Source organism: Azospirillum sp. 11R-A, assembly GCF_049472615.1.
Lineage (GTDB): Bacteria > Pseudomonadota > Alphaproteobacteria > Azospirillales > Azospirillaceae > Azospirillum > Azospirillum palustre.
In genome coordinates this window covers 115,344-173,014 of sequence record NZ_JBCEBL010000014.1, presented here as the reverse complement: position 1 = coordinate 173,014, position 57,671 = coordinate 115,344, and the positions used below count along the sequence as shown (strand labels likewise).

At 68.2% G+C, this 57,671-nt stretch carries 41 protein-coding genes (2 of these 41 cut by a window edge); 20 read left to right on the top strand and 21 right to left on the bottom strand.

What is annotated here, in order from left to right; genetic code table 11:
• From nadE to VH569_RS19675, 10 genes are all read right to left on the bottom strand, one after another.
• Positions 1-989: the 5' portion of an NAD(+) synthase gene (gene nadE / locus VH569_RS19720; protein ID WP_098737746.1), read on the bottom strand. 16 nt of this gene lie to the left of the window's left edge; 989 of the gene's 1,005 nt are visible here — the first part of the coding sequence; its start codon is at positions 987-989; the stop codon falls past the left edge of the window.
• Positions 990-1,044: 55 nt separating this feature from the next.
• Positions 1,045-3,084, bottom strand: a complete 2,040-nt coding sequence (asnB, locus tag VH569_RS19715; protein ID WP_423317205.1) for an asparagine synthase (glutamine-hydrolyzing) — start codon at positions 3,082-3,084, stop codon at positions 1,045-1,047.
• An 86-nt stretch (positions 3,085-3,170) separates the two neighbouring features.
• Complete coding sequence (locus VH569_RS19710; protein ID WP_423317203.1) at positions 3,171-4,757, bottom strand: class I adenylate-forming enzyme family protein; 1,587 nt, start codon at positions 4,755-4,757, stop codon at positions 3,171-3,173.
• A 56-nt stretch (positions 4,758-4,813) separates the two neighbouring features.
• A complete protein-coding gene (locus tag VH569_RS19705; RefSeq protein WP_098737743.1) occupies positions 4,814-5,107 on the bottom strand; it encodes a phosphopantetheine-binding protein in 294 nt (97 codons plus the stop codon).
• 343 nt (positions 5,108-5,450) lie between these two features.
• Positions 5,451-6,383 (bottom strand): polysaccharide deacetylase family protein, encoded by a 933-nt coding sequence (locus VH569_RS19700; protein WP_423317201.1) that lies wholly within the window; start codon positions 6,381-6,383, stop codon positions 5,451-5,453.
• A 90-nt stretch (positions 6,384-6,473) separates the two neighbouring features.
• Positions 6,474-7,643, bottom strand: coding sequence for a glycosyltransferase family 4 protein (locus VH569_RS19695; protein WP_423317199.1), 1,170 nt, complete (start codon positions 7,641-7,643; stop codon positions 6,474-6,476).
• A gap of 376 nt (positions 7,644-8,019) precedes the next feature.
• Entirely contained in the window at positions 8,020-9,222 is a 1,203-nt protein-coding gene (locus VH569_RS19690) for a glycosyltransferase family 4 protein (RefSeq protein WP_423317197.1), read from the bottom strand.
• A 23-nt stretch (positions 9,223-9,245) separates the two neighbouring features.
• A complete protein-coding gene (locus tag VH569_RS19685; RefSeq protein WP_423317196.1) occupies positions 9,246-10,229 on the bottom strand; it encodes a glycosyltransferase family 2 protein in 984 nt (327 codons plus the stop codon).
• A gap of 67 nt (positions 10,230-10,296) precedes the next feature.
• Entirely contained in the window at positions 10,297-11,643 is a 1,347-nt protein-coding gene (locus VH569_RS19680; RefSeq protein WP_423317194.1) for an O-antigen ligase family protein, read from the bottom strand.
• A gap of 249 nt (positions 11,644-11,892) precedes the next feature.
• Positions 11,893-13,344: an exopolysaccharide biosynthesis polyprenyl glycosylphosphotransferase gene (locus VH569_RS19675; RefSeq protein ID WP_423317192.1), complete on the bottom strand. Its 1,452-nt coding sequence runs from the start codon at positions 13,342-13,344 to the stop codon at positions 11,893-11,895.
• A gap of 852 nt (positions 13,345-14,196) precedes the next feature.
• On the opposite strand from VH569_RS19675, the gene VH569_RS19670 reads away from it, so the two are divergent.
• Positions 14,197-15,675, top strand: coding sequence for a lipopolysaccharide biosynthesis protein (locus VH569_RS19670; protein WP_423317190.1), 1,479 nt, complete (start codon positions 14,197-14,199; stop codon positions 15,673-15,675).
• A 90-nt stretch (positions 15,676-15,765) separates the two neighbouring features.
• Entirely contained in the window at positions 15,766-16,425 is a 660-nt protein-coding gene (locus VH569_RS19665) for a serine acetyltransferase (RefSeq protein WP_423317188.1), read from the top strand.
• Between the two features lie 100 nt (positions 16,426-16,525).
• Here the strand turns inward: VH569_RS19665 and VH569_RS19660 are convergent, their stop codons facing one another.
• The 5 genes from VH569_RS19660 to VH569_RS19640 all read right to left on the bottom strand — a co-directional run bounded on the left by VH569_RS19660 (position 16,526) and on the right by VH569_RS19640 (position 25,018).
• A complete protein-coding gene (locus VH569_RS19660) occupies positions 16,526-19,054 on the bottom strand; it encodes a cellulase family glycosylhydrolase (RefSeq protein ID WP_423317186.1) in 2,529 nt (842 codons plus the stop codon).
• A 222-nt stretch (positions 19,055-19,276) separates the two neighbouring features.
• Positions 19,277-20,242, bottom strand: coding sequence for a class I SAM-dependent methyltransferase (locus VH569_RS19655; protein WP_423317185.1), 966 nt, complete (start codon positions 20,240-20,242; stop codon positions 19,277-19,279).
• 157 nt (positions 20,243-20,399) lie between these two features.
• Positions 20,400-21,695 carry an endo-1,4-beta-xylanase gene (locus tag VH569_RS19650; RefSeq protein ID WP_423317184.1) on the bottom strand — a complete coding sequence of 432 codons (1,296 nt, stop codon included), beginning with the start codon at positions 21,693-21,695 and terminating at the stop codon, positions 20,400-20,402.
• 152 nt (positions 21,696-21,847) lie between these two features.
• Positions 21,848-24,190: a GumC family protein gene (locus VH569_RS19645; protein ID WP_423317182.1), complete on the bottom strand. Its 2,343-nt coding sequence runs from the start codon at positions 24,188-24,190 to the stop codon at positions 21,848-21,850.
• Positions 24,191-24,193: 3 nt separating this feature from the next.
• Positions 24,194-25,018 (bottom strand): WecB/TagA/CpsF family glycosyltransferase, encoded by an 825-nt coding sequence (locus VH569_RS19640; RefSeq protein ID WP_423317180.1) that lies wholly within the window; start codon positions 25,016-25,018, stop codon positions 24,194-24,196.
• A 422-nt stretch (positions 25,019-25,440) separates the two neighbouring features.
• On the opposite strand from VH569_RS19640, the gene VH569_RS19635 reads away from it, so the two are divergent.
• The gene (locus tag VH569_RS19635; RefSeq protein WP_423317178.1) at positions 25,441-27,723 is read left to right on the top strand and encodes a helicase-related protein; all 2,283 of its coding nucleotides are present in this window, start codon (positions 25,441-25,443) and stop codon (positions 27,721-27,723) included.
• Between the two features lie 8 nt (positions 27,724-27,731).
• Here VH569_RS19635 and gpmA read toward each other — a convergent pair whose 3' ends face one another.
• On the bottom strand, positions 27,732-28,493 hold the full coding sequence (gene gpmA, locus VH569_RS19630; protein WP_423317176.1) for a 2,3-diphosphoglycerate-dependent phosphoglycerate mutase: 762 nt from the start codon (positions 28,491-28,493) through the stop codon (positions 27,732-27,734).
• Positions 28,494-28,774: 281 nt separating this feature from the next.
• Between gpmA and VH569_RS19625 the strand changes: the two genes are divergently transcribed.
• The 4 genes from VH569_RS19625 (at position 28,775) to VH569_RS19610 (ending at position 33,735) form a co-directional block, all read left to right on the top strand.
• Entirely contained in the window at positions 28,775-29,176 is a 402-nt protein-coding gene (locus tag VH569_RS19625) for a MarR family transcriptional regulator (protein WP_109050486.1), read from the top strand.
• A gap of 19 nt (positions 29,177-29,195) precedes the next feature.
• A complete protein-coding gene (locus tag VH569_RS19620; RefSeq protein ID WP_109445364.1) occupies positions 29,196-29,540 on the top strand; it encodes a hypothetical protein in 345 nt (114 codons plus the stop codon).
• A gap of 554 nt (positions 29,541-30,094) precedes the next feature.
• Complete coding sequence (locus VH569_RS19615; protein ID WP_423317174.1) at positions 30,095-32,377, top strand: hybrid sensor histidine kinase/response regulator; 2,283 nt, start codon at positions 30,095-30,097, stop codon at positions 32,375-32,377.
• Between the two features lie 62 nt (positions 32,378-32,439).
• Positions 32,440-33,735, top strand: a complete 1,296-nt coding sequence (locus VH569_RS19610) for a pentapeptide repeat-containing protein (RefSeq protein WP_423317173.1) — start codon at positions 32,440-32,442, stop codon at positions 33,733-33,735.
• Here VH569_RS19610 and VH569_RS19605 read toward each other — a convergent pair.
• Positions 33,732-33,950: a hypothetical protein gene (locus tag VH569_RS19605; protein WP_423317171.1), complete on the bottom strand. Its 219-nt coding sequence runs from the start codon at positions 33,948-33,950 to the stop codon at positions 33,732-33,734. The two genes, VH569_RS19610 and VH569_RS19605, sit on opposite strands and share 4 nt — an antisense overlap.
• Before the next feature lie 180 nt (positions 33,951-34,130).
• Here VH569_RS19605 and VH569_RS19600 point away from each other — a divergent pair, with 180 nt between their 5' ends.
• The 12 genes from VH569_RS19600 to VH569_RS19545 all read left to right on the top strand — a co-directional run bounded on the left by VH569_RS19600 (position 34,131) and on the right by VH569_RS19545 (position 50,800).
• Positions 34,131-35,732 (top strand): glycosyltransferase, encoded by a 1,602-nt coding sequence (locus tag VH569_RS19600; RefSeq protein ID WP_423317170.1) that lies wholly within the window; start codon positions 34,131-34,133, stop codon positions 35,730-35,732.
• 117 nt (positions 35,733-35,849) lie between these two features.
• A complete protein-coding gene (gene pseI / locus VH569_RS19595; RefSeq protein WP_423317168.1) occupies positions 35,850-36,905 on the top strand; it encodes a pseudaminic acid synthase in 1,056 nt (351 codons plus the stop codon).
• Positions 36,898-37,662, top strand: a complete 765-nt coding sequence (locus VH569_RS19590; RefSeq protein WP_423317166.1) for a cytidylyltransferase domain-containing protein — start codon at positions 36,898-36,900, stop codon at positions 37,660-37,662. Before pseI ends, VH569_RS19590 begins: the two co-directional genes overlap by 8 nt.
• 32 nt (positions 37,663-37,694) lie before the next feature.
• Positions 37,695-37,928: an acyl carrier protein gene (locus tag VH569_RS19585; protein WP_423317164.1), complete on the top strand. Its 234-nt coding sequence runs from the start codon at positions 37,695-37,697 to the stop codon at positions 37,926-37,928.
• A 120-nt stretch (positions 37,929-38,048) separates the two neighbouring features.
• Positions 38,049-38,816: an alpha/beta fold hydrolase gene (locus VH569_RS19580; protein WP_423317163.1), complete on the top strand. Its 768-nt coding sequence runs from the start codon at positions 38,049-38,051 to the stop codon at positions 38,814-38,816.
• Positions 38,813-39,061, top strand: a complete 249-nt coding sequence (locus VH569_RS19575) for an acyl carrier protein (RefSeq protein WP_085083545.1) — start codon at positions 38,813-38,815, stop codon at positions 39,059-39,061. The genes VH569_RS19580 and VH569_RS19575 overlap by 4 nt, the downstream gene beginning before the upstream one ends.
• Positions 39,058-40,227: an AMP-binding protein gene (locus VH569_RS19570; protein WP_423317161.1), complete on the top strand. Its 1,170-nt coding sequence runs from the start codon at positions 39,058-39,060 to the stop codon at positions 40,225-40,227. The genes VH569_RS19575 and VH569_RS19570 overlap by 4 nt, the downstream gene beginning before the upstream one ends.
• A complete protein-coding gene (locus VH569_RS19565; protein ID WP_423317160.1) occupies positions 40,224-41,000 on the top strand; it encodes an SDR family NAD(P)-dependent oxidoreductase in 777 nt (258 codons plus the stop codon). The genes VH569_RS19570 and VH569_RS19565 overlap by 4 nt, the downstream gene beginning before the upstream one ends.
• 39 nt (positions 41,001-41,039) lie before the next feature.
• On the top strand, positions 41,040-42,098 hold the full coding sequence (locus VH569_RS19560) for a 3-oxoacyl-ACP synthase III family protein (protein WP_423317158.1): 1,059 nt from the start codon (positions 41,040-41,042) through the stop codon (positions 42,096-42,098).
• A 200-nt stretch (positions 42,099-42,298) separates the two neighbouring features.
• The gene (locus VH569_RS19555) at positions 42,299-44,161 is read left to right on the top strand and encodes a flagellin (RefSeq protein WP_423317157.1); all 1,863 of its coding nucleotides are present in this window, start codon (positions 42,299-42,301) and stop codon (positions 44,159-44,161) included.
• A gap of 142 nt (positions 44,162-44,303) precedes the next feature.
• Positions 44,304-44,750, top strand: coding sequence for a flagellar biosynthesis repressor FlbT (locus VH569_RS19550; RefSeq protein ID WP_423317155.1), 447 nt, complete (start codon positions 44,304-44,306; stop codon positions 44,748-44,750).
• Positions 44,747-50,800: a tetratricopeptide repeat protein gene (locus tag VH569_RS19545; protein ID WP_423317153.1), complete on the top strand. Its 6,054-nt coding sequence runs from the start codon at positions 44,747-44,749 to the stop codon at positions 50,798-50,800. The genes VH569_RS19550 and VH569_RS19545 overlap by 4 nt, the downstream gene beginning before the upstream one ends.
• Positions 50,801-50,875: 75 nt before the next feature.
• Here VH569_RS19545 and VH569_RS19540 read toward each other — a convergent pair whose 3' ends face one another.
• The 3 genes from VH569_RS19540 to VH569_RS19530 all read right to left on the bottom strand — a co-directional run bounded on the left by VH569_RS19540 (position 50,876) and on the right by VH569_RS19530 (position 55,520).
• Positions 50,876-51,055: a YdcH family protein gene (locus VH569_RS19540; protein WP_376959929.1), complete on the bottom strand. Its 180-nt coding sequence runs from the start codon at positions 51,053-51,055 to the stop codon at positions 50,876-50,878.
• Positions 51,056-51,288: 233 nt separating this feature from the next.
• The gene (locus VH569_RS19535) at positions 51,289-51,972 is read right to left on the bottom strand and encodes a tetratricopeptide repeat protein (RefSeq protein ID WP_423317151.1); all 684 of its coding nucleotides are present in this window, start codon (positions 51,970-51,972) and stop codon (positions 51,289-51,291) included.
• The gene (locus VH569_RS19530; RefSeq protein ID WP_423317149.1) at positions 51,969-55,520 is read right to left on the bottom strand and encodes a tetratricopeptide repeat protein; all 3,552 of its coding nucleotides are present in this window, start codon (positions 55,518-55,520) and stop codon (positions 51,969-51,971) included. Before VH569_RS19530 ends, VH569_RS19535 begins: the two co-directional genes overlap by 4 nt.
• 146 nt (positions 55,521-55,666) lie before the next feature.
• Between VH569_RS19530 and VH569_RS19525 the strand changes: the two genes are divergently transcribed.
• Entirely contained in the window at positions 55,667-56,932 is a 1,266-nt protein-coding gene (locus tag VH569_RS19525; protein WP_423317147.1) for a tetratricopeptide repeat protein, read from the top strand.
• A 22-nt stretch (positions 56,933-56,954) separates the two neighbouring features.
• Here VH569_RS19525 and VH569_RS19520 read toward each other — a convergent pair whose 3' ends face one another.
• On the bottom strand, positions 56,955-57,671 hold the 3' portion of the coding sequence (locus VH569_RS19520) for a tetratricopeptide repeat protein (RefSeq protein ID WP_423317146.1). Its footprint extends 186 nt past the window's final position; the window shows 717 of its 903 coding nt (coding positions 187-903); the start codon falls outside the window, past its right edge; its stop codon occupies positions 56,955-56,957.

The window sequence follows — 57,671 nt, the reverse complement described above, 5'->3', positions numbered from 1 at the left end:
ACGGACACCGGCTGCACCAGATGGGCATCGCGCAGGATGCGGGCGGAGGTGCGGCGCTTGGCGGTGATGTCCTTGTAGACGCGGTGGACCTGCTGGACGGTCAGGTTCAGAGCTTCCGCGGCTTCCTCCTCGCTGGCGCCGCGACCGTAGGCGCAGAGCGCCAGATCCAGCTTGTCGTAGGGCAGGGCGTAGTAGAACTCCTCCTGCGACTGCGGCAGCGTGTAGGTATCGGTGCTGGGCGACTGCGCCTGGATTTCCGCCGGCAGGCCGAGATAGGCCGCCATCTGATAGACCTGCGACTTGTAGAGGTGGGCGATCGGCTTGAGATCGGCCAGACCGTCGCCGCCGCGCACGAAGAAGCCCAGCTCATATTCCAGGCGGTTCGGCGTCCCGAGCACGGCGTAGTTCAGGCGGTCGGCATGGGTGTATTCGACCGTCTTGCGCATGCGCTGCTTCAGGTTGGTGGCGGCGACGACGTCGAGATAGACGTCCACCGGCATGCGGCTGGTCTGGCGCTCGCCGTCCGGCGATTCGACGGTCAGGGTGAAGTAGTTGACGCGGTCGGCGTCCAGAAGGTTGCCGGCCAGACCGATCTTCTGCTTCCAGCCTGGGCCGAATTCCGGGAAGAGCCGGCGGATGGCGTTGTCGCGCCGCTCGTAGCAGCCGAGCGCCTCCAGCGGGCCGGTGATGTTCTCCATCACCGGGGTCACGCCGAGATGCTCGCAGAGCAGGGTGCCGAGGCGGGTGCTCTTCGGCGAGTTTTCCTTTTCCGGCATCAGGATGCACAGCACGCGCTCCGGCCCGAGGGCGCGAACGGCGAGCGTGGCGCAGACCGAGCTGTCGATGCCGCCGGACACGCCGAGCACGATGCCCTGGCGGCGCAGATCATGGGCGACGATGCGTTGGATGGCGTCTTCGATCTCGCGAGCCGCGGCCGCGCAATCCAGATCGAGGGCCTTGGAGTCGAACGAGGTGAGGGCGTTCAGCATGGTCACGGTTCCCAATGGGGGTTGATGCATCGTCGGTCAGAAGCGGCCGCGGCGATCAGGCCGCGGTGGGCTGGGGTGTGGCGGTCCGGGCGTTGCCGAGCCGGTCCTCCAGCACGTGAATTTCTGCACGGTCCAGGGCGGCCCGCTGGTCGCGGATGCTCTGGGGCAGTTCGTCCTGGACGTAGTGGGCCAGCATCTGCAGGGTCAGCGTGCCGACCAGCGCCATCTCCTCCCGCTCCCCGGCCATGCGGCCATTCTGGCGATGGGCCTTGTCGGCCAGGGCGGAGACGGCCGCGGCGTCGGTCAGGCCGTAGCGGGCGAGGGCGTCCGGCGACAGCAGGTCGCGGACATAGTCCGGGGCGCCGTCGCCGAACAGGGCCGTAGTCATCGGCGCGCGATAGGGCCTCTTCGGCCGCTGGAAGATCTCGGCGGGGAGATGGCGGGCGGCCAACCGGCGCAGGGCCAACTTGTCGCGAAGGCCCAGCATCTTCACCCGGTCCGGCAGGGCGGCGCAGAGGTCGTCCACTGCCGGGTCGAGGAAGGGGTAGCGGACCTCGATGCTGTTGGCCATGGCGACGCGGTCGCCCTGGGCCGACAGCAGGTAGGGGGTCATGAAAGTGGCGATCTCTGCCCATTGGCTGCGCGCCAGCGGCGACCAGCGCGACCAGCCGTCCGGCAGATGGGCCGCCACATGCGCCTCGAAGGCGGCATCGTCGGCGGTGGCCTGGACATCGGCGGACAGCAGGCGCTGCGACCAGGCGGTGTTCCGCCAGCGGGTGCGGTGGGCGTAGAAGGTCTCCTCCGTCTCCATCATGCCGCGCTTGAAGAAGGCCTGCCAGAGCGGGCTGTCCTTCTGGCCGTTGACGGCGGCGAAGGGATGGACGCGGCCCAGCAGCTTCGGCCGCGCCTTGCTGTCGGGCTGCCGCGCCCAGAAGCGGCGGACCTTGTCCTCCTTGAAGATGTCGTAGCCGGCCAGCCACTCGTCGGCACCCTCGCCGGACAGCACGACGCGGATGCCGCTCTCGCGCACCAGACGCGACAGCAGGAACAGCGGGGCGGGGGCGGTGCGGACCAGAGGCATCTCGCCATGGCGGATGACGTCGGGCAGGGCGGCCTGGATGTCCTGCGGGCTGCAGAGGATGTCGTGATGCTCGGTCCCGACATGGCCGGCGACCAGCCGCTGCTGCGGCGTTTCGTCGAAGCCGGCGTCGGTGAAGCGGACGCCGAAGCTGTGCATGTGGGTGGTGTCGAGCTTGCGGGCCAGCGCCGCGATCACCGAGCTGTCGAGCCCGCCGCTGATATAGACGCCGACCGGCACGTCGGCGCGCAGCCGCAGGCGGATGGCGTCGAGCAGTTTCTCCTCCAGTCGGTCGGCGGCCTCGTCCAGCGACAGCTTGGCCAGCGACGGATCGGTGGCGAAATCGGGCTGCCAGTAGCGGTCGACATGCAGCGCCAGCGTGGAGTCGACGCGGATCGCAGTGGCGGCCGGCACGCTCTCCACCCCAGCGAACACGCTGCCGTGCGGCGCGGTGCTCCAATGGGTGAAGACCTGGGCGAGGCGGGCCGGGTCGAAGGCCGGAGCCACCCGGCCGCCGCCGAACAGCGACTTGGCTTCGGAGGCGAAGACCAGATGGTCGCCGCGGCGGGCATAGAACAGCGGCAGGATGCCGAGCCGGTCGCGGACCAGCCACAGCTCGCGCCGGGTGGTGTCCCACAGGCAGATGGCGAACTGGCCGTTCAGCTTGGCCCAGGTGGCGGGGCCGTATTCCTCAAAGGCGTGGACGATCACCTCGGTGTCGGTCTGGGTGTAGAAGCGGTGGCCGCGCGCCTCCAGCTCCCGCCGCAATTCGACATGGTTGAAGATCTCGCCGTTGAAGCTGATCCAGAGGGTGCGGTCTTCGTTGTGGATCGGCTGGAAGCCGCCGGCCAGACCGACGATGCTGAGACGCGCATGGGCAAGCCCGATGCGGTCGTCACGGTAGAAACCGTAGCCGTCCGGGCCGCGATGGCCCAGCATGGCGATCATGCGCTTCAGCTCGTCCAGACCGGCCGGTTCGGCACGCGATCCTGCGAGAACTCCGGCGACACCACACATGAGCGTGCTTTCTGTCCTGGGGTGGGTAGTGTTCGTGGTGATGTTCTGTAGGGGGAACGTTCCGCTCCCGTCCTGCCCCGTCCCCGCTACGCGGGGGAGCGGACGGATGCCGCCGCCGGACGTGCCGGCGTGCCGATTTCCTCCACCAGTTCCGCCCGCCGGATTTTGCCGGAGTCGGTCTTCGGCAGGCTGTCGCGGAACTCGATGAATTTCGGCACGAGGTGGCTTTCCAGCCGGCCGCGGCAGTGCTGGCGGATCGCCGCTTCCGACAGGGTCGCACCGTCACGGGCGACGAGGAAGGCCTTGACCGCCAACCCGTCGGCATCGTCGGGAACGCCGATCACGCAGGCCTCCAGCACACCCTCCAGCTCGTACAGCGCGTTCTCGACCTCCTTGGGGCTGACCTTCTCGCCACGGCATTTGAAGACGTCGTCCTTGCGGCTGACGAAGTAGAGATGCCCCTCGGCGTCCTGGGTGAACAGGTCGCCGGTGAACAGCAGGGTCTCGCCCTGCGGGCCGCGGCGCAGACGCCGGGCTGTCTCCTCCGGCCGGTTCCAATAGCCGCGCATCACGTTGGCGCCGCGCACCACCAACTCGCCGACCTGGCCGGGAGGAAGGCGGTTGCCCTCCTCGTCGGCGACGAAGGCTTCGGAGTTGGGGATGGCGCGTCCGACCGAAGCCGGTTTCAGCTCCAGTTCGGCGGGATCGAGCGTGCTGATCCGGGTGCAGCACTCGGTCATGCCGTACATGGAATGGAAGATAGCCTGGGGAAAACGCTCGCGCAGCCGTTGGAGATGGGCGGCCGGCAGCGGGGCGGCGGCGTTGGTCAGGTAGCGCAAGCGACCGAGATCGGCGGTCTTCGCCGCTTCCAGCCCCAGCAGGGTGGAGAAGACGGTCGGCACGCCGGGCAGGCCGGTGACGCGGTGCTGCACCATGCGCTTCAGCGTTTCCATCGGGAAGGCGAAGGAACGCTCCAGCACCAGGGTGAAGCCGACGCGGGCGCCGGTCAGCACCTGGGACAGGCCATAGCCGAAGGTCAGCGGCAGGACGCACATCACCACGTCGTCGGGGGTGTTCTCCAGATAGGTGGAGATCGCCCAGCTGGTGTTGACGTAGTTGGCGTGGGTCAGCATCACGCCCTTCGGCCGGCCGGTGGTGCCGGACGTGTACATGATGGCCGCCAGATCCTGGTCGATCAGGCCCGGCTCCGCCGGCTGCCGGTGCTGTGCGGCCAGCGCGTCGGCATAGAGCAGGCCGGTGGCACCGTCGGGCAGGCCGGCGCCCACCCACAGTACCGTCGGCTGCATCTCCACCGTCTCCAGCGCCGGCAGGACCTGCCGGGCCAACGCTGCCGGCGCAATCAGGACCCGGATGCCGGCGTCGGCCAGCAGATAGGTCAGCTTGTCGGCCTTGGTGGAGGGGTTGACGGGCACGAACACGCCGCCGGCCTTCAGCGTGCCGAACAGGCCGGCGACATATTCGATGGAGTTCTCCAGCATCACCGCGACGCGGTCGCCGCGCGCGATCCCCGCCGACTGGAGCGCGCAGGCGACGGCGTCGCTTTCACGGTCCAGCTCGGCGAAGCTGCGGCTGGCATCCCCGGCGATCAGCGCGGTGCGGGAGGGATCCCGCTTGGCCGTCTCGCTGAGGAACTGGTGAACCAGATGGGCCATGGTGGTGTCCTTCTTCGCCCGTCTTTTGGCCGCTCGCATTCCCGCTCCCCTTGGGATCAGGCGGCGTTGCGCAGTTCCTGCTTGCGGCCGACGAAGGCGGCGATGCGGTCCACCGATTCCAGGTTGTCGGCGACCATGTCGTCGTCATCCACGGCAATGCCGAAGCGCTCTTCCAGGAAGGCGACGACGTGCATGATGCCGGTGCTGTCGATGATCCCCGATTCCAACAGGGATTCGCTGTTGTCGAAGCCGGAGTCCTTGCCGAGCAGGAAATTCTCCACGATGAAGGCGCGGATTTCCGGCAGGGCGGGAGCGGTCAGGGTCGTGTCGGTCAGGGTGGCGGTCCGCATGTCTCTGAAAACTCCTGCTGGGTTCGGTCGACTTGGGTTGTCGTAAAGAGGGTTGTCGCAACGGGGGTTCGGTCGGGAAGCCGGTCGGTCTGAACGGGGAGCCGGGTGTTCGGCCGGGACGCTGTTGGGGGTAGATCCGGCTACCCCCTGTCATGTGTCCCGCTGTTTTCCGGCTCCTTGTTCTCGCATCCGCCTGATATGCAATTTTATTGTGATGCTTGCGGTGGTTTGCGAGGGCTCAAAGGATAGGAGTGGATTGAAGTCTGTGGTTAGCCACTCTGTTGTCCCGTAATAGGGCTTGTCGCGGGATGCTTGACGTTCGGCTTGGCGTAGGTATTTACGGTCATACGCCTGCCGACTTGGGCTTTACCATCGAACCTGTCCATTCGGGGATTGCCCCATTGGCCGAATCGCCAGTGTTCGCGGCCTTGCGCTTGCGCAGCCAGGCCGGGATGCCGGTCAGCTGGACGCTGAGCCACTCCACGGTGGCGTCGTCGGACACCGGGAAGGCCTTCAGCCGCAAGGGATCGGTCGAGGCGTCGTTGAAGCCGGGGTCGATGGTGCGGGCGGTGCGGTAGCCGGCACGCCGGATCTCCTCCACCTCGCGGTCGCTGAAATCGCCGTTGGGGAAGGCGAAATGGCGGCAGGACCGGCCCAGCGCCTCCTCCAGCTCGGCACGGCACAGGGCGATCTCGTCGGAGCAGCGGTCGTCGTCGCATTGCAGAAGGATCGGATGGGTGCGGGTGTGGGCGCCGTAATCGGCGACATCGGTCATCCGCGCGATCTCGTCCCAGGTCATCGCCTGCCGGTCGTCGCCATCCTTGTCGGGATCGTTGCCGGCCTCGGCCAGCAGGCGGCGGCGTTCCGGGTCGGACACGCGCTTCAGACGCTCCACCCCGATGCCGTCGGCGGCAGCGGTCTTCCACCAGTAGGGGCGGGCGGTGCCGACGATCTGGCTGCACAGGTAGATGGTCGGGCGCAGGTCGAATTCGCGGAACAAAGGCGCCAGCGCCGTGTTGTTCCGGTGCCCGTCGTCGAAGGTGATGACCAGCGGATAATCCGGTAGCTTGTCCCAGCGGCCGGTCTCAATCGCGGTGGCGACGGCATCGAGCGTGGTGAAGCCGTAATGCTTGGCATACCAGCGCAGATGCTCGCGCAGCACCTCCGGGTCCGGATCGTGATAGACGACGATGGTGACCGCGTTCCGCGCCTTCAGGAACCGCTGCATCGCACCGAATCCCGACCAGCGCACCAGATTGGCAATGGCGTTTTTCATGGTGCCCCTTCCTTCATGTCGATGCTCCCGGTTCGGGCCTGTGCCTGGGCTGGGTCAGCCTGAACCGGGAGAGGCCTGCCGCTTTTCGGGTCAGCCGGTGGTGCTCTTCGAATGGCCTGCCGGTCCGGCGGCCGGAACCGGTCCGGCTGGGACGGCGGGCGACGTGCTCAGGCTGCCGCGCGCGTTGCGGCGGTAGATCTCCAGCAGCCGTTCGCGGAACACGGCGACGTCGAACTGGCGCTCCCACCGCGCGCGGGCCCCGGCGCTGAGGTTGCGGCGCAGAGTGCGGTCGTCGATCACCCGCGCCAGCGTATCGGCCAGCGCCGCCACGTCGCCCGGCGGAACGAGCAGTCCGGTCTCCCCGTCGGCGATGGCGTCGGGGACGCTGCCGACCGGGGTGGCGATGATGGTCAGTCCCTCCGCCATTGCCTCCAGGACGGACATCGGCAGGCCTTCGAACATCGACGGCTGGACCAGCACATGGGCGCCGGCCAGCTCGCGCCGGCAGCCGGCCTGATCCAGCCAGCCGGTGAAGCGCACGCGGTCGGCGATGCCCAGTTCCGTCGCGAGGCTGCGGTAGGTCTCCAGATCGCCGTCCCCGGCGATGGTGACCTGCCAGTTGCGGTCGCGGCAGGTGGGGGACGCCAGCGCGTTCAGCAGGACGTCGATGCCCTTCAGCTTGATCAGCCGGCCGAGGAACAGCAGGCGGACCGGACCAGCAAAGTCCTCTTCCGCATCGTCGCGCACCGGCGGCGATGCCGGACCCGGCACGGCGTTGTGCAGCAGGGTGGTGCGCTGGCGCGCCTCCGGCCCGAAGGCCTCGGCAACCCAGTCGCGCCAGAACTCGCCGAGCACGACGATCTCGCTGGTCATCGCCATCATGCGGCGGATCGCCCAGCGCATCACCGGACCGGCGTCCTTGAACTGCTTGGGGAAGCGCCCGCCATGCAGATGCAGGATCACCGGCACGCCGAAGGTTCGCGCCATGGCGATCAGGATGCCCTTGCGCAGGACACTGCCATATTCGGCCATATGGATGTGGACGAGATCGGCCTTGCCGGCGGCAAAACAGCCGGCAAGCCGCGCGGTCGCCCGCGCGAAATAGAGGGGCATCAGGTGGAATTTGCCGGGGCCGTAGCTGTCGATCACCTCGAACTTCACGTCCGGGCAATTTTGCCGGAAATCGGTCGTGAAGTTGTCGACCACACGGCCCATTCCGCCTTTCTCCTGGGTGCCGCCGGGGGAGACGATATAGATCATGTCCGCTCCTGATCCTTTCCCGGCCCGCCTTTTCCTGCGTTGCGCCCCGGCTTTTACCGTGTGACGTCCGTCTTTCGACGGCTGCGGCGGGCTTGTTATGTTTTCGGCCTCTGGTCCTTGCCGGCCCGACGATCAGGCCGTGACAGGTGCGTCGCGGTGCGGCCGATGGGCTGCCGCCCTTTGGAAAGCGCCGCAGCCGGAGGCCGGGCGGCGTTCACGTGCAAGTTTACGCGATGCAGCATCCGCACGCTGTGGAGCGACCGAACGGGTTGGCCTGCCGGTATGGTTACCCAACCTGTGCATGTGCATCTCCCTTTCGGCTATGCCCGCATTGATTGTTTTCTAACCCGATCATCGATATTTGCGTGACCATGGCCTACCGCCGTTTGGATGCGGTGGCGGCCGATCCGGCCAGCTTGTCCAGGTCCCCGGAAAGCTCGACGGCGCCGCGGTCCAGCTCCTGGTAGATCGCCAGAAGCGACTTGGCGTAGGCGTCGATGACGAACTGTTTCAGGAACAGGCGGCGGCCGTTCTCCGCGAGCCGGCGGTAGAGATCCGAGTCGTGGCCGACCTCAATCACGGCATCGGCCAGGGCGCCGGGGTCGTTCACCGGGATGATCCGGGCGGTTTCGCCGTCGGTCAGCACCTCCGGGATCGATCCCACCGGCGTGGTGATGACCGGCAACTGCGCCGACAGTGCCTCCAGGATCACCATCGGCAGCCCTTCGTGGGTCGAGGGCAGCAACAGCATGTCGTGCGACCGGATGTGCGCATGCGCCTCCTCCCGGCCGATCCAGCCCAGGAAGCGGCATTCCTCCGCCACCCCCAGTTCGGCCGCCATGGCGCGGTAGCCGTCGACATCGCCGCCGCCGCCGATGGTCACCCGGAAGGGCTGGCCGCGCTCCTTCAGCAGCGCACAGGCGCGCAGCAGCGTGCCGATGCCCTTGCGCTCGGACAGGTTGGCGAGCACCAGCAGGGATAGGACGGTGCCCGGCTCCGGCGGTTTCGGCGTACCGAGGTCGGCGCCGACATCCGGCACGGCGTTGTAGAGCACCCGGATCTTGCGGGGATCGGTGCGGACCGACTGGACCAGGAAGTCGCGCCAGTTGTCGCCCAGCACCACCACCCGGCCGCAGCGGTTGAACAGCCACCGGCTGATGCCGCGGGCGAACATGCCGCCCTCGAAGAACTCGACGAAGGAGGCGCCGTGCAGGTGGACGACGGTCGGGCAGGACATCAGCCCCGACACCAGCTGGACCGCCGCCTTGCGCAGGAAGCTCGCACGCTCCGACACGTTGATGTGCACGACGGAAGCCCGGCGGCGGGCAAGGATCCAGCCCAGCCGTGCCAGGGTTACGCCGAGATATAAGGGTGACAGCAGAACGCTACCGGTACCGCGGGTGTCGAGGATGATGGAGCGGGTCGTGCCCGACCTGTCGAACTGGTCGACCACATAGCCCGTCATGCGGCCGATGCCACCGCCGCCGTCGAGTGCGCCCGGCGTCGCGAACACGACGACGGTCCGGGTGGGCGCATCCGGTTGGCCGGTGGGGGTGCGGATGTCGTTGGTGCTGTCCATAGGCGTCGGGGTCCTTTTCGTGCTCAGGCAGCGTCGGACGCGGAGAACAAGGCCTGCCGCAGGCGGCGGCGCAGGCCGACCGGCATCAGCGAATGCATGGTGAAGGTGGCGAGAGCCATCGGTGTCGGCTGGCCGTCGCGCAGAGCCGAATTCAGGATCCGCCAGCGCGTGCCGGCGGTGCGGGCCGCCTGCTCGCCGCCGGTCGCCTGCAACAGCAGGCTGGCATAGGCGCGCGGCGACAGGTGGTCGCGCATCGACTCGGCCCACTCCAGCGCCTGGTTGATGTTGTGGCAGGTCGACAGGGTGACGCGGTTGTTTTCCTCGGTGTAATGGACGGCCATCACGTCGGGGATGTGGACCAGCGCCACCCCATCGATCCGGCCGCAGGTGATCAGCCATTCCCAGTCGTCGAAGCGGGATTTGGGGACCGGGTTGCGCAGCAGCAGCGCCTTGGGCGCCAGCAGCGTGGTGGTCGGGGCGAAGGTCTCGCCCTTGAACAGGCCGCGGCGGACGAACAGGTAGTCGCCGATGGCGTCGGCCGGGGTGGCGAGACGCCGGGGCCAGGCGAAGGTGCCGCGGGCGGTCACCACCTGGCAGCGGCAACTGACGATGGGGAAGCGGATGCCGGCCGGGCGGCCCGCCATCTGCAACTCCACCTTCTCCGGCATCCAATGGTCGTCGTCGTCCAGGAAGGCGATCCAGTCGCCCCGGGCGGCGCGCACGCCGATGTTGCGGGCCTCCGCGGCGCCGTGGTTCGTCTCAAGCTCCATCACGGTCAGCCGCGGATCGGCCAGTGTCGCCAGATGCGAGGCCGTGGCCGGATCCGGCCCGTCGATCACCACGATGACGTCAAGGTCGCGATGGGTCTGGTCGAGAGCGCTGCGCACCGCCCGCATCACCATGTCCGGGCGGTTGCGGGTGGGGATCACGACCGTAACCTGATCGTTGGTCGCCTGTTCGCTGTTTGCCGGGCGGTTGCTGCTTGCCGGCTCGTTCTTCGGGCTCATGGGTCTGCCTTCGGTCGAAGGGAAATGGGAAAGGTCGCAGGGGACGGAGGACTGGAGCGCCCTGCCGCTAGTGCCGGGAGAAGGGGCCGGGATAGGGGCCGGCGTAGGCGGTCCGTCCTGCGTAAGCGGGGGAAGGGACGCCGGCAGCGGTGTTCCGGCGCAGGCGGTGCTCTTCGGCCGCCCGGTCGTTCAGCAGGCGCTGCCAGCGGCTCTGCTGGATCAGCCGGACGACGGCGATGGTGGCGATCACCCAGTTCATCGAATGGCGTTCGGCGAACACGCTTTCGGACACCGACACCGCCAGCAGGGCGCAGCCGACGGCGAAGGCCCAGGCGGCTTCCGGCCGGCTGTTGCCGTAGCGGGCGGCGAAGAAGCCCTGGAACAGCATGCGGCCCAGCACCGCCACCACCAGCGCGACACCGACGAGGCCGAGGTCGAGCGTCAGTTCCAGCCAGCCGCTGTGGGCCGAGGTGATGCCCCAGTCGCGGGTGAAGCTGGAGCCCGGTCCGTTGAAGCCGGACCAGTAGGCGGCGTAGCCGTAGCCTTGCAGCGGCCGTTCGCCGACCGAGTGGACGATGTGTTCCCACAGCACGGTGCGGCCGGTCAGGGTCGGGTCGCGGCCCAGCGCGTAGAGCACGTCGTACCAGAAGGTCGCGCCGGCGGTGACCATGATCACCAGCAGGGCCAGCAGCAGCGCCATGGTGGGCGCGAAGTTGCGGATGCTGCCGCGCAGCATGGTGGTCGACAGCAGGGCCACCGACACCAGGACCGAGGTGACGAGGCCGGTGCCGGACCGGCTCATCACGATCAGCAGCATCGCCAGCAGGATCAGCGGTCGGGTGACCCAGCGGCCCATCTCCTTCTGCCAGTCCAGCCAGACCAGCGCCAGAACCAGCCAGACCATCATGCGGCCGGTCACGTTCTTCTGGAAGAACACGCCCTTCCAGGCGCCGACATGCTGCGCGCTGTCCAGACCGATGGCCGGCATCGCGAAGATCATGAAGAAGGAGACGAACATCAGGAACGACAGCCCGACCACCAGCAGCCGCATGATCTCCGGGAAGCGGAAGCGCAAAGCGAGCCAGATGCCGAACACCGTCGTGAACATGAAGGCGATCGACCGGCGCAGCGTGATGTCCGGGAACAGCGACCACAGCGCGGTCAGGAAGGCGAAGGCGACCATCGCCGTCAGCGCCGGGCTGGCGAAGGGGATCTGGAAGGCGATGGCCGGCCGCAATGCGATGGCGGCGAGCACCAGAACATAAAGACCACCATAAAGGACGGTGACGCCGGCCGATTCCAGATCGCCCGCCAGTGGGTCGCCGCCGGTCAGCATCAGCGGAAGCACCGAGCCTCCGAAGGCGATGATGCCGATGACGGCGATGCTTTTTTCCAGAAAATCCAGGATTTTCATCGGCTTTCCCTTAGGCTGCCGTACCGTGTTCGGCTGTGCAGCACTGAAGATGCGGATGACACCCCTCATCTCGTAGCCGGGCGGTGGCATTAGACCGAAGGAGGCCGGGCCCGAAAGAGGTAGCCGCTTTCGCGTCACCCCCTCCCTTTGCCGCCCGAAAAAGGGAATGCGCCCTGAGGATTCCAACAAAAAGACCCCCGCGCGGGTGGCGCGGGGGTCCGGCTGGCATCCGGTTCGGGGAGGGGCCGGTTACGACCCGTCGCCCTTCAGCACCATCACGGCGGTCTTGCAGAGGATGAAGAAGTCGAACAGCAGGCCGCAGTTGCGGACATAGAAGACGTCCATCGCGACACGCTCCTGGAAGGTGGTGCGGTGGCGCCCCGACACCTGCCAGTAACCGGTCAGGCCCGGACGGACGGTGCCGATCACCGCGGCGGAGTCACCCACCTCCGGCAGTTCCTTCGGCATGTAGGCGCGCGGGCCGATCAGGCTCATGTCGCCCATCAGGATGTTCCACAGCTGCGGCAGCTCGTCGAGCGAGGTCTTGCGCAGGAAGCGGCCGAGCGGGGTGATGCGCGGGTCGACCGTCAGCTTGTGGTAGGTCATGTACTCTTCGCGGGCGACCGGGTCGTTCGCCAGCAGATGCTGCAGCTGCTCTTCCGCATCGACATGCATGGAGCGGAACTTCAGCAGGTCGAAGGTCTGCTTGCCACCGGCCCAGCGCTTCTGGCGGAACATCACCGGGCCGGGGCTGTCCAGCCGGATGGCGACGGCGAGGCCCAGCATCAGCGGCGCCACCAGGACCAGCAGGATCGCCGACAGGACGATGTCCATGGCGCGGCGGATGCGCAGGTAGCCCGTCGGCGGACGGACGCTGACGCGCAGGGCCAGCGAGCCGTGCAGGTTGTGGTAGGTCGCATCGACGGCGCTGACATTGCCTTCGCCCAGCACGCAGTAGACCTGGCGGAAGGGCAGGGTGCGGACCAGACCGGTCAGGTCGCTGCCGTGACGGCCCATGTCGGCGACGATGGCGGCGCTGGCTTGGCCGGCGACGGCGGGCGACTTGGCCAGCAGTTCGACCGGACCCATCACCGGCAGGCCGGCGACGCGGGTCTGCCACAGGCTGTCGTCGTCATCGACGAAGCCGACCGGCCGCATGCCGAGCCAGGGCAGGCGTTGCAGCTTCTCGGCGATGGCGGCACCCTGCGGGCCGGCGCCGACGATCATCACCGGCGTGCGCCAGTCCAGCGCGCTGGACAGCAGACCCTGGATCAGCAGCAGGTCGGCGACGTAGGTGACCGCGAAGCCCAGCAGCGCGATCGACAGAGCTTCCACGAAGAAGGAGCGGAAGCCTTCCATCACGATGAACGGTACCGCCAGCACGGCGCAGCACAGAAAGGCCGCCTGAAAAGTCCGTCTCGTGCGTTCCATGTAGTCGAAGCGTCCGAGCGTATAGATGCCGAACACCGACTTCACCAGGGGCACCAGCATCAGGCCGGTCACCAGCGACCGCTGCCAGGCGGCGGCTTCCATCGGCTCGGTCAGCGCATCGGCGCCGAGGAAATGGTTGAGCGTCCACCCCACCAGGGCGAGGACCAATCCATCCGAGAGTGCAAGCAGCAGCCCGGGGGCGATCGTGGGGATCGTCGCCTTTTTCGTGGAGGTCAGATCGATGACCACTTCTGGGTCCAGTTTGCTCATCGCAGGTCCCGTGGTTGAAGGGAATGCCAGCCACCGCACGGCCATTCGTGCGGATGGTCGCTCGTCATCAGCGTCTCTTGGGATTCGGCCGGTCTTTACTTTGCTGCACCCCCGCATCGGCAGTGGCGCATTTATGTAAAGAACACTCTTTCATGATTTTGCTGGGCCGATCCGCTGTTCGTTGAGGACGAATTAGGATGAGGAAGCTCGGCCAGCAACAGAGCATACGGACGTTGATTTCGCGTCCGCGATACCACCGGTGTTTCGAAGGGTGCGGGGGTCCGAATATTAATGGGGATACTTTCGGATGCCGTCCCCAGCGGGGATAGCGTTTCGGGTTAACGGCAAGGTGGTGTCACACCCCCGGCGGCACCTGCGATCCCCGCAATTTTTGGGTATATGCCGTCAAAACCTCCCTCGACCGGACGGAAAGCGTCGGCGCGAACGGGGGTGATCGCCGAACTTGCGGGGTGGGTCCGCCACCTGGATCGACCGAAGGAAGCCGTCAAGCAATTCCGAGCGGGGGCGTGGCGCGAACGCACCCTTGCCTGTTGCGGGGCGCAAGAGGCAGCGTGCGAACTCGCCGGAAATCATACTCGGAACGTCCAGGATCTCTGGCCGAAGCCGTGCTGACTAGCACCGAAGAGTGTTCCGGTCTCTTCAAGGCCGAATTGACGCTGTCCCGACCTCCGCCAAGATTTGGCGCGTTCTTTTTCCTTATCTGCGCCCGTGCGGCCCGCCCTTCGGAAACGGTCCATGCGACATGGATCCATGCGACAGGGCGGACGCGATGCTCTCCCCAGCAGGCGAGACCGGAAGAAGAAGCGGATTACAGGGGGCGAAGGAAACCGGATGGCTGTCGAAGCTGGTACGATCATCAAACACGGCTGGATGTTCATGGTGGCGAACGTGGTCAACCGCGCTGCGGGACTGCTTCTGCTGCCGCTCTATGCGAAGGTCCTGTCACCGGCGGAGTTCGGCGTCTATGCCCTGATCAGCGTCGTCGGCGACATCGTTGCGGTCATGCTGATGATCGGCATGATCAACGCCTTCACCGTCGTCTATTTCGAACATCCCGACGACCGCAGCCGGTCCCGCGTGGTCAGCACCACGATGATCGGTCTGTGGGCCGCCTCGCTGGCGCTGCTGGCGGTGGCCCTGCCGGCCGGCTGGGGCGCCAGCGACCTGCTGTTCGGCGGCACCGACCAGGGGCCGATCATCGCCTTCGCCTTCGCCGGCATCGCGTTCAGCGCCGTGTTCGAACTGGCGCTCGCCTATTACCGGGTCCACAAGCGGTCGGGCACCTGCCTGCTGATCTCGGTCGGCAAGGCGGTGGGGCTGATCGGCCTCAACCTCAGCTTCCTCCTGGTAATGGATCTGGGCGTGACCGGCATCTTCCTGGCCAATGCCATCACCTTCGTCGGGCTGGGCATCGCGCTGACGGTAGCGATCCTGGCGGCGAACGGCGTCGGCTTCTCCTTCGGCATCCTGAAGCGGGTGACGGTGCTGGGCCTGCCCTTCATGCCGCAGACCATGCTGGACATGGGCAACCAGTTCGCCATGCGCTATCTGGTCAACCTGCTGATGGGCGTCGCGGCGGTGGGCGTGCTGTCCTTCGGGCTGCGGCTCGCCACCATGCTCTACATGTTCCTGACCGCCTCCTTCCTGCAGATCTGGTCGGTCAGCCGGATCGAGGCGCAGGACAGCACCGCCGGGCGCGACCAGTCGGAATTCGTCTTCTACCTGTTCGTCGTTCTGCTGTCGGCGGCGGCGCTCGGCATGGCGCTGACCGCGCCGGAGGTGCTGTGGCTGATCGCGTCTGCCGAGTACGAGACGGTTCTGCCCTGCATGCCGCTGCTGGTGCTGGCCTATGTGGTCCACGGCGTTCGCATGCACGCCGAGGTCGGGCTGGTGAAGACCAAGAAGGTCGGCGTCCTGCCGGCGATCTCGCTGGGCGGTCTGGCGATCGGCACGCTGATCATGGCGGTGACGCTGGGGCCGCTCGGCCTGATGGGCGGCGCCATCGGCGTGCTGGGCCGCGAACTGGTGATGCTGGTCGCCACGGAGGCGATGTGCCGCCGTCTCAGCCCGAGCGAGCCGCCGCTGAGCGCGCTGCGGGTGACGGGCATCCTGGCGCCGGCCGCCATCGCCTATCTGGCCGGCCTCGCCCTGTTCGGGTTCGAGGTGAACCCGACCTTCGCCGCCGCCAAGGTCGGGCTGACCATGCTGTTCGCCGTCGCCGCCCTGTTCGGGCCGAGCTTCGGCAAGGCCGACCGCGCCATGCTGTTCCGCATGACGGCCCGATTTCGTCGCCGGCCCCAGACGGCTTGAGAGGCGGCCTGAGAGTCGGCCCGAGAGCCGCTCTGACGGCCAGCCCGACAGCCGGCGTGACAATGCTTGATCGGAGAGGATGACACCGCGATGCAGGACGCTCCGCACTACACATTTCGGCAGACGGTTGCGGCGGACGCCACCCGTTACGGCGGGGGCTCCGGCCTCGGGGCGGTGCTGAAGCTGCTGGCGGGCAACCGGATGTTCCGGGTGACCTTCACCCTGCGCAGCTGTCAGGCGCTGGACCGGATGGGCGGGCCGTTGGGGAAGCTGTTGCGCAAGCCGCTGCTCGCCGCCTGCCGGCTGCTGCACCGTTGGACCCAGCATTCCGCCGCCATGGATCTTCCCTGGGAAACCCAGGTCGGGCCGGGGCTGCGCATCCTGCACGGCTGGGGACTGGTGGTGAACGCCAGCGCGCGGATCGGCGCCAACGTCACCCTGTTCCACGGCGTGACCCTGGGCCAGAAGGACGATCTGCTGCCCACCGGCCGTGTCACCCACTACCCGGAACTGGGTGACGGCGTCTGGGTCGGACCGCATGCGGTGGTGATCGGCGTCAGCATCGGCGACGAATGCATCGTCGCCGCCTCCTCCGTCGTCACCAAGCCGATGCCGCGCCGCAGCGTGGTCGCCGGCAACCCCGGCAAGGCGGTGGCCGAGGTCACCATCCCCGACATCCCGCATCCGGCGCCGGTCGGCGGCGTGTCGGCCATGATGCCCGGCACCGCCGCCTCGCCGATGCCGGGCTGATCCCGGCGGGTCCATCCCCGGAAACGGAAAAAGGGTCCGGCAGCAATGCTGTCGGACCCTTTTCCTTCAGGTACTTACTTGGTCAGACAAACCGGACAGGTCAGGCGGCGTGCGCCAGGCTGGTGTCGGTCGTGTGCAGGTCGTGATAGGTGTCGAAGGTGACGCCGAACACGTCATGGCTGGCAAGCTGCTGCGTCGTCGCCAGTTCGGCGGTGGTCGCGGTGGGCGTGTCGTTGGCGGCGCTCATCGTGTGGGCCAGCAGGTCGGCCGAGCTGAGCGACGCGGCGGCGGCCTTGGCCGCCGAGGCGTCGACGATCGTGCCGGTGCCGGTGGCGTCGGCGATGGTCGCGGCGGTGGCGTTGGAGATCTTCAGGCCGAAGGTCTCGTTGCCTTCCGTCACGCTGTCGCTCAGCACCTTGACCGTCACGGTCTTGGTGGTTTCGCCGGCGGCGAAGGTCAGCTTGCCGCTGGTGGCGGTGTAGTCGGAGCCGGCCTTGGCGGTGCCGTCCACCGTGGAGTAATCCACCGTGACCGGGGTGCCGGAGGCGGATGACAGCTTGACCGTGAAGGTGGCGTTGGCGGTGTTGGCGGTGGTGGTCGGGGTATCGAACACCGCACCTTCCATGGCGCCCTTCACGATGGCCGCCTTGGTCGGGTTGATGGTCTTGTAGTCGTCCATCAGGACGCCGCCGACGTCACCCGATTCCGGGGTCCAGGCCCAGAACGTCCAGCTCATCCCCTTGTCGCCGGCCGCGATGTCGCTCTTGCCGTCCAGGTTCCAGTCGCCGTTCAGGTACTTGGCCATGGTCTTGGCCCAGGTCTGCTCGGCAGAGCTGGTGAATTGGCCGCCCCATTCGCCCAGCATGATCGGCGCGGTGTCGTTCTTGTACAGGTACCCCCACATCTTGTCGTACTGGGCCGGCAGGTTGTTGGGGTAGTTCGGGTCGTTCAGCCAGCTGAACTGCCCGACGCTCTGGCCGTAGGCGTGCGGCGAGTAGACCAGCTTGTTGGGGGTGTCGAAGTGGATCGGGCGCGCCTGCGCACCGGCCAGCGTGCTGCTCCATTCGGTGCCTTCGACGAACAGCAGCCAGTCCTTGTTCACCGTCTGGATGGCGTTGCCGATGCGCTCGGCGGCCGAGGCCCAGTCGGTGGCGGCGCTGCCGCCCCAGGTGGCGCTGACGCTCGGCTCATTGTGCAGGTCGGCGCCGATGACGGTCTCGTTGCCGGCATAATGCTGGGCCAGCATCTTCCAGTTGTTGATCACCGTCGATTCCGGGTGCTTGTCGGTGTACCACAGCCCGTGTTCGTTGGTGCCGGCGCCGCCGTCGTTGCGGTGGTGGTCGAGGATCACCTTCATGCCGAGCTTGCCGGCGTAGTCGATGACCTTGTCATAGACCTGCAGGCGGGTCAGGCCGGCCAGATCCGGGTTCTTCGAATAGTCGATGCCGTTCGTCACGGCGGTGCTGTCGAACATCTCGTCCGACATGGTCATGCGGATGGTGTTGAAGCCGACCGACTTCATCTTCTCCAGGTGGCCCTGGTAGCTGTCGGCCCACAGGCCGGCGGGCACGTAGTTGTAGCCCTCGCCGCCGAACCAGTTCACGCCGGTCAGGCGGACGGTGTTGCCGGCCTCGTCGACGATCTGGTTGCCCTGGGTGTGCAGGAAGCCCTGGATGCCGCCGGCGGTCTTGGTGCCGGTCGGCTCGGTCACCGTCACGTCGCTGACCGACAGGCTCGGCTGGGTCGGGGTGGTGGGGGTGGTCGGGGTGGTGGTGCTGCCGGCGAACCAGGACTTGTCGGCCTTCACCTCCATGGTGCCATTCCACCACATGGCCTGCTGCCCGGCGACGACGTCCTTGCCGTCCAGGGCGCCCTTGTCGATCGACACGATGCTGTCGGTCGGGTTCACGGCGTGGCCGCCGATGGTGATCTTGTTGACGTACAGGTTGCGGTCGACACCGTTGACCACGGCGTCGTTGTCGTACTGGATTTGGACCTTGTGGGCGGCGTCTGCGCTGACATCAGCGTTGAAGGTGAAGTCCTTGGCGGCGGTGCCGGCCGTGCCTTCACCGATCATCTTGCCGTCGACCAGAACCTTGAAGTGGGCGTTCACGCCGCCGGCCGCATTGCCGTAGGCATTCACGACGATCGGCGTGCCGCCGGTGGTCGGGGTCGTCGGCGTGGTCGGCGTCGTGGGGGTGGTCGGAGTGGTCGGGGTCCCGGTGGAGCCGGCGAACATGTCCTTGGACATGTTGAAATCGAGCGAGCCGCTCCAGGACAGCATTTCGCGGCCGGACAGCGTGCCCTGACCTTCAGCGGCGTAGGAGACCGTCGAGCTGTTGGAAGCGATGGTCTTGCCGTTGACTTCGATCGACTTGACGATCAGGTCGCGGTACATGCCGGCCTTGTCGGTCGACAGCCAGTCGTTGTCATAAACGATCTGGACCTTGTGCGCGGCGTCGGGAGCCACCTTGGTGGTGAAGCTGTACCGGCCGGCGCTGGTGGAATTGACCGTCGCCTGGCCGACGGCGACGCCATCGACGAGGAACTTGAAATGCGGCCAGACTCCTCCGGCAGTCACACCCGAGGCATTGACGACGAAGGTCGTATCGACGGGGCTCGTTGCCATTGGAAGTATCCTCTTTTCCGTGAATTTCGCTGAAACCCAATCTGGCCGGAAAAGGTTAACGAGGTATTTCAAATTTTAGCGAAATGCGGCTCTAATGCCACTATCACTTGTGAAAAGAAAGAGACACGAAAAACCCCTTTGTCGATGCATTGCAGCAACAAAGGGGTTCGGCATGTCGGTAAGTCTTTGATTTAGCGCTTTTTCGTAGCGCTCAAACGGGTGTCACTTGGGCTTATGGGCCACCACGAACACCTCGGGACGGAACAGATAGAGCTGGCCAACTCTTCCGAACTTGCGATTAAGGGTTAACGGCAGCCGTCCCAAAAATGCCTCAACCAGCTTCGCATAGCCGAGATAGGCGCGGCTGGCGAAATGCAGGTTCATCCGGCGGCGCACCGCCATCGGCAGGATATAGACGGCTTCGACGCGGCCGAAGCCGGCCTGACGCAGCATGGCTTCCGTCTCGCCCCAGCCATATTCGCGCAGATGCATGCAGATCGGCTCGTTCAGGCCGAACACCTCCGACAGGTCGGCCGGGCCGGCGTATTTGTGCGGCATGCTGAGGATGTACTTGCCGCCCGGCTTCAGGATGGTGCGGACATTCTCCATGTGGGTGAGGACGTCTTCCGGATGCATGTGCTCCACGACATGGGTGGAGATCACGCTGTCATAGCGGTCGGCCGCCTCGAAACTGGAGAGGTGGATGCCGTCGCTGTTCTTCCAGGTGACGTTGGAATCCTGCTCGATCCATGTCGCGCCGCGCTCGCGCGTCACCTCGGTGGCGACGCAGCGGTAGCCGTGGCGGGCGAGGTAGCGCAGAAGCCGGGCCTTGCCCGATCCCACCTCGTAGACGTCCTGCGGCCCGCCCAGCAGGGTCAGGAAATGGCGGAAGTCGAGCTCGTCGTTGCGGGTGTGCGCATCGTCCTCCGCCTCGTTCAGCCACGGACAGCTGGTGTAGAGCGTCGTATAGGCCTGCTCGAACACGTCCCAGCGCTCGTCCGGCTTGCTGTCCAGCAGCTCGCGGGCAAGCCGCCGCTCCAGGTCCCAGTGGCGCTGCACCATCTCGGCCGTCAACGGGTAGGTCGGCGAGAGGTGGAACTTCCGCCGGTAGCGCTCGACGAGCGCATCGTCCGCCGAGCGATCGGCGGGCAGGCGATCCATCGGCAATGTGTCGGCTGTGTTCTGCACGATCGACCTCTCCATCAGATGGGTACAGGACGCATTCAGGGACTCTAAACGGGAGCGGCACCGGACGCGCGCGCGCGAACGAGAAAGTGCGCGGGCCTATCGCAGGGGGTGGACGGCACCAACGGCTTACCCCCGCGGTACGTCCTCCGGGGCGCCGTCAACCCGACCGCGCCTTGCCGGTGCGCGCCTTCTCCCGCAGCGTCTCCACCACCGCCGTGTAGAGCGGCAGGGGCCGGGACTCCTCGTCATAGGGGGAGGGGTGGGCACCCAGATCCGGATGCTCCCGCGCGATGAAATTCAGGTCGGAGCGCAGGTGCCACCAGCACAGTTCCTCCACCCGCGCATTGTCCAGCATGTCGGCCAGATAACGCCGGGCCAGCTGGGCCATCGCCCGGTCCTTCTCCGTCCGCGACCAGGAGCGGGGCAGGCGGGTCTCGTCCACGTCCATCTCCGTCAGATGGACGGACAGGCCCAGCTTGTCGACCGCGCGCAGGAATTTGCGCATGCCGGCGCTGTCATAGGGCTTGCCGCCGATCAGGTGGCTTTGCAGGCCGAGGCCGTGGATCGGCACGCCGCGTTTCACCGCTCCGGTCAGCCAGTCGAGCAGATAGGCGCGCTTGCGCTGCTGCCAGCCCTCGTCGATCTCGATGCCGAACTCGTTCAGCACCAGCTTCGCCTTGGGGAAGGCCTTGTGCACATGGTGGAAGAAGGGATCGAGCCATTCCGGCCCCTTCTCCGCCCCGCCGGCCGCCACCCACCACATGCCGCGGCGGAAGCCGTAGCGGTCCTGTTCCTTCGGGTGGCTCTCCACCGTCTCCCAGAAGAAGACCTCGTTGGCCACGTCGATGCGGTAGAAGACATCGCCGTAGCGCTGCCGCACCGCCTCCACCACGCCGGTGAAGCGCGGCCAGACGTTTTCGGCGCTCAAGCTGCCGTCCGGCGAGAAATAGGCGCTTTCCGAGATGTCCAGCTCCGCCTGCCGGCCGGCGGGAAGCTTCATGTAGGGCGGCATGCCCATATGCTGCCAGATGATCGTGTGCCAGTTCGGCGTGGCGCCAATGCTGCGCGCCAGTTCAACCGCGGCGTCGAAGCGGCGCCAGTCGTAATTGCCCTCGGTGTGCTGGAAGACGCCCCATTTGCCGCCATTCTCCGGGGTGACGACGTCGCATTCGCGTGCCATCAGCCGGTCGAGCATCGGGTCTTCCGGATCGATGAAATGGTCGCGGGCGGCACCGTGGCGGATGCCCAGCGCACGGCAGGCCTCGCGCAGCGTCACCGCCGGCTCCGCCGCCTGCGGCTGGGTGGCGGCGGCTTCCGCCGTCGTCGGACCGCTGGCGCCGCGGCAGCTCGCCAGAACCGCACCGGCGGCGGCGGTCCACAGCAGGTCGCGCCGGCTCGGACGCCAATGGGTCGGGTGCCATTTCGGGAAACCGGGCTTCGGACGTTCGGTCATGCGGAGGGGCTCTCTCTTCCTGTCGCGGGGGCCGGTCGAAGCGGCCAGCGGCCGGTTCCGGTCATGGAGAGGCCCCTCCCTCCGGGCGCCGCAGCGTCCGGAAGGAAAGGGCCTCTGGGTCGAAGGAGCTTCAGGTCATCCCGGCTTCCCGCTTAAGGAGCGGTCCGCAGGGTGGTGTCGCCGTAGTATTTCCGGGTCGCGACATAGCTGTTGTAGGGACCCTGGTAACCGCGCGACGCCGCCTTCTTCAGGTTCACGTCGGTCATCACGGCCACGAACTTGCTGTGGTCGATCGGACCCAGGTCGGCGACCGCCTGCAGGTCGCTGGCCGTGGTGTGGCCCCAGCGGCTGACGAACAGCACCTTGGAGGCGGCACCGCAGACGATGCGGGCATCCGACACGGCCAGTGCCGGGGCGGTGTCGAACACCACCAGGTCGAAGTGCGGCGACAGGCCGGCCATCAGGTGGATCAGGCCGTCGACGTTGAAGCGGTCCAGCGTCTCCGACATCAGGCGGCCGGCGGGGATCATCGCATAGGGCGCGTCCTCGCTGGTGTGGACGATCTCGTCCAGGGTGGCGGTGCCGGAGATCCAGTCCGACAGGCCCTTCTTGGCCGACAGGTTGAACAGGCCGTCGATGCGCGACCGGCGGAAGTCGGTGTCGACCACCACCACGCGGCGGCCGGCCTGGGCCGCGACCTGGGCGACGGCGAGGCTCATCGAGGTCTTGCCGTCCTGCGGGCGGGCCGAGGTGACGGCGATGGAGCCGACCGGACCCAGATCCGACAGGTGGTTGCGGAACAGGGCGCGCATCGATTCGGAGAACAGCGAGAACGGATGGTTCTGGAAGATCTGGTCGAGGCGGCCGCGGGTGCCGCGGGTGGAGTGGTGCGGGACGATGTGGACCGTGCCCACGCCCAGGATGCGGCGGACGGCGTCCGGGGTGCGGATGCGGCGCTGGAACAGCTCGATGCCGAAGACGATGAAGATGGCGACGGCGAGCGAGGCGACGAAGCCGGCCAGCAGCATCAGGATGCGGAACGGACCCGACGGCTCATGCGGAACCTGCGGCGCCGAGACCAGCTTGACGGCAGTCGGGAAGGCGCGGTTGTCCTGCTGGGCCTGCACCTCTTCCAGACGGCCGAGCAGGCTGTCGAGCAGCTGGCGCTTGGCCTGGGCCTCGGCCTCCAGCGTGCGCAGCGGCACGGCTTCCTCGGTCATCGTCTGATAGCCGGATTCCAGCTTGGCGATCATCCCTTTCAGGGCATTTTCCTGCTCGATGGCGACGTTGGCCGCCTCGCGGACGCCACCGATCTCGTGGCGGACCTCCTGCTGCAGCGAGGAGTTCGCTTCGTTCAGGCGGGCCTGGAGTTCCTGGATGCGCGGGTGCTTCGGACCGTACTGGCGCGACAGCTGGGCCAGTTCGGTGGAGATCGAGGCGACGGTGGCGCGCAGCTGGGCGACGACGGGCGAGGCGAGGCTGCCGCCGTTGCCGGCGCTGCGTTCCAGCGTCTGGGCCTGGGCGACGGCGCGGGCACGGGTGGCCGCGGCCTCGGCCAGACGCAGGCGGGCCTGCTCAAGCTCGGTGGTGGCCATCAGGCCGTTGGCGCCGTTCTTGACCAGACCGGCCTTGAAGCGGACGGCGTCGACCTTGGTGTCGGCGGCGGCGACTTCCTTGCGCAGGGTGGCGATGCGGTCTTCCAGCCAGGCGACGGCGCTGGTGGACAGGTCGCGGTCCATCTGCTGGCGGGTTTCCATGTAGCGGCGGACGACGGTGTCCACCACCTTCTGGGCGATCTCGGGGTCGCCGGCGGTGTAGCGGACCTGGATGACACGCGACCGGCCGACGACGCCGACCTCGAGGTTGCGGCGGACGCGGTCGAGCACGCCGTCGATGCTGTCGGCGGCACGGGTCTCGCGCAGGTGGGTGTCCTTGGTCATGTTGTCGCCATGGGCCAGGACAGCCTGGACGACGCCCGGCAGTTCCGGACCGAACACGGCATGGGCCTGCTCGCGCGTCCAGGCGGTGGCGCGCTCGACGAAGGGCTTCGTCTCGTCGGCCTGGACCGGCGGGTTGTATTCCTGGTTCGTCGCCAGCTTCAGGTCGGTGACCGCCTGGGACAGCACGGCGGTCGACTTCAGGATTTCGATCTCGCTGAGGATCGCGCCGTCTTCCGGCGTGATCGAGTTCAGCGCCTGGTCTTCCGCGCGGACGACGCGGACCTGCCGGTTGTCGACCAGCAGAAGGGCTTCGGAGGTGTACTTGTCCTTCATCAGCGAGACGGCGAAGGCCGACAGGGCGGTCAGCGCCAGCACGATGAGGATGATCAGCGTCTTGTGCGCCGCCAGCACCCGCAGGATGAAGCGGAAGTCGGGGCCCATCGCCGGAGCGGGGCCGTCGAACTCACGCGGCACATGGTGGCCGACCTGGGTGGGCCACGCCGGAGCCGGCGGGCCGCCGTGGCCTCCATTGTTGATCTGGGGAAGGTTTTCCACGTCTCAAAGCTCCTTCTGGATAGGCGACCGCCGGATCGGTGACGGAGAGATCCGGGTGGAAGCGGGCGCTGCGGCGCCCGTCCCGCGGGTTCGGAGGGATGCGGCACGGCGAAGGCGAAGGGTGCTCCAGGCGAAGCCGAAGGCACCGATGCAATAGCGGCGGAACAGGCGGCGGGGCTCCTGCGCCAGACGGAAGGCCCATTCCAGGCCGGAGCGCTGGACGGCCTCGGGAGCGCGCTTGAAGCGGCCCGCCAGGAAATCGACGATGGCGCCGCCGTTGACGATCAGCACCGGATGATCCAGCGCGCGCTTCAGCTCCGCGGCGACCTGTTCCTGCTTGGGCATGCCCATGGCGAGAAGGATCACGTCGGGGCGATCGGCCCGCGCCTGGGCGATGTAATGCTCCACCGGGTGGAAGCCGTGCTGAAGGCCGGCGTAGCGGTGCGGCGTCGCCGTCTCCAGCGCCACGCGGGCGCGGTCCAGCCACGGGGTGGCCGTGCCGTAGATCGCGACCTTGCGGGGGCTGAGGGTCTTCAGCAGCAGCGGGATGAAATCGGTGCCGTTCATGTTCAGGCCGGCCGGCATGCCCAGCACCGGCAGAACCGCCTGCAACCCGATCCCGTCGCGCAGCAGCACGTCCGACGCGCCGAAGGCGGCCAGTGCCGCGTCCGACGTCATGCAGACGTTCAGCCCGTGCGCGTTCAGGAAGGACAGCACCGTCGGACGGTCGGCCGCGCCCAGCCGTTCGATCAGGGCCCGGCGCTCGCCGTCGTTCGAAATGCACCGCATGCGCTCGATCAGTTCCAGGACCTCACGAGGATTCGGCATGCGCATCTCCCAAAAAAATTAATCGGAACAAAGCATTGAACGTTTCGCGACCGATCTGGCGGCCGGTCCGGCTTGACCCGGTGCCGGGCATGTCCGCCGGGCGGCGGCGGCTAACCCGTTGGGGTCGGACCACCAAACCTGCGTGGCTCTATGTGGCCGTGCCTCCCCCCTTTTCGCACGGGCGAGATCGGCGAAACGGCGACGGATTCGAATTAGCCCGGGCTTGCTCCCATCGGGGGATTCGGCTTGCCGAATCGACCGGTCAGACCCATAAAGTGAGACCCCGGCCATAAAGAGAGACCCTGGCGCTCTATGGCTGTTGTCTGAGGGCAGAGCCTGACGGCCTTACCGGACCGGCCGCCCGGCCGATATGACCGGCCGAAGCGCTTGCATCACCGGGGCAATTTCAAGAAAAGACGATCATGACCGACGACACTTCCGACAACGCCCGTTCCGGCCGTACCCCCGGCACCGCTGACGAGTTCGACCGCCGCGACGCCCTGCGCGCGGTGGCCGCCGTGGTGCGCGGCGACGGGATCGAGGTGGATGCCGACAGCACCCCGGCGCGCTGGACGGTCGCGGTCAACCATGTCGTCCAGATCCCCGGCACCGACCGCAAACTGAAGCTGCGCTTCAAGGTGGCGCTCGGCCCCCTTCCGGACATCGAGGCCGACCTGTGGGGCCTGCTGACCATCGAGGAGGGGTTCGGCCGGCCGCAGGCCAAGGCGCTGGGCAAGCGGGTCAAGGGCGCCTGCCTGTCCTCGCCCGCCATCGCCAAAGCGAAGGACCGTGTCGACGGCTGGGTCGCGTCGATGGCGCAGCGGGCGGCCGGCTTCGGCGACTCCTGGCGGCCCAAGGGCTTCGCCGACGAGCTGGGCCGCGTCATCGGTTTCGGCGGCCGGATCCCGCGTTTGCAGACGCTGCTCGACGCGATGGAGGAGGCCTTCTCCACCGCCGCCGCCCGTGCCGGCCTGAAGGTCCGGCGGGAGCGGCTGGAAGACGCGTCCGGCATGGGCGTCTATCTCGACAGCTTCGCCACCGCCCGCGCGATGATCCGCAAGCTGCGGCTGTTCGTCGGCCCGACCAACTCGGGCAAGACCCACGCGGCGATGGACCGGCTGGCCGAGGCGGAGAGTGGCTGCTACCTCGCCCCGCTGCGTCTGCTGGCGCTGGAGGGGCAGGAGGCGCTGGAGACGCGCGGCCGGCCGTGCAGCCTCGTCACCGGCGAGGAGCGCGACGTGCGGCCGGGTGCCGGCTTCACCTCCTCCACCATCGAGATGGTGAACACCAGCAAGGTCTGGGGCGCCTGCGTCATCGACGAGATCCAGATGATCGGCGATCCCGACCGCGGCTGGGCCTGGACCCAGGCGGTGGCCGGCGTGGCGGCGCCGGAAATCCTGATGACCGGCTCCGCCGACGCCATCCCCTACGTCAAGCGTCTGGCCGACGCGATGGGCGAGGAGCTGGAGGTCGTCGAATTCACCCGCAAGTCGCCGCTGCGCGTCCAGGAGGAGCGGGTGAAGCTGGAGGAGGTGAAGTCCGGCGACGCGCTGATCGCCTTCTCGCGCAAGGACGTGATGGCGCTGCGCCACGACCTGCTCGGCCGCAACCACAATGTCGCGGTGATCTACGGCGCCCTGTCGCCGGAGGTCCGCCGGGCCGAGGCGCGCCGCTTCCGCGAGGGCACCGCCGACGTGCTGGTGGCGACCGACGCCATCGGCATGGGGCTGAACCTGCCGGTCGCCCGCGTCGTGCTGTCCACCACCCGCAAATATGACGGGCGGGAGGAGCGCGAGCTGACCGCGTCGGAGATCCGCCAGATCGGCGGCCGGGCCGGCCGCTTCGGCCTGCGCGAGGAAGGCCGTGTCGCCGTGCTGGACGGCGAGAGCATCAACCCGGTGCGCCGGGCGCTGACCTCGCCGCCGGTGCCGCCGGAAGATCCGCGCTCGTGGATTTCGCCCAACCTCAGCCACGTCGAGGCCATCGCGCAGGAACTGGACACCGACAGCCTCGCCAAGGTGCTGCGCACCGCCGGGCAGGAACTGCTGCGCGCCAACCAGACCTTCCGCATGACCGACCTGGAGCAGCGCATCCAGGCGGCAACCGCGGTGGACCGCGCCAAGCTGCCGCTGGCCCAGCGCGACATGCTGGCCCGCTGCCCCATCGACACCCGCGACCAGAACAACCTGCGCCTTCTGGGCGGCTGGGCGGTCAACCAGGGCAGGGGCATCCCCAACGCCGCCCCCGATGCCGCCGAGCGCTTCCGTCACAGCGTCGGCACCGACGTGGAGCTGGAGAAGGCCGAGCGCGCGGTGAAGGAACTGACCGCCTACGCCTGGCTCGCCTACCGCTTCCCCGACGCCTATCCCGAAATGGATTTGTGCCAGGAGCGCCGGGCGCACCTGAACGCCTTCATCGAGCGGACGCTCGCCGAGCGCTCGCTCGCCCGCGCCTGCCCGGTCTGCGGTGCGCGACTGAAGGCCAACCACCGATTCCGCGTCTGCGACAACTGTTACAGCAGCCGTGTCGAGGAGCACCGCGGCGGCCGGCGCGGTCCGCCGGAGCGGGGCAATGGCGAGAAACCGGCGCATCAGCACCATTTCCACCATCCGGTGGCGAAGGAGGGCGCCCCGGCCGGTCGTGCTCCCAACCGGGGCGGCCCCCGCACCGGCCGCGGCCCGAAGCGGCGTGGCGCGACACCGTAAAGGCAGGTTCAAGTCGCAGCGATGCTGTCCTTGTCCGTCCCCTCGCGCTTCGGCCAGCCGATCTCCTCGACCGCGCCGTTCTCGCCCAGGAAGTAGCGGCGGAGCGGCGTCAGGTCGGCTCCCAACTCATAGACCAGCGGCCGGCTGGTCGGGATCTCGAACAGCGGGATGTCCTGGTCGTCGACATTGTCCAAATGCTTGACCAGCCCGCGCAGGCTGTTGCCATGGGCGGAGACCAGCACCCGGGCTCCCAGCCGCAGGGCCGGAGCGATCTCGTCGCGCCAGAAGGGGATGACGCGCTCGGTGGTGTCCTTCAGGCTCTCGCCGCGCGGCAGGTTCGCCTTGGCGAGCCCGGCATAGCGGCGGTCGGTGACGGCCGACCGCGGGTCGTCCGGTTCGATGGCCGGCGGCGGCACATCCCAGCTTCGCCGCCACTGGAACACCTGCTCGGCCCCGTGGCGCTCCGCCGTCTCCGCCTTGTTCAGCCCTTGCAGCGCACCGTAATGCCGCTCGTTCAGGCGCCAGTGCTTGTGCACCGGCAGCCACAAGCGGTCCATGTCGCGCAGGACGAGGTGCAGCGTCTCGATTGCCCGGCTCAGCACCGAGGTGAAGGCGATGTCCACGTCGATGCCGGCCGCCTTCAGCAATTCGGCGGCCTTGCGGGTTTCGGCGATGCCGCGGTCGGTCAGGCCGACATCGGTCCAGCCGGTAAAGCGGTCTTCCGCATTCCACACGCTCTGGCCATGGCGCAGCAGGATCAGTCGGTGCATGACGGGTCTCCTTCCAGCCCCGGCGTTCCTTTGCCGGGCAGATGAGGTTTGAAACAGGGCTGTAACCGGGCCGGTTCCCGCGACAAAACGGCACAGCATCGGGCGGTTTTTGAGCGGCGACCGGTACCCTGTGGTTTCAAACCAATTTCATGATTGCTTCCACAGACACCAATTATGTCAGCGGCGAAATCGTGGCGACATACGCGAACAATAATCCTGCGATACGGTCACCCCATTCGAACATGCCGGCCTTCGCCGGCCACAGCGGAAGGGAAGGGCCGATGACGCAACCGAACACGGAATCGCAGACTTCATCCGGCACCGCGGGCCTGCGGGGCGCAACGCCGAACCATTCCGATTATCGCCCCAGCAACCTGACAACCTTGCGTACCGAGGCCACGATGCTGCATCATCATGACGTCATCTCCAGAGCCGTTTCGACCGACCGCGAGATCACTCTGGAGGCGCTTCGTGTGTTCACCTATCTGAGCCGGAGGCTCCATTTCGATCGCTCCGTTCCGGTGCTCCAGTCCGAACTGGCTGATGCGCTGGGCATGCAGCGGCCCAATGTGAACCGGGCCATCAAGCTGCTGGAAACCAAGCAGATCCTTCTGCGGGAATCCAAACTGGGGCGCGCGATCACGTTCCGGTTGAATCCGGGACTGGAGGGCGGCCGGGCGTGAGTGTTTGGTCAGGGATGGAATGATCGTCGAGACACGTGAACTGTTCTTCACCAATTCCGCCCTGAAGAAAGCCCTCGCCTGGTACCAGAAGGCTCCGAACCAGACGGATCTGCCGCTGGGCGTCGTCACCATGGTGACGCCGACCTCCGATGGCGGTCTGTCGGTCCAAATCCAGCAAAGCGGCGCCTCCAGATCGCGGGAGGTTGTCTTCACCCCCAGCAAGACGCTGGCGCTGCTTCTGCTGTTCTGCCGCCGCCAGAAAGTCCCGATCCCCCGCGATGCCGGCAAGGAGATCGAGGCGGCGGATGACGGCTTGATTCTCATCGTGCGTGGCGAGACGCAGACGTCCGCACCCCCTCCCTGATTTGATCGTCCCGTCCTTGCGACGCCGCCGCGCCTCCCGCGCGTGCGGCCCATTTGCGTTTCCGACGCCTGGGCCGCAACCAGAAAGAGTGACGGCGCACCTTATCTAAAGTAGTGAACACGCGCACAATTGCAGTCGGACCGTTCCACGGTTTCGTTCAACCTGCCTTAACCTAATGGGCAGGTGATTACGATGATGGTCATAGTCGCCAAGACTGATCGCGTGAAATTTCTTCCTGTGATATTGTTCCTCTGGCTAATGGGGCTAAGCTTTAGTTCCAAACCGTCAACCGAACGGGGAACTACGGGTTGATTTGTCATTCGAACATTCGGAAAAGTTGAAACTTACTCTTGGCTGTTTCGACCGGCTCGATTGGTATTCCAGTCGCTGGCGATCCGGCCGCTCTCCTGTCACCCGTCCAGTTCCGCCACCGCCCAGGATTTCCCGCCGATGACCGTCACCCACCAGTCGCCGCCGCTTTGGAAGGAGCTTCGGCATCGTCTGCCGCGGGTCCAGCCAATGCCCGTGTGACCGGGCCGATGTCATCGCCGCAGATGCCTCCGTCTTCCCTGTCGTTAGCCACCGGCCCCCGCCGTCTCGCCGCCTCTCCACGGATGCTGGTCGCCTTCTTGTGCGCGCTGCTGGCGCTGCTTGGGACGGCCTCCTGGGCCGCCGTCACCGCGCTCGACTATCGTGACACGCTCGACCGGGCCGAGAAGGACGCACGGGAAGCGGCCATCCTGTTCGACAGCCATGCGCGCGGAGTGCTGGACGCCAGCGTCGGCCTGCTGGAGCAGGTCGCCGGCCGGATGGACGGACGTGGCCTGGCCTCCTGGGGACAGCGCACATTGCCCGAGGCGATGGCTGTGGAGCGCAACGGCCGCGTCACGCTGCTCAGTGCCGACGGAACGGCGCTGTACGGTCCCACCGTCGCCTTCGCCGAGCCGGAAACCAGCGACGGCCTGTCGCTTCTGGTCCGCCCCTTATCGCCGGAGGAGGAGCATCGGATCCTGCCGGCCTTCGGGCATGTGGCGGGGCAGCCGGCCATTCTTTTCGCCCGCCGCATCCACACCGCGGCGGGCGTTTTCGACGGTGCGATCCTGGTGGCCGTGCCGCTGGCGGCCCTGGATCCGGTGCTGAAACCCTTCGACGCGAGCGCCCGCTCGGTCGGTCTGTACCGCCCAGACGGCGTCCGCCTCGCCGGCGCGGGCGCCCCGTCGCTCGGCCCGCTGCCACGGCTCGAAGCCGGAACCATCCGGGTCGATGCGAAATGGATGGTGAACGGCAAGCCCTCGATTCTCGGATTGAAGCGGATGGCCGGCCTGCCGATCCTGTCGGCGGTGACGATCCCCCGCACCAGCGTGCTGGATCCCTGGTATGTCCGGATGGAGCGCGGCCTTATCGTCGTGGTCGCCGGCGTTGCCGCATTGGCCGGCCTCTCCCTGCTCGGCGCCGCCAGCCTGCAACGCGAGGCGCTGGCCCGTCAGGCCCTGACGGAGGCGAACGCCCAGCTCGAACAGGCCAATGTCCAGTTGGAGCAGCGGGTGGAGGAACGCACCGCAGCGCTCAGCGCCCTCAACGTGAAGCTAAGCCGCGCGCTGGAGGAAAAGGAACGGGCCAATCAGGCCAAGGGCCGTTTCCTGTCGGCCGCCAATCATGATTTGCGTCAGCCTTTCCAGGCCTTGCGGCTGTTCCATCATATTCTGATGGAACGCCTCGCCAACACCCGCGACCATGCAATCGCCGAGAAGATGGGCGAGGCGCTGGACGCCGGCGAGAAGCTTCTGCATGCCCTGCTGGAGGTGGCGACGCTGGATGCCGGCGTGGTGCGGCCGCAGCTGGCCGACGTGCCGGTGTCGGCGGTGTTCGAGGATCTGCTGGCCGAATTTCGCGGCATGGCGGCGGAAAAGGGGCTGGTGCTGCGTGCGATGCCCACCCGGATGGTGATCCGGACCGACCGCACGCTGCTGATCCGCATGCTGGGCGATCTGGTGCGCAACGCCATCCGCTTCACCGACGAGGGCCGCGTCACCATCGGCTGCCGCCATCAGGGCAGCCGTCAGGGCCGGTGGCTGCGCATAGAGGTGTGGGACACCGGCTCCGGCATCCCGCCCGAACAGCTCGACAACATCTTCGAGGATTTCGTCCAGCTCGGCAATCCGGAGCGTGACCGACGCCAGGGCCTCGGCCTCGGCCTCGCCAAGGTGCGGCGCAAGGCGGCACTCCTGGGCCATGCGGTGGAGGTCCGGTCGCTCCAGGGCCGCGGTTCGGTCTTCGCGGTCAGCGTGCCGGTGGTCGGAACCGAACGGGTGTCGACTGCGGCGCCGGTGCAGGACGTCGATCCGGTGGTGGCCGGCGACCGGTTGATCCTGGTGGTGGAGGATGACCCGATCCAGCGCGATGCCGTGCGGCTGCTGCTGGAAAGCTGGGACTATCGCGTTGTCGTCGCGGACGAGGGCGAGAATGCGCTGGCGCTGATCGGCGGGGCCAGGCTCCAGGCCGACTCCCCCAAGACCGGTTCCATGGCCGACACGCCCGTTCCCGACCTCATTGTCAGCGATTTCCGCCTGCCGGGCCGGCTGACCGGCGTACAGATGGTGGCGAAGGTGGGGGAGCGGCTGGGCCGTCCGGTGCCCGGCCTGATCCTGACCGGCGACACCGCGCCGGAACGCATCCGCGAGGCGGTCGCCACTGGCTGCCGGCTTCTGCACAAGCCGGTGTCGCCGGAGGAGTTGCGCGGCGTCATCGCCTCCATCCTGTCGGAGCGGGGCCTGTCGGAACGAAACCGTCCGGCCGACGGTGGGGAACCGGCCATGGAGAACGAGTCCGCGGCATGAGTTAACCCTTTCTGAAGTTGGCCTGCCGCATATTGGGGCCGGGAAAGGGAGTTCACGGGACCATGGTGCAGAATCGCACGCTCAGGCGCCTCGATCAGGCACAGCTCGATCAGGCCGTGCGGAAACACGAGATGTTCCGCAATGCCCGTGTCGGTGGGGCGCGTGCAAACCTGTCCTTCTGCGATCTGTCCGGCCTCGATTTATCGGGACGCGATCTGGCCCATGCCGATTTCGTCGGCGCCAGCCTGCGCGGCGCCGACCTGTCCGGTGCGCGGCTCGACTGTGCCTCCTTCTTCGTCGCCGACCTGCGGCAGACCAATTTCGACGGGGCCAGCCTGATCAAGGCCGACCTGCGCGGCGCCTGTCTGCGTGGCGCCATCCTGGTCGGCGCCAACCTGTTCGAGGCGGATCTGCGCGATGGCTCCCTGGCCGAGAAGGACCGCTCCGGCCATCTGCACATGGTGCAGATCGAGTCCAGCCCGGCGGACGCCGACGGTGCCGACCTGTCCGGGGCCAACCTGACCAACGCCCGGATGTCGGGCGTCATGGCGGTCCATACCGACTTCTCGGACGCGGTGATGCGCGGGTGCAAGCTGGTGCGGGCAACCATGCGCGGCGCCAATTTCACCGGCTCCAACCTGGAAGGGGCCGACCTGTCCGGCGCCGATCTGCGTGGCGCCTGCCTGCGCGGCGCGGTGCTGACCGGCGCCACCATGGTGATGGCCGACCTCACCGACGCCGACGTGGAAGAGGCGCTGACCGACAAGCCGGTCGGCCGGGTGGTGGCGGAACTGGGGCGATCCCTGGAAGACCTGCTGGCCGACCATATGACCTGGGTGGGGTCGAGCGGGGCGCAGGGCGCGATGCTCGACCTGTCCGGTTTCGACCTGCGCCATGCGCCGTCGCTGGCCCACATGTGCCTGACCATGCTGCGCGCGGCCGGGGCGACGCTTTACGGCCTGGACCTCTCCGGCGTGCAGATGCAGGCCGCGGTACTGGACCGCGCCGACATGCGCGGCGCCAAGCTGACGGACGGCGACCTGCGCGGCATCAGCCTGCGGAACGCCAAGCTGAACAATGCCGACCTGCGCAACGTCAACCTGCGCCCCCTGGTGTTCGACGAGCAGCGGTCCCGCCCGGCCGACCTGTCGGGGGCGAAGCTGCGCTATGCCGATCTCAGCGGCGCCTGCCTGCGGTCGGTCAATCTCGGCAATGCCGACCTGTCCTTCGCCAACCTGCGCGGCTGCGACCTCGCCAGGACCGATCTGACCGGTGCTAAGCTGTTCGGCGCCAAGCTCGAACGCCGCGCCCTGAACGAGGGGGTGATCCTGGATGGCGTCGCCGGGCTGAAGACTTAGGCTGCCGTCTGCGGCAGCTTCCGGGTCAGCCGGCGCAATTCCAGGGCGGCCCGGTCGGCGATCCGCTGCGCCTCCACCAGAACGCCGGCGAGGTCGCCGACCTCCGGCGCGATCTCGCCGGCGGCATCGGACATCGCGTCCAGTTCGGCCGCGGCCTTTTCAATCAGCCCGGTCACGACGCCGGCGGCACCGGTGGTGGAGTCGAAGCCAGCCATCTCAGTCCCCATTTTAAAAGTAAGGTTATTCGGAGTGTGTCGCAATCCGCTGCCTTGTGCAACGGCTTCTGCCGCGCTGCACACATCGCCCATGGATTGCATAAGGCAGTGCCCGCTTGCACGGCCTGCGGCGGCGGCGGTACACACGGGAAGGCTGCCTGGAGTGGAAAGGTCAAGACGATGCCGGGAACGGTTCCATCCGACCGCGTGACCGCGGCCGCCGCCGCTCTGACGGTCTTTCTCACCGACCGGCAAATCGACGCCGGAAAACTCAACCGCTTCACCGCGCTCTGCGACGGGATCCGCCGGACCATGCAGTTCGACGACCGGATGGAGCTCGCCGAACGGCTTGAGCGCGACGTGCCGGTGAACGACACGATCCGGCTGCGTTCCGTGCTGTTCCATCTGACCGGCGATCTCTATCACCTGGAGCGCATCCTTCACTACCTGATCCTGGGCGGCGACAGCGCCGATCCGGCGGCGCTGCACTACACCCACTGGTGCATCTCGCGGCAGCTGTTCCTGGGAAGCGCCAGCGGCGAGAAGATGGCGACCTTCGTCGCCTGCGACCTGTTCCGCTATTACTCGGCGATGGTCAGGCAGATCGCGCGGCGCTGGGGGCTGACACCGGCGCGGGCGGCCTTTCGCGACGGGCCGATCCGCCGCGTCGCGGTGGTGACCAACCAGTTCACCAACCAGGGGCACCAGCCGACCCGCGACTGTTTCGACTTCGCCGCCCGCATGCAGGACGATTTTGGGCTGGACGTCGCCATCATCAACGTCAACGGCATGCCCGCCAGGGTCGAGAATGTCTTCATCCCGCCGATGGTGGCGGAGGTCGCGGCCGATCTGGAAGGCGTCTTCGCATTGAAGATGTTCGGCCGGCAGGTGAAGGTCGCCTCCTTCACCGAGCCGGCCTTCAGCCAGGACAAGCTGCGCGTCATCGTGGAGGCCATCGACGGCTACGATCCGGATCTCATCGTCGCCTTCGGCGGGTCCAACATCGTGGCCGACCTGTACGCGGAGGCCGATGCCCGGCCGGTGGTCGCCATCCCCACCACCTCCAGCATCACCGTCTCGCTCGCCCACATCGTGCTGGGGTACGAGGAGAACGACCACACCCGCTCGATCCCGGCGCTCTACCGGGCGCCGTTCGCCCGCCGTTTCCGCCCCTTCACCTTCGGTTTCACGCCGCCGCCGTCCGACGGCAAGCGCGTCGAAACCGGCTTTCCCGACGACACATTCCTCTTCGCGGTGGTCGGCACCCGCCTGGACCTGGAGGTGGGGGCGGAAACCCTGGAACTGTTCGACGAGATTCTGGAGCGCTGCCCGAACAGCGCGCTGGTCTTCGCTGGGGAAGTGAAGGAACTGCCGGGCCGCCTTGCATCCTTGCGCAATCGGGAACGCATGCGCTGCCTCGGCCATGTCCCCGACATCCGTGCCTTCTATGCCCGCTGCCACGTCTTCCTCAATCCGCCGCGCCAGGGTGGCGGCGGCGGCGCTTCCTATGCCCTGGCGGAGGGGGTGCCGGTGATCGGCTATGGTTCGGGCGATGTCGCCAGCAATGCCGGCCCGGCCTTCTGCGTGTCCGACCGCGATGCCTATCTGGCGCGTGCCGTGACGCTCGCCACCGATGCCGAGGCCCTCGCCGAGGCCAGGCTTGCGGCCAAGGCGCGCTTCGTCGAGATCGGCGACCGCACCCGCTGCGTCGAACGGCTGCTCGCTTATGGCGAGGAGGCACGGACCCTGCTGCGCCGTGGTGGACCGGCCGCCGGAAATTAACCTTCCTTCATGATTTCGTGAAAGACTGGGTCCGTCAGACCGATCCGATTGGAAAACCTGCCCGTGTCGAATGCCGCTCCAGGCCATGCCAACGGCCGTCTCCCCAGCCGACCGCCGATGTCCATCGCGGGGCGCCCGATCGGGCAGGGGCATCCGCCCTACCTGATCGCGGAGATGTCGGGCAACCACAATGGCGACCTCGGCCGTGCCTTGGCGCTGGTGGATGCGGCGAAGGAGGCGGGGGCCGACGCGGTCAAGCTGCAGACCTACACCGCCGACACCATCACCATCGCCCATGACGGTCCCGGCTTCCGGCTGGAGGGTGGGCTTTGGAACGGACGCACCCTGCATGACCTCTACCGCGAGGCGCACACCCCGTGGGACTGGCACGCCCCCCTGTTCGAGCGGGCTCGGTCGCTCGGGCTGACCATCTTCAGCTCTCCTTTCGACGAGACCGCCATCGAACTGCTGGAGGATCTTGACGCCCCGGCCTTCAAGATCGCCTCCTTCGAGGTGATCGACCTTCCCCTGATCCGCCGTGCCGCACGGCCCGGCAAGCCGCTGATCATCTCCACCGGCCTTGCCACGCTGGGCGAGATCGAGGAGGCGGTGGCCGCGGCGGGCGATGTCCCGCTCGCCCTGCTGCACTGCGTCAGCGGCTATCCCACCCCGCCGGAGGATTGCAACCTCCGGACGATCGCTCACTTGGCCGAGGCTTTCGACGGCGTCACCGCCGGCCTGTCCGACCACAGCCAGGGCATCGCCGTGCCGGTCGCCGCCGCGGTGATGGGTGCGACGGTGATCGAGAAGCACTTCACCCTGTCACGCGCCGACGGCGGTGTCGACAGCGCCTTTTCGCTGGAACCGGCGGAGTTCAGGGCGATGGCCGACGCCGTGCGCACGGCGACCGCCGCCATGGGCCGCGTCGATTACGGGGTGAAGCCCAGCGAGGCCGGCGGTCGCGACTATCGCCGCTCCCTCTATGTCGTTGCCGACGTTGAGGCGGGGGAGCCGCTCACCGCCGCCAATGTCCGCTCCATCCGTCCCGGCTTCGGAATGGCGCCCAGGCATCTGCCGGAGGTGCTGGGCCGCCGCGCCGTCCGCCGTCTTCGCCGGGGAGAGCCGCTGGGCTGGGACATGCTGGCGCCTCCAGCGGAGGGGCCGCATGGCTAAGCCACCGGGCAGGCAGAGGATCGTCGCCATCTCGCAGGCACGCATGACCTCGACCCGGCTGCCGGGCAAGGTGCTGATGCCGGCCGCCGGCCGTCCGCTGCTGGCCCATCATCTGGAGCGGCTGTCCCGCACGCCCGGCCTGGATGCGGTGGTGCTGGCGACGACGGTGAATGCCACCGACGACCCGGTGGCGGAGTGCGCACAGCGACTTGGCGTCGCCGTTTTCCGCGGTGACGAGCAGGATGTGCTAGGCCGCTTCGCCGGAGCGGCCGCGCTGGCCGACGCCGATCTGGTGGTGCGCGTCACCGCCGACTGTCCGCTGATCGACCCGGCGCTGGTCGGCAGCCTGATCGCCGCCTTCCAGGATGACCAGCCGCTGGACTATCTGTCGATCGATAGCGCACGCTATCCGCGCGGCCTGGACGCCGAGATCTTTCCGCGCCGTCTGCTGGACGAGGCGGCGGCGAACGCCACCGACCCGGCGGAGCGGGAACACGTCACCCCCTACCTCTACCGCCGCCCCAACCGTTTCCGGCTGGGGACGGCGCTGGTGCCCGACCTGCCGCTGGACAGCGATCTGGAAGGCCAGCGCTGGTGCGTGGATGAACCCGCCGACTATGAGCTGGTGCGCCGCCTGTTGGAGGCGCTCCTGCCGGCCAACCCCGTCTTCGGCTGGCAGGATTGTTGCAAAACTCTTCGTGACCACCCCGATTGGGTGGACATCAACCGTTCGGTCCGGCAAAAGTCGCTGCATTGACCCGGTGCCGGTTCGACCAAGGAGAAAAATTGATGGATCGCAACGAATTCCTTCTCGCTCTTGACGAGATGCTCGAACTGGATCCCGGCACGCTGACCGGCGACGAGGCCCTGGAATCGCTGGAGGCCTGGGATTCGCTGGCGGTCATCAGCTTCATCGCGCTGGTGGACGAAAAGACCGGCGTCGTGGTCGAAGGCGAGAAACTGGCCAAGGCCAAGACGGTCGGCGACCTGCTGGCCCTGGCGGGTGCGCCGGTCACGGCCTGAGCGGTGCCCGTTTCCCGCCCCGTTTCGGCCGGCCCTGTTTCGGTAGGAAGCCGTCTGCGCGCCGGTGTCGCCACCGTCGCCGGCGGCCCTGCCGCTTATATTTCGGTGGGTAGCGGCGGCGTGCCCGTGCTGCTTCTGCATGGCTTTGCCGGCGACCGCCTGACCTGGCAGTTCAACCTGTCCGCCCTGTCGGCCCGGCGGCGTGCCATCGCCGTCGACCTGCCGGGCCATGGCGGATCGACGCCCGATGTCGGCAGCGGCCTGGTTTCCGACTTCGCGCCGTGGCTGCTCGAATTCCTCGACGGGCTGGAACTGCCACGCGTGCATGTGGTCGGCCATTCGATGGGCGGCTATGTCGCGCGCGAACTCGCCAGGGTGGCGCCCGACCGGGTGGCGAGCCTGACCCTGCTGTCGAGCGCCGGCCTGGGCACGCCATTCGACCTGGGCTTCCTGCGGCGGGCCATAGCCCCCGCCGATGTGGAGGAGGGACGCGCCTGCGCCGAACGGCTGTTCGCCGGCCCCTCGCCGCTGATTCCCCGCTTCGGCGAGGTGCTGCACGCGCAGGGCGCCGACCCGGTCCGCCGCGCCGGATTGGAGCGCATCGTCGAGCAGTCGTTCACTGCCCATGCCGACGGTGGACCGCCGGTGGACTGGAGCGCCTACCCGATGCCGATCCAGGTGCTGTGGGGCCGCGAAGACAGCATCATCCCAATGCCGCCGGCCGACCGGCTGCCTCCGGCCGCGCCCTACCGGGTGTTCGAAAAGGCCGGCCACCTGCCGCATATCGAGGCCGCCAGCCCGGTGACCGCCGCCATCCGCAGCTTTCTGGACGGCTGCGACGACGGTCGATCCGGGCCGTCCGATCCGTTGAGTTTGAGCAGACCATGACCGACAGCATCTTCGCCCTGATCGCCGAGGAACTCGGCCGCATCGCCGCCGACAAGGGGGAGGTGCTGCCGCCCCTGACGGCGGACAGCCGTTTCCTCGACGGCGATCTGCCCATCGATTCCCTCGACCTCGCGACGCTGCTGGTGGTGCTGGAACAGCGGACCGGCCAGGATCCCTTCCGCGAGGGCTTCCGCCAGTTCACCACCGTCGGCGAGCTGGCGGCGCTCTACACCGTCCCGGCATGACCGGCCGCCGCCCCGACTGGCTCCACCCCGCCTTCCGCCTGATCGAAGGGGAGGACAGCTTCGTCTGGGCGGATCTCGCGGCACTGCCGGTTCCGTCGGGCGGCATCGTGCAGGCCGACCGGCCGTCGCGCGTGCTGGCCGCTCTGGCGGCGGCGGAAGCGGCGGGGCAGGACCTTCTGCTGGCCCGTGGCACAGCGGATCCGGAGGGTTGGCAGCCAGGGCAGGGCTTCACCGTCACGCTGGAGAGTTCCGGCACCACCGGCACGCCCAAGCGCCTGCGCCATGACTTCACCCGGCTGCGCGGCCGGCTGCGCGGCGCGGCGGAGGACGGGGCGCGCTGGCTGCTGAGCTACGATCCCGGTGCCTTCGCCGGCCTTCAGGTGATGCTGACCGCCGCCGCCACCGGGGCTCTGCTGGTCGCGCCCGGTGGCGGCACCATCGCCACCCTGGCGCAGGCGGCGCGCCTTCATGCCGTGACCCATGTCAGCGGCACGCCCAGCTTCTGGCGCGCCTTCCTGATGGCGCTCGGCGATGCGGAACTGCCGCTGGCCGCGGTGACGCTGGGGGGCGAGGCTGCCGACCAGCCGCTTCTCGACCGGCTGGCCGCGCGGTTTCCCCATGCCAAGCTGCGCCATATCTACGCCTCGACCGAGGCCGGTGCGTTGTTCGCCGTCGCCGACGGCCGCGCCGGATTTCCCGCCGCCTGGCTGGACGACGCGCCCGACGGGCTGGCGCTCCGCATCGTCGACGGCGTGCTGGAGGTGCGCAGCCCGCGCGCCGCCCCCGGAGCAGCCGACGGCGAGGGCTGGCTGTCCACCGGCGATCTGGTGGAGCGCCAGGGCGACCGGGTGCTGTTCGCCGGCCGTCTCGACGGGTTGGTCAATGTCGGTGGGGTGAAGGTCTCCGCCGAAGCGGTGGAGCGCCGCCTGCTGGCGGTCGACGGGGTGGCCGATGCCATGGTCATGGCCGTGCCGAGTCCGATCACCGGCCATCTGCTGACCGCCACCATCGTGGCGGCGCCGGGCGTGGACGAGGCAACGTTGCGCGTCGGCCTGCGCGCCGCCGCCGCCGATCTGCCGCCCGCCGCGCGCCCGCGCACCCTGACCTTCGCCGACCGTATCCCGCTGAGCGCTGCGGGCAAGAAGAGCCGAAAGGGACCACAATGACCGCTGCCCATCCGACCGTGGACGACGGCTCCCAGGCCAAACGGCACGTCATCGTCACCGGTGGCAGCCGCGGCCTCGGCCTCGCGTTGGTGGAGGCGTTGCTGGCCGACAGCTGCCGGGTCTCCACCTGCAGCCGCACTCCGTCGGACGCGCTGGAGCGGCTGTCCGGCCCCGACCTGTTCTGGCACCCCTGCCGGATCGGCGATGGGGCGGAGGTCCGCGCCTTCTTCGACGCCGCTGTCGCCTGGGGCGGCAATTCGCCGCTGTGGGGGCTGGTCAACAATGCCGGCATCGCCTGCGAAGGCGTGCTGGCGACCTTTCCGGAGGTCGATGCCGAGGCGGTGATCCAGACCAACCTCACCGGGGCGCTCCAGGCCGCCCGCGCCTTCCTGCGCGCCAAGCTGGTGGCTCGTGGAGCGGGCGCACAGGGTGGGCGCATCGTCAACATCTCCTCCATCATCGGACAGCGCGGTTACGTCGGGCTGGCCGCCTATTCGGCGTCGAAGGCCGGGCTGGACGGGCTGACCCGGGCACTGGCCCGGGAGGTCGGGCGGCGGGCGATCACCGTCAATTCGGTGGCGCCGGGCTATCTCGACACCGAGATGTCGGGCAGCCTGTCCGACGGGCAGCGCGACCAGATCGTGCGCCGCACCCCGCTGGGCCGCCTGGGCACCGCGGCGGACGTGGTGCCGCTGGTCCGTTTCCTGCTGAGCGACGGCGGTGGCTTCATCACGGGTCAGACCCTTACAGTGGACGGCGGCATTACCTGCTGAGGCCGCTTGTGACGCTGCAGGAAAACGGGGGAGGCGGAGATGGTCGCCAGCCGGATCGACGGGGTGTGCGTGCGCGGCATCGTCGGCTGCGTGCCGGACGGGCGCGAGACGGTTGCGGATCTCGCCCGCCGTTTCGGTGAGGAGGCGGCCCGCAAGGTCGCCGCCGCCACCGGGATCGAGGAGCGGCGGATCGTTGCCCCCGGACAATGCACCAGCGACCTTGCCGAGGCCGCCGCCCGCCGCCTGCTCGACGGGTTGGGGTGGGAGCCGGACAGCATCGACCTGCTGGTTCTGGTGACCCAGACCCACGACCAGACGCTGCCTGGCACCGCGTCTCTGCTGCACCGGCGGCTCGGGCTGCGCAAGGGCACGGCGGTGCTCGACATCACCCATGGCTGCTCCGGCTTCGTCTATGGGCTGTGGGTCGCCGGCGGGATGCTGAAGCCGGCCGGCCGGCGGGCGCTGCTGCTGGTCGGCGACACCACCTCGCGGCTGATCGACCCGGAGGACCGGGCGGTCGCTCCGCTGTTCGGCGATGGGGCCGCCGCGGTGGCGCTGGAACTGGACGACAGGGCGGAACCGATCGCCTTCGACCTGGGCAGCGATGGGGCCGGCGCACCCTATCTGGCGGCCGACGGTGGGGGGATGCGCCATCCGGACCGGCCGGCACGCCTGTTCATGGACGGGACCCAGGTCTTCGCCTTCACCCTACGCGAAGTGCCGGGAAGCGTGCGTGCCGCGCTCGACGGCGCCGGCTGGACCACGGACATGGTCGACCACCTCGTCCTGCATCAGGCCAATGCCCAGATGATCCGCCATCTGGGCCAGAAGCTTGGCGTCGCTGCCGACCGCACCGTCGTCGCCCTGCGCGAGGTCGGCAACACCAGTTCCGCCTCCATTCCGCTGGCAGTTGCCGCTTCGCTGGCCGACAGCCTGACCGCCGGTCCCCGCCGGCTTCTGCTGTCCGGCTTCGGCGTCGGCTGGTCCTGGGGCAGCGCGGCGCTCGTCGCCGGGCCGCTGGCGGTGTGCGAAACGGTTGTCCTGCCCGGCAGGAAGTGCCCGGCAGAATCTGCCGCCCCGGCAAGCCCTGCCGCCTGACCGGCAGAATTTGCCGATGGATAGGCAAAATTTGCCGGGCCGTTTGCTGCCCACCGGCACGGATTACCAAGGAAACCCGGCAAATTTGAACTGGCCCGCTTTTTGCCTACCCCTTTGGCGGGGGAATTAGTCCCCTTCCGGTTCAAGCGCCTCGAAAGCAGTGCGCTTCCGGACATTGATCCTCCAAAGGAGTGGCTACCATGGCCGGCAACGTTACCCTGTCCTCTTCCATGCGGACCAACCTCCTGCAGCTGCAAAGCACGCAGGAGCAGATCAACAAGAAACAGAACATCCTGTCGACGGGCAACAAGGTCAACACCGCCCTCGACGGCCCGACCGCCTTCTTCTCGGCCAAGGGTCTGAACCAGCGCGCCGGCGACCTGACGTCGCTGAAGGACGCGATGGGCCAGTCGATCAGCACCATCCAGGCCGCCGACAAGGGCCTGACCTCGATCGACTCCATGGTCGACCAGGCCAAGGGCCTGACCACCGCCGCCTACGCGGCGCTCGGCAACGATGCCGCGTCCATCGCCACCCGCAAGTCGCTCGCCTCCCAGTTCAACACGCTGCGTGGCCAGATCGACAAGCTCGCCGCCGACAGCGGTTACAGCGGCAAGAACCTGATTGCCGGCAACGGCATGAGCATGGACAGCACCAGCGCGTCCCGCGCCGCCGTCAACAGCATGACCGGCGTCGACAATGCCCGCGTCACCAACGTGCAGTCGGCCGACACCTACTCGATCCGCGTCAAGGGCGACGGCTCGATCGAAGGCAAGACGTCCGACATCTCCACCGCGGAGAGCGCGCACGGCCTGACCGGCCTGAAGCTGTCGGGCACGATGTCCGGCTCGACGGGCAGCTTCTCCAACGTTCAGATCGAGGTGCGCGGCGCCGCCGGTCGTTCCCGCGACTTCATCGTGTCGGACGGCACCGAGAGCCGCACGATCTCCTACTTCGACAACACCCAGACGACCTCGACCGCTCTGACGACGGCCGCCAAGACCGGTTCGGCCCAGGTGTCGACGGTGAATGTCGGCGGGACGATCGAAGAAGGCGACATCTTCACCATCACGGTGGAAGGCCAGTCCTTCAGCTACACCGCGACGAAGGGCGACGTCGCCGTCGGTCAGAACGCTTCGGCCCAGGTGGCCACCCAGTTGAAGGCCTCGATCAGCACGGCCCTCACCGGTAGCGGTCGCCTGGTCGGCAAGGACGTCGCCTCCGCAACCGTCACCGCAACCGGCACGATCACCCTCACCGGCAACGCCACGGCCGGCGCGGTTACCGACTTCACCCTGACCTCCAGCGCCACCAACGCGCTGACCAAGAAGATTTCGGAAAGCTTCGCGTCGGGCACCATCGTGTCCTTCACGGTCGACCGCCGCCTGCTGGAAGCGGCCAACAACCAGGGCAACGGCATCTCGACCATCGAGAAGAAGGTCGACCTGCAAATCCAGGTCACCAACTCCAATGGCGCCCAGGTCACCCGCGACGGCATGAACGACCAGGGTGACGGCAAGCTGACGGGTGGCGACCAGGCGTTCGCATTCGACAGCGGCACCGTCCACCTGGATGTCGATGCGAAGACGATCAAGAAGGCGGCTTCGGCCAACTGCTCGGCCAACATCGTCACCAAGCAGATTTCCGACGCCAACTCCAAGAACGACATCACCGTCCAGCTGAACGAGACGAACACGAACTCGATCACGGTCGGCGCGGTGAACCTGACCACCAGCGGTCAGGGTCTGAAGCTCGACGAAGCGCAGAACAACTGGTCGGACCGCGCCGACATCGACAAGGCGGTGTCCGGCCTCGACAACGCGAAGGCGACGATCCGTTCGGCCTCGCAGTCGCTGTCGACCAACCTGAACATCATCACGACCCGCGAGAACTTCACCAAGGAGTTCAGCGACGTGCTGACGGAAGGCGCCAGCAAGCTGACGCTGGCCGACCAGAACGAGGAAGGCGCCAGCCTGCTGATGCTGCAGACCCGGCAGCAGCTGGGCACCATCGCCCTCTCGCTCGCCAACCAGTCGCAGCAGTCGATCCTGCGCCTGTTCTAAGGCGTAGAGTTCCGACGGCGAGTTCGGGTAGGATCACGCCCGGCGGGSGGCGGCATCAGGCCGCCGCCCGTTTCTTTTTTGGGCCGGACCGGTCCGGCAAAGGCCGGACGGCAACGGCCCGCAAGCCCCGGGTTCCCTACTCATGCCACTCAAGTTCGTGCTTCGTCCCAACGAGAAGGTCATCATCAACGGTGCCGTCATCGGTGCCGGCGACCGTCCGGGTTCGTTCTTCCTCTACAACACCGCCAACTTCCTGCGCGGGCGCGAGGTTCTGAAGGAAGAGCAGATCGACTGCATCGAGAAGAAACTCTATTTCGTCATTCAACTCGTCTACATCTTCCCGGAAGATTCGACGCTGAATCTTCAACGCTTCGCTTCGATATTGGACGAAACCCGCGAAGCGCGGCCGGACGCTTCCAAGACGCTGGACGAGATCGTGCGTCTGGTCGAAAGCCGCAATTATTATCGGGCGCTCAAGCTCTGCCGCAAGCTGTTCAGGGCGGCGGATGGCGGATCGCTGGATGGCGGTATGGCCGACAGCGCCGCCGGAGACGACGAAGACCCACCGGCCACCGATCGGACGCCGTGACCGTCGCCGAGTTGCTCGACGCCGCATTACCGCTGCATCGCGCCGGCCGCCTTGCCGAGGCGCTGGCGCTTTACCGCCGGATCCTGACCGATGATCCGGCGCATGCCGACGCACTGCACCTGTCGGCGATCATCGCGCACCAGACCGGCCGCACCGCGGAGGCTCTGGCCAATCTGGGGGCCGCGCTGGCGGTGCAGCCCGGCTTCGCCACGGCCTACAACAGCCTCGGCAATGTCCTGGCCGATCTCGGCATGCTGGAGGAGGCGCTCTCCGCCTATGTGGTCGCAATCCGGCAGAACGACCGCTATGTCGAGGCCTACAACAACCGCGCGACTGTGCTTCAGCGCCTCGGCCGGCGGAATGAGGCGGCGGAGGCCTACGCCCGTGCGCTGACCATGGGGCCGGACAACCTGACGGCCCGTTTCAATTACGGCGTGCTGCAACGGGAATTGGGCCAGATTTCTCCGGCAGCCAACGCCTTCTATGCGGTGGTGCAGGCCGACCCTTCCCATTCCGCCGCATGGCGGCACTTGGCGATCTGTTTGCGTAACCTGGGCCATCCCGATGCGGAGGCCTGTCTGCGCCGCGCGCTGCAGGACGCGCCGGGCGATAAGGATCTGTCGCTGGAACTGGGCGCCCTGCTGAACAGCCGTGGCGACCACGAGGCGGCCTGCGGCGTCCTGGCTGCGGCCGTCGCGGCCCATCCCGGCATTGCGCAGTTGCACTTCAGCTACGGCACCGCCCTTCAGGGCACGCGGCGTCTGAGGGAAGCGGTTGTGCAGTTCCGTCTGGCGCTGGACCGCGAACCGGCGATGCAGGGGGCGTGCAACAATCTGGGCGTGGCCTTGCTCGAACTGGGAGAGATGGGCCCGGCGACCCTGGTGCTCAGCCGCGCGGTGGCACTCAGTCCCGGCGATGCGATGGTGGTGAACAACCACGGCACGTCGCTGGAAAACCGCTACGACCTGGAAGCCGATTCCGAAAGGCCGGCGCGCTGGTATCGGCGAGCCCTGCGGCTCCGTCCCGATTATGGCAAGGCCCTGGTCAATCTTGCCGGCATCCATATCCTGCGGCGCGAACTCCACCATGCCGAACGCCTTTATCGCAGAGCCGCGGTGGCCGACCCGCGCAGCGTGGAGACCTTTGTCAATCTCGGCGGCCTGCTGCTCGACCGTGACGACCTTTCCCAGGCGGGACGGATGTACCGGCGAGCCCTGGCGATCGATGCCGGTAGCCCTTCGGCGCTGACCGGTTACGGTCTGGTCCTGCAAAGGCTCGGCCGCATCGGCGAGGCGGAGGCCGCGCATCGGCGTGCGCTGGAGATCGACGGCCGGCATGCGGAAGCGGCCGGCAACCTCGGCATGATGCTCTGGCAATGCCATCAGGACGATACCGCGGCCGAACCCTGGATGGACCTTGCACTGTCGGTCAATCCGTCGCTCAACACCGCGCATCTCAACCGCGGCATGCTGCGGCTTTCCCGCGGCGATCTGCCCGGTGGCTGGGACGGCTACCGTCGGCGGTTCTGGGCGAAAGGCTATGTGAACCGGCGGATCGCCGCCCCGCTGTGGCAGGGGGAAAATTCCGCCGGTCGCCGCCTGCTTGTCTGGCGGGAGCAGGGGGTCGGCGATGAGATCATGTTCGCCTCCTGCTACCCGTCGCTGATCGGCCGGGCCGGGCATGTGGTGATCGAATGCGACCGCAGGCTGGTGCCGTTGTTCGCACGCTCCTTCCCCCGGGCGACGGTCAGGGCGGAGTCGGTCGATGCCCGCGGCGATGAAACCATCCAGCCTCCGGACGTCGATGCCCATGTCCCGGCCGGCGACCTGCCGGGCCGTCTGCGCGCCAGCCTGTCCGGTTTCGACGGGCAGGCGCCCTGGCTGGTGCCGGACCCGGCGCTGGTGAAGCGGTGGCGGGAGCGGCTGGCGGCGCTGGGATCGGGCCTGCGGGTCGGCATCGGCTGGCGCAGCCAGATGATGACGTCGGAGCGCACGCCCGCCTATGTGATGCTGGACCAATGGGGACCGCTGTTCGCCGTGCCCGGCCTGACCTTCGTCAATTTGCAGTATGGCGAGTGCGAAGCGGAGATTCGGGCGGCGGAGGAGCGCTTCGGTGTGACCATCCACCGCTGGGCCGATCTGAACCTGAAGGACGATTTCGATGGCGCGGCGGCACTGACCGCCAATCTGGATCTGGTGATCTCGCCGGCGATGTCGGCGGGCGAACTGGCCGGTGCGCTGGGGCTTCCGGTCTGGCGCTTCGGCAGCCGCGACTGGACCCAACTGGGCACTGAAGCCCGCCCCTGGTTCCCGACCATGCGTCTGTTCCAGCCGACTACCGGCGAAGCTCTGGACGGGGCGCTCGCCCGGATGGCGAAGGAGTTGCAGCGCATGGCATCCGGCAGGCAGCAGGCCCAGCAGGCGGCCACGATTGCGCCCGCCAGACCGGATCCCGACGATGACCGGAAGATGGCGGAAGCCGTCGCCCATTACCGCACCGGCGACTTTGCGCTGGCGGAGTCCGTGGTGCGGCAACTTCTCGACAGGGTGCCCGCCCATTCGGTCGCCCTGCATCTGGGCGGTGTGCTGGCCAAACGGCGCGGTTCGCTGGAGGAGGCGCAGGACTTGCTGGTCCGGGCCTCCGCCGCCGACCCGCACAACGCCTCCGCCCATGCCGCCCTGTGCGAAGTCCGACAGGGGTTGGGCCAGATCGAAGCCGCCGACCGTGCATCCCGCGCCTGCGTCGCCGTGCAGCCGGACAGCGCCGGCCATTGGGTAAACCGGACGGCGCTGCTCCGCCGCACCGGGCAGGTGGCGGCCGCCCGGTCCGCCATCATCCGTGCATTGCACCTGCGCCCCGATCTGGCGCCCGCTCTGGGGCACCTTGCCGAACTGGCCGACACCCCCGGGGATGCGGTGAGGGTCCACCGCATTGCGGTCAGCCTGACGCCGGGAACGGCCGATGTCCTCAGCAATCTGGGCGGCGCCCTCCACAAGCTGCTCCGCTTCGACGAGGCGGCGCGATTGCTGGACCGTGCGACCCGCTGCGACCCCGGCCTTGCCGTCGCCTGGACCAACCGCGGCAATGCCCTGGAAGCGATGGGACTGATTGCGGAAGCGGAGAGCTGCCACCGGACCGCCATCGAGCTTGCGCCCTCATTGGCCGATGCGCACGGCAACCTTGCCTATCTGTTGAAACGGCACGGCCGGCAGGAGGAGGCGCTTGCCGCCTTCGACGCGGCGCTGGAGGCCGACCCCAAGCACGCGCAGGCGCGATACAACCGCTCCCTTTTGTTGCTGGAAACGGGCGCCTTGCGTGCCGGCTGGGCCGACCATGACTGGCGCTTCGCCACGCCGCAATTCCAAGACCAGCGGCGCCGGCTGACCATGCGGGCGTGGCGCGGCGAGAACATTGCCGGGCGGCGGCTGCTGGTGTGGCGGGAGCAGGGGGTGGGCGACGAGATCCTGTTCGCCTCCTGCTATGAGGAGGCGATGCGGCGCGCCGGTCGGCTGGTGATCGAATGCGACCGCCGGCTGGTGCCGCTTTTTGCGCGATCCTTCCCCGGCGCCGACGTCCGGCCGGAGAGTGCCGACCCGCGCGACGCCGATCTCCAGATCGCCGCCGGCAGCCTGCCGCGCCTGCTCCGTGCCGATCTGAAGCGCTTTCCCGCCCGATCGTCCTGGCTGGTGCCGGACCCGGCGCTGGTGGCGCGGTGGCGGGAGCGGCTGGCGGGGCTGGGGCCGGGCCTGGGTTTGGGCCTGCGGGTCGGCATCGGCTGGCGCAGCCAGCTGATGACTGCCGACCGCAAGGCCGCCTATGTGATGCTGGACCAGTGGGGACCGCTGTTCGCCGTGCCCGGCCTGACCTTCGTCAATTTGCAGTATGGCGAGTGCGAGGCGGAGCTTCGGGCGGCGGAGGAACGCTTCGGCGTGACCATCCACCGCTGGGCGGATCTGAACCTGAAGGACGATTTCGATGGCGCGGCGGCACTGACCGCCAACCTCGATCTGGTGATCTCGCCGGCGATGTCGGCGGGCGAACTGGCCGGTGCGCTGGGGCTTCCGGTCTGGCGCTTCGGTGGCCGCGACTGGACGCAACTTGCCACCGGCGCCCGCCCCTGGTTCCCGACCATGCGGCTGTTCCAGCCGAGTCAGGGCGAAGGACTTGAGGCTGCGATTGCCCGGATGGCGAATGCGTTGCGTGCCAGCGCGACGCCAAGCGCGACACCGCGGGGCAGGGCGGCCAGTCCGGCAGGGATCGGGGCAGGGGGTGGCGACTCCGGGACTACCGACGCCGCAGATCCGGACCCCGACCCGGACAGGCTTCTGGAACTTGCGGTCGCCGCCCACCGCAGCGGTGCCCATGATGAGGCGACTCCCCTCTATGAACGGGTGCTGGCAAGCCGCCCACGCGACCCGGTGGCCCTGCACCTCTCGGGCCTGCTCGCCCACCAGTCGGGCGCGTCGGCGCGAGGGGAGGGGCGCATCGCCGCTGCGGTCGCCGAGGCTCCGGAATATGCGACGGCGCATATAAGCCTGGGGAATGTCCGTCTGGCGCTCGGGATGGCGGGACCGGCGGCGGCGAGTTTCCGGACCGCTCTGGCGGTCCAGCCCGACAGCGCGGCGGCCTTGACCAACCTCGGCAATGCACTCGACGCGCTGGAGCGGAGCGCCGCCGCGGCCGGCCTCCATCGGAAGGCGGTTGCGGCCGACCCGGATCTGGCGGAGGCGCACGACAATCTCGGCGTCGCCCTCGCCCGGCTGGGCCGCTGGGCCGAGGCGGAGCGGGCGCATGCACAGGCGCTCCGTCGGGCGCCGGGTCTGGAGGCCGGGTGGATGAACCTGTCGGTGGCGCTGCGCCGCCTCGGCCGGCTGGATGCGGCGGAACGGGCAGGGCGCCGTGCCCTGGCGCTCGCCCCCGCCCTGGCCGACGCAATGGCGAACCGCGGCCGGCTGCTGCGCGAACTGGGGGATCCCGCTGCGGCAGCTCCATGGTGCGCCCGCGCGCTGGCGGTTGAGCCAGGCCACGCGGCGGCGGCCTTCAATGGCGGGTTGCTGGAGCTGACGGCCGGCCGGCTGGCGTGGGGCTGGGACGGCTATGACCGGCGCTTCGACACGCGCGACATGGCGGCGGCATTCCGGCGCCCCGGTGCCCCTCTGTGGGGCGGTGGGCCTCTATCGGGGAAGCGACTTCTGGTCTGGCGCGAACAGGGCATCGGCGACGAGTTGATGTTCGCACAGCGTTTGCCGGAGCTGATCGCCTGGGCCGACCGTGACGGGGGCCATGTCGTCGTCGAGTGCGATCCCCGCTTCGTACCGCTGCTCGCCCGTTCCTTCCCCCGCGCAACGGTGCGGCCGGCCCCCGCCTCGCCCGGCGAGCCGTCGTCCGACATCGACGCCCATATCCCCATCGGATCGCTGTCGCGCCGATTGGGCGGCACCCTGCCGGACTTCGCCACTATGGGTGCCGCTGTGGGACCGGCCTTGCGCGCCGATCCGGCGGCGGTCGAGACCTGGCGGCGTCGTCTGTCCGGATTGGGAGACGGCCTGCGGGTCGGCATCGCCTGGCGCAGCAGCCAGCTCGATCCCGACCGCATGCCCGATTACACGCGCATCGAGGATTGGCGGCCGCTGCTGACCTTGCCCGGCCTGATCCCGGTCAATCTGCAATATGGCGACTGCGGAGCGGAACTGGCGGCGGCGCGCGCCGGTTTCGGCCGGGCGCCGCATGGGTTTGCCGACCTCGACCTGCGCAACGATCTTGACGGCACGGCGGCGCTGATGTCGGCCCTGGATCTGGTGATCGCCCCGGCGACCTCCACCGGCGAACTGGCCGGAGCGCTCGGCGTGCCGGTCTGGCGGCTGGGACGCACGGGCGATTGGACGGCGCTCGGCACCGGTGTGCGGCCTTGGTTTCCGTTGATGCGGCTGTTCTGGACCGGTCCCGGCGAACGGGTGGCTGACCTCCTTCCCAAGGTAGCGGCTGAGCTTGAACGCGTCCGCCGGGCCGGCGGCTGTTTGCGGAATCCGGACGTCAAAAGGCCGGATTGAGGCGGTCCACCTCAACCCGGCCTTTAACCCCTATTCAAGGGTGAAGATCAAAGGTCGTCGCTGTGATTGGGGGGGTCAATTCATCTGGCCGGGGCGCGTCAGGCGATCGATCTCTTCCTTGACGTGCAGCTTCTCGAGTTTGAGGCGCTTTACTGCGCTCTCATCCGGCCATGAGCGCTTCTCCTCGTCGAGGATCGCCCGGTCCAGGCGCATGTGCTTTTCCTGCAGAGACGAAAGGCGAGCTTCAGTGTGCATGAGTCGCTCTCCATGTGATCAGTCCGCGTCCCGCCTCAATGTGACGGTCCGGTAACAACAGTGTTCACCCATCCGAACCGCCGAACAACCTTAATCTTGCGTTTTATGCGGTCAAACCATGCGAAAAGATGCCTCAACCGTTCAGACGTATGACAGTGGGTCGCAGGGGTGGGGTCTTGAAATCACTTCGCGCACCACCATCCGGAGGCGAACAGACCCTTTGGACCAAAGGGTTATGCCAGTGGTGGCTGGCCAACGACCGGTTTGGCGATGTCGGAAAGCGCTCGGCGCAGCTCGTTACGGCCGGGCTGAAGCACCAGCGCGCGGCGATACCAGCCGGCAGCCTCGCCCTGGCATCCTAGCCGCTCCAGGATCGCGGCGAGCCTGACGGCGACGGAGGGAACCGTGAAATCGAGGCGGGCGGAGCATCGCAACGCCTCTGCCGCCGCCTCGGGCCGACCGAGGCTGTCCAGCGCGATGCCCCATCGATGCAGCACCGCCGCACCGGTGCCGAGCCGGGCCGCCCGGCCATAGGCTTCCGCCGCCACCGCGGTATGGCCGGCTTCGCGTTCGGCATGGCCAAGCCCCTCCAGCGCCGTCAGCAGGGCGGGCGACAACATCAGGGCATGGTGGAACCGGCGGGCGGCATCCTCCGGCCGGTGCAGGGCGCGCAGGATCTTTGCGTGGTTGACCGCCACCTCGGACGCTCTCGAGTCCAGGGTCAGTGCGCGGGCGAGCAGCCCGTCGGCCTCCTCGAGCCGGCCAAGCTGCGCGACCAGCAGGCCATAGCGGTGCAGGGCTTCGGCCTCCGCCGGCTCACCGGCGAGGATGCGGCGGTAAAGACGCTCCGCCTCGTCGAAGCCGCCGGACTGGTGACGGTCGAACGCCTTGGCAAGCAGGCTATGGCTGTCGCTCATCCGGTGGGAGCCAGCGCCGCCAGCGCATGAACCGCCCGCCGGGCCGCGTCGGCCAACCCCTGGCCTTCCTGCGGCTGGATCAGGCGCATGGGCGGGAACCAGGGCCGGACGCCGGTGCCAATCTGCGTCCAGTCGCGGGTACCGAGCCGCCAGACCGGTGTGCCCAGCGCACCCGCCAGTTCGCCGACCGCGGTGGCCGGCGAGATCACCAGATCCAGGTTGGCGATCAGGGCGGACACACCTTCGAAATCATCCTTCAGATTCAGGTCGTCCCACCGGTGCAGCCGGCGCGTTGCCGTTTCCACCCGCGCCAGTTCGGCGGTGCAGTCGCCATATTGCAGCATCACCACGCTGACGCCGGGCATGTCGAGCAATGCCACCCAGTCGGCAAGGCCGGTATAGGCGGCGGCACGCTGCGCGGTGACGATCTGGCTGCGCCATGCCAGCCCCACCTTCAGGCCGGGCAGGGCGGCGAGGCGGTCGCGCCATTGGACGACGAGGCCGGGATCGGGACGCAGATAGGCTGGACGGTCCGGATAACGCGCCACCCTGTCGCGGACCAGGGCGGGCAGGTTCCCCGCCGGCATCTGCAACTCGCAATCCGGCGGATCGATCGTTTCCCGCCCGGCGGGGTCCGCCGTCTCAGCCCGTACCGCCACCCCGGGGAAGGAGCGGGCGAACAGGCTGACCAGCCGCCGGTCGCACTCGACGGTGACCGGCCCGTCCAACCCGTTCAAGGCGTCGAAGCAGGAGGCGAACAGGATCTCGTCGCCGACGCCCTGTTCCGACCAGACCAGCAGTCGCCGCCCCCGCAGCGCCTCGCCCGTCCAGACCGGCCGGTCGATGCGGCGGGCCCGTTGCAGCTGCCGGGCGGAGAAGCGGCGCGAATAGCCGGCCCAGCCTTCCGCGATGCGCCCGTCGGCGAGATCCATCAGCCCGAGATTCCAGGCCGCCAGCGCAAAGCCGGGATCGACCCGCAGCGCGCGGCGCAGATGGCTCTTCGCCTCGTCCAACCGGTTGGCCAGCGTCGCCATGGTGGCAAGGTTGTTGTTGGCCTCGGCCGACTCCGGTTGCAGGGCCAGCGCGCGGCGGTAATGGCCGGTCGCCTCCGACGTCTGACCGGTCAGCTCGCAGGCATGGCCGAGATTGGCATGGGCTGGAATATGGTCGGGCTGGATGGCGATGGCGCGGCGGTGCAGCCGCATGCCCTCGGCCGGCCGGCCGCCGATCTGATGGACAAGGCCCAGATGGGTCAGCGCCTCCGGATAGGCCGGATGCAGGGCCAGCGCGCGGGCGAAGGCGAAGGATGAGTCGGCGTGGCGCTTTTCCATTTCATGCACCAGCCCCAGATGGTTCCAGGCCTGGGGAAAGGCCGGGTCGATGCGCAGCGCCTCGCCGATCAGGGCGAGCGCATCGTCGTTCCGCCCGGTCTGGTGCATCAACAACCCGAGCAGATGCAGGGCGTCGGGATGGCCAAGGGCTTCGCGCCGGGGATCGGCGGCAATGGCGGCACGGTAGGCCGCTTCCGCCTCATCCGGCCGGCCGTTGCGGTGAAGGTCGGCGGCATGGTTCAGCAGCGCATCGAAATCGGCGGGCGTTTCCGGTTCGGGAACCGCCTTCTCATCGGAAGCGGGTTTGGGGTCCGGCATTATGGCGCGCAATGCCTGGGCCGTGGCTCCGACGATCGAATCCAGCGCTTCGCCCGGCCTCGGCTGGAACAGCCGCATGGTCGGGAACCAGGGGCGTGCTTCAGTGCCCAGTTGGGTCCAATCGCGGCTGCCGAAGCGCCAGACCGGAAGCCCCAGCGCACCGGCCAGTTCGCCCGCCGACATCGCCGGCGAGATCACCAGATCCAGATTGGCGGTCAGTGCCGCCGCGCCATCGAAATCGTCCTTCAGGTTCAGATCGGCCCAGCGGTGGATGGTCACGCCGAAGCGCTCCTCCGCCGCCCGAAGCTCCGCTTCGCACTCGCCATACTGCAAATTGACGAAGGTCAGGCCGGGCACGGCGAACAGCGGCCCCCAATGCTCCAGCATCACATAGGCGGCCTTGCGGTCGACGGTCATCAGCTGGCTGCGCCAGCCGATGCCGACCCGCAGGCCCGGCCCCAGCCCCGCCAGCCGCTCCCGCCACCGCTCCACCAGCGCCGGGTCCGCTACCAGCCAGGGGCCTTGCGGTTCGAAGGCGGACAGGCTGCCGCGCAGCAGTTCCGGCAGGTCGCCCGCCGCAACCTGGAGGTCGCAGTCGGGCGGATCGATGGTTTCCCGCAAGGGCTCGCCGAAAGCGTCACCGGTGCAGCTTTCGGCCCGCACCGTGGCTTTCGGAAAGGAGCGGCGGAACAGCGGCACCAGACGCGGATCGCATTCGATGGTGACCGGTCCGCCCGCCCAGGCGACGACGTCCGGATAGCAGGAGGCGAACATCATCTCGTCGCCCACGCCCTGCTCGCGCCAGATCAGCAACCTCTTGCCGCGCAGCACCTCTCCACCCCAGCGCGGAATCGGGAAGCGCCGGTTCGGCACCGCCTCCCCGGCGGCGAAGCGCCGCTCATACCCGGCCCAGCCGCGCGCGATGTCGCCGTGAAGAAGCGCCAGCAGAGACAGGTTGTAGGTGGCGGTGGCGAGGTCGGGCTGCTGGGCCAGCGCCTCCTCGAAGCAGGCCGCCGCTTCCTCGTAGCGCCCCTGCGCCTGCAAGGCGTTGCCGAGATTATAGCGCGCCTCCACGAACTCCGGGTACAGGTCCAGCGCCTGCCGGTGGCACAGCTCCGCCTGATCGGGACGACCCAGCCGCTTCAGGACGCTGCCCAGATTGTTCAGCGCGGCGCTGTGGCGCGGGTTGCGCTTCAAAGCCTGGCGATAGGCGATCTCGGCACTCTCGAAAGCGCTCTTCTGTTGCAGGACGGCACCCAGATTGTAGAAGGCGGTGGCATCGTCGGGGCGGTGCCGGGTCACCAGCCGGTGCTGTGCGATGGCCTCGTCCAGCCGGCCGGCCATTGCCAGCGCGTCGCCGAGATTGTTGTGCGCCTCCACCATGCCCGGCGCCAGTTGCACAGCGCGGTCCAGCGCCGTCACCGCCCCGCCATAGCGGTGCAGCGCGGCATGGCCGTTGCCGAGATTGTACCAGGCCTTGGCATAATCCGGCTTCAGCGCCAGTGCCGCGGCGAAGGCCCGCTGCGCCTCGTCGTGACGGCCAAGGGCTGCCAGTGCATTGCCCAGATTGTGCCGCCGCTGCGCCCCTTGCGGGTCAAGAATGGTGGCGTTGTGGTGGGCCTGTACCGCCTCGTCCGGCCGTCCGGCAGCGGACAGCGCGCTGCCCAGATTGTCCCAGTAATCGGCGACTCCCCTGGTCTGCGCCAAGGCCTTGCCGATCAGAGTCACCGCCTCTTCCGCATGGCCCGATTGCAGGGCCAGCACCCCCAGCAGATGCATCGCGTCGGCGTTGCGCGGGTCTTTGGTCAGCACGTCGCGATAGCCGCGCTCCGCCTCGGCGGCACGCCCGGCCTGATGGTGTGCCACTGCCTGCGCCAGCATGTTGGTGTGCTTCGCCACGTTCCGGCCCCGTCCCTGACTGCCCGCACCCTCAAAGGGAGTGCCATCATCGGTGGATCACGGTAAAGATGCCATTGATATCGGCGGGGAATCGACCTGCGGGAGAGGCCGGCAGAAAAGGCCGGCGGGAGAGGGGAGAACACGCGATGGCAGGGTCACGCTCGTCCTTGCGGGGCGGGTTGCGCAGGGGGATGGCGGGAATCGCCGTACCACCCGCGGTGAAGCTCAGCCGGCAGGCGGATGCGCTGGCCGCGGCCGGCGACGTGGCGGGGGCGGATCCGCTCTATGCCCAGGCGCTGGCCGCCGACCCGACACTCGCGGGCACCCACAACAACCACGGCAACGCCCTGCGCGCGCTTGGCCGTCTGGACGAGGCCGCCGCCGCCTACCGGGCCGCCGTCTTCCATGGCCTGCATGAGGGGATGGCGCACTACAATCTCGGCTCCGTCCTGCGTCAGGCGGAGCGGCAGGATGAGGCGGAAGCCGCCTTCCGTCAGGCGCTCGCCCTTCGTCCCGACCATGCCGAGGCCTGGAACAACTGCGGCAACCTGCTGCGCGACCTCGGCCGCTTCGGCGGGGCGGCGGTGGATTACCGGCGGGCTTTGGCCCTTCGGCCGGACTGGGCCGATGCCCATGACAATCTCGGCGCCGTGCTATATCTGCTGCACGAACAGGGCGGGGAGGAGGACGCGGCGGCGCTGGCCCGGTTGTGGCGGCGCGACCACCCGGACAACCCGCTGGCCCGCCACATCGGTGCCGCCATCGCCGGCGAGGAGGCCGACCCGCGCGCGCCCGACGACTATGTGCGCCAGACCTTCGACCTGTTCGCCGATGAGTTCGACCGCAAGCTGGCCGAACTGGATTACCGTGCGCCGGCCCTTCTCGCCGGCCTGCTGTCCGATGATGTCCCGGCCGGCGACCTCGACGTGCTGGATGCCGGCTGCGGCACCGGGCTGTGTGCCGAAGCGCTCCGGCCCTACGCCCGCCGGCTGGTCGGCGTCGATCTGTCGGACGGCATGCTGAAGCGCGCCCGTGCCCGCGGCCTGTATGACGGGCTGCATGCCACGGAGCTGGTCGGCTTCCTGGCGGCGCATCGGCTGACCTTCGATCTGGTCATGGCGGCCGACGTGTTCTGCTATTTCGGCGTCCTCGACGACGCTCTGGCCGCCGCCCGCGCCGCGCTGCGCCCCGGCGGCCGGCTGGCCTTCACGGTGGAGGAACTGGACCCGGCCGACGAACGGCCCCACCGCGTCGCCACCCACGGCCGCTATGCCCATGCCGAAGCCTACGTCCGCACCGCGGTGGCGAATGCCGGGCTTGTGCTGCGGCGATGCGACCACGACCGGCTGCGCTTCGAGAGCGGCGAACCGGTGATGGGGCTGGTGGTGCTGGCCCAGCGCCCTGCGGTTTAGAGCGTCGGTTTACAAACGCCGCTCAGGACCGACGGCGCGGACGGCGGAACGGAGCGGGCTTGGGGGCCGGCTTGACCGGCTGCTGGGGCGGCGCGGGCCGGACCAGCACGTCGGCCTCCTCGGCATGGCCGAGCGAACGCAGCGCGAGGGCCAGTGTGTCGCGGGGCGCCGGATGGGCCGGGTCGATGCGGACGGCATGGCGGAGCGGGGCCAGCGCCGCGGCGGCATGGTTGGTCGCGGCCAGCGCGATGCCGAGATTCAGCGCCGCCGACAGGAAATCCGGCACCAGGGCCAGCGCGTTGCGGAAGGCGATCACCGAATCCGCGCGCAGCCCGGCGGCGAACAGGGCATTGCCCAGAAGGAAGGAGATGTCGGCATCCTGCTGGTCGAGTGCCGCGGCCCGGATCAGGTCGGCCAGCGCCGGCGTCACCTGCCCGGATTCCAGCCGCAGCCGGCCGCGCGCATGCAGCAGATCGACCAGCCTTTCCCGCGCCGGCTCCAGTGCCGGTTCGATCCCCAGGGCGCGCTCCAGCATCGTGGCGGTGGCGTCGATGGCGGCCGGATCGCCGTGGTCATGGCGGGCGAAGGCGCGGTCGGTCCAGGCCTCCGCAAAATCGGGGCGCAGGGCCAGCGCGCGGCGGTAGGAGTCCTCAGCCTCGTTTGGCCGGTCGAGCCCACGCAGCAGATTGGCCCGGTTGGCGTGAATGTCGGCCGCCTCCGGCCGCAGGGCCAGCGCCTT

What these genes read in the sequence shown, in the direction of transcription:
- asnB (WP_423317205.1), bottom strand. Translation starts at nt 3,084, where the DNA reads ATGTGTGGTGTCGCCGGAGTTCTCGCAGGATCGCGTGCCGAACCGGCC.
- VH569_RS19600 (WP_423317170.1), top strand. Translation starts at nt 34,131, where the DNA reads ATGCCGGGAACGGTTCCATCCGACCGCGTGACCGCGGCCGCCGCCGCT.
- VH569_RS19685 (WP_423317196.1), bottom strand. Translation starts at nt 10,229, where the DNA reads ATGAGCCCGAAGAACGAGCCGGCAAGCAGCAACCGCCCGGCAAACAGC.
- VH569_RS19700 (WP_423317201.1), bottom strand. Translation starts at nt 6,383, where the DNA reads ATGAAAAACGCCATTGCCAATCTGGTGCGCTGGTCGGGATTCGGTGCG.
- VH569_RS19610 (WP_423317173.1), top strand. Translation starts at nt 32,440, where the DNA reads ATGGTGCAGAATCGCACGCTCAGGCGCCTCGATCAGGCACAGCTCGAT.
- VH569_RS19550 (WP_423317155.1), top strand. Translation starts at nt 44,304, where the DNA reads ATGCCACTCAAGTTCGTGCTTCGTCCCAACGAGAAGGTCATCATCAAC.
- VH569_RS19635 (WP_423317178.1), top strand. Translation starts at nt 25,441, where the DNA reads ATGACCGACGACACTTCCGACAACGCCCGTTCCGGCCGTACCCCCGGC.
- VH569_RS19650 (WP_423317184.1), bottom strand. Translation starts at nt 21,695, where the DNA reads ATGACCGAACGTCCGAAGCCCGGTTTCCCGAAATGGCACCCGACCCAT.
- VH569_RS19575 (WP_085083545.1), top strand. Translation starts at nt 38,813, where the DNA reads ATGACCGACAGCATCTTCGCCCTGATCGCCGAGGAACTCGGCCGCATC.
- VH569_RS19535 (WP_423317151.1), bottom strand. Translation starts at nt 51,972, where the DNA reads ATGAGCGACAGCCATAGCCTGCTTGCCAAGGCGTTCGACCGTCACCAG.
- VH569_RS19565 (WP_423317160.1), top strand. Translation starts at nt 40,224, where the DNA reads ATGACCGCTGCCCATCCGACCGTGGACGACGGCTCCCAGGCCAAACGG.
- VH569_RS19555 (WP_423317157.1), top strand. Translation starts at nt 42,299, where the DNA reads ATGGCCGGCAACGTTACCCTGTCCTCTTCCATGCGGACCAACCTCCTG.
- gpmA (WP_423317176.1), bottom strand. Translation starts at nt 28,493, where the DNA reads ATGCACCGACTGATCCTGCTGCGCCATGGCCAGAGCGTGTGGAATGCG.
- VH569_RS19620 (WP_109445364.1), top strand. Translation starts at nt 29,196, where the DNA reads ATGATCGTCGAGACACGTGAACTGTTCTTCACCAATTCCGCCCTGAAG.
- VH569_RS19710 (WP_423317203.1), bottom strand. Translation starts at nt 4,757, where the DNA reads ATGGCCCATCTGGTTCACCAGTTCCTCAGCGAGACGGCCAAGCGGGAT.
- VH569_RS19675 (WP_423317192.1), bottom strand. Translation starts at nt 13,344, where the DNA reads ATGAGCAAACTGGACCCAGAAGTGGTCATCGATCTGACCTCCACGAAA.
- VH569_RS19690 (WP_423317197.1), bottom strand. Translation starts at nt 9,222, where the DNA reads ATGGACAGCACCAACGACATCCGCACCCCCACCGGCCAACCGGATGCG.
- VH569_RS19570 (WP_423317161.1), top strand. Translation starts at nt 39,058, where the DNA reads ATGACCGGCCGCCGCCCCGACTGGCTCCACCCCGCCTTCCGCCTGATC.
- VH569_RS19640 (WP_423317180.1), bottom strand. Translation starts at nt 25,018, where the DNA reads ATGCCGAATCCTCGTGAGGTCCTGGAACTGATCGAGCGCATGCGGTGC.
- VH569_RS19560 (WP_423317158.1), top strand. Translation starts at nt 41,040, where the DNA reads ATGGTCGCCAGCCGGATCGACGGGGTGTGCGTGCGCGGCATCGTCGGC.
- VH569_RS19665 (WP_423317188.1), top strand. Translation starts at nt 15,766, where the DNA reads ATGCAGGACGCTCCGCACTACACATTTCGGCAGACGGTTGCGGCGGAC.
- VH569_RS19670 (WP_423317190.1), top strand. Translation starts at nt 14,197, where the DNA reads ATGGCTGTCGAAGCTGGTACGATCATCAAACACGGCTGGATGTTCATG.
- VH569_RS19695 (WP_423317199.1), bottom strand. Translation starts at nt 7,643, where the DNA reads ATGATCTATATCGTCTCCCCCGGCGGCACCCAGGAGAAAGGCGGAATG.
- VH569_RS19585 (WP_423317164.1), top strand. Translation starts at nt 37,695, where the DNA reads ATGGATCGCAACGAATTCCTTCTCGCTCTTGACGAGATGCTCGAACTG.
- VH569_RS19615 (WP_423317174.1), top strand. Translation starts at nt 30,095, where the DNA reads ATGCCTCCGTCTTCCCTGTCGTTAGCCACCGGCCCCCGCCGTCTCGCC.
- pseI (WP_423317168.1), top strand. Translation starts at nt 35,850, where the DNA reads ATGTCCATCGCGGGGCGCCCGATCGGGCAGGGGCATCCGCCCTACCTG.
- VH569_RS19590 (WP_423317166.1), top strand. Translation starts at nt 36,898, where the DNA reads ATGGCTAAGCCACCGGGCAGGCAGAGGATCGTCGCCATCTCGCAGGCA.
- VH569_RS19705 (WP_098737743.1), bottom strand. Translation starts at nt 5,107, where the DNA reads ATGCGGACCGCCACCCTGACCGACACGACCCTGACCGCTCCCGCCCTG.
- VH569_RS19525 (WP_423317147.1), top strand. Translation starts at nt 55,667, where the DNA reads ATGGCAGGGTCACGCTCGTCCTTGCGGGGCGGGTTGCGCAGGGGGATG.
- VH569_RS19660 (WP_423317186.1), bottom strand. Translation starts at nt 19,054, where the DNA reads ATGGCAACGAGCCCCGTCGATACGACCTTCGTCGTCAATGCCTCGGGT.
- VH569_RS19625 (WP_109050486.1), top strand. Translation starts at nt 28,775, where the DNA reads ATGACGCAACCGAACACGGAATCGCAGACTTCATCCGGCACCGCGGGC.
- VH569_RS19540 (WP_376959929.1), bottom strand. Translation starts at nt 51,055, where the DNA reads ATGCACACTGAAGCTCGCCTTTCGTCTCTGCAGGAAAAGCACATGCGC.
- VH569_RS19680 (WP_423317194.1), bottom strand. Translation starts at nt 11,643, where the DNA reads ATGAAAATCCTGGATTTTCTGGAAAAAAGCATCGCCGTCATCGGCATC.
- VH569_RS19605 (WP_423317171.1), bottom strand. Translation starts at nt 33,950, where the DNA reads ATGGCTGGCTTCGACTCCACCACCGGTGCCGCCGGCGTCGTGACCGGG.